General features: G+C 42.6%; 49 protein-coding genes and 4 pseudogenes (2 of these 53 only partly in view). 32 read left to right on the forward strand and 21 right to left on the reverse strand.

The window, feature by feature from the left end; all coding sequences use genetic code 11:
- The 4 genes in view from MHH57_RS11445 to MHH57_RS11460 are tightly spaced (at most 14 nt apart) and all read right to left on the reverse strand, a layout consistent with a single transcriptional unit that may run on beyond the window.
- A protein-coding gene (locus MHH57_RS11445; RefSeq protein ID WP_069011181.1) for an endospore germination permease crosses the window boundary here: on the reverse strand, window positions 1-752 show its 5' portion. It extends 349 nt beyond the left edge of the window; 752 of the gene's 1,101 nt are visible here — the first part of the coding sequence; its start codon is at window positions 750-752; the stop codon falls past the left edge of the window.
- Window positions 753-764: 12 nt separating this feature from the next.
- Window positions 765-992: a hypothetical protein gene (locus MHH57_RS11450; protein ID WP_069011180.1), complete on the reverse strand. Its 228-nt coding sequence runs from the start codon at window positions 990-992 to the stop codon at window positions 765-767.
- Window positions 993-998: 6 nt separating this feature from the next.
- Window positions 999-2,207 (reverse strand): Ger(x)C family spore germination protein, encoded by a 1,209-nt coding sequence (locus tag MHH57_RS11455; RefSeq protein ID WP_069011179.1) that lies wholly within the window; start codon window positions 2,205-2,207, stop codon window positions 999-1,001.
- 14 nt (window positions 2,208-2,221) lie between these two features.
- Complete coding sequence (locus tag MHH57_RS11460; RefSeq protein WP_029515074.1) at window positions 2,222-3,649, reverse strand: spore germination protein; 1,428 nt, start codon at window positions 3,647-3,649, stop codon at window positions 2,222-2,224.
- A 270-nt stretch (window positions 3,650-3,919) separates the two neighbouring features.
- On the opposite strand from MHH57_RS11460, the pseudogene MHH57_RS11465 reads away from it, so the two are divergent.
- The 3 genes and pseudogenes from MHH57_RS11465 to MHH57_RS11475 form a co-directional block, all read left to right on the forward strand.
- Window positions 3,920-4,045, forward strand: a pseudogene (locus MHH57_RS11465) (LysE family translocator); the annotation flags it as partial.
- A 166-nt stretch (window positions 4,046-4,211) separates the two neighbouring features.
- On the forward strand, window positions 4,212-4,580 hold the full coding sequence (locus tag MHH57_RS11470) for a hypothetical protein (protein ID WP_029515073.1): 369 nt from the start codon (window positions 4,212-4,214) through the stop codon (window positions 4,578-4,580).
- 125 nt (window positions 4,581-4,705) lie between these two features.
- Window positions 4,706-5,548 carry an alpha/beta hydrolase gene (locus MHH57_RS11475; protein WP_342435100.1) on the forward strand — a complete coding sequence of 281 codons (843 nt, stop codon included), beginning with the start codon at window positions 4,706-4,708 and terminating at the stop codon, window positions 5,546-5,548.
- Window positions 5,549-5,694: 146 nt separating this feature from the next.
- Here the strand turns inward: MHH57_RS11475 and MHH57_RS11480 are convergent, their stop codons facing one another.
- Complete coding sequence (locus MHH57_RS11480; protein WP_341040466.1) at window positions 5,695-6,297, reverse strand: TetR/AcrR family transcriptional regulator; 603 nt, start codon at window positions 6,295-6,297, stop codon at window positions 5,695-5,697.
- Between the two features lie 188 nt (window positions 6,298-6,485).
- Here MHH57_RS11480 and MHH57_RS11485 point away from each other — a divergent pair, with 188 nt between their 5' ends.
- Entirely contained in the window at window positions 6,486-7,691 is a 1,206-nt protein-coding gene (locus tag MHH57_RS11485; RefSeq protein ID WP_342435101.1) for an MFS transporter, read from the forward strand.
- Between the two features lie 52 nt (window positions 7,692-7,743).
- Here the strand turns inward: MHH57_RS11485 and MHH57_RS11490 are convergent, their stop codons facing one another.
- The gene (locus MHH57_RS11490) at window positions 7,744-7,911 is read right to left on the reverse strand and encodes a hypothetical protein (protein WP_203055978.1); all 168 of its coding nucleotides are present in this window, start codon (window positions 7,909-7,911) and stop codon (window positions 7,744-7,746) included.
- A 259-nt stretch (window positions 7,912-8,170) separates the two neighbouring features.
- On the reverse strand, window positions 8,171-8,392 hold the full coding sequence (locus MHH57_RS11495) for a helix-turn-helix transcriptional regulator (protein ID WP_305954128.1): 222 nt from the start codon (window positions 8,390-8,392) through the stop codon (window positions 8,171-8,173).
- A gap of 111 nt (window positions 8,393-8,503) precedes the next feature.
- Between MHH57_RS11495 and MHH57_RS11500 the strand changes: the two genes are divergently transcribed.
- Window positions 8,504-8,686 (forward strand): DUF6809 family protein, encoded by a 183-nt coding sequence (locus MHH57_RS11500; protein ID WP_312887715.1) that lies wholly within the window; start codon window positions 8,504-8,506, stop codon window positions 8,684-8,686.
- 184 nt (window positions 8,687-8,870) lie between these two features.
- Here the strand turns inward: MHH57_RS11500 and MHH57_RS11505 are convergent, their stop codons facing one another.
- Window positions 8,871-9,089, reverse strand: a complete 219-nt coding sequence (locus tag MHH57_RS11505; protein WP_029515066.1) for a helix-turn-helix transcriptional regulator — start codon at window positions 9,087-9,089, stop codon at window positions 8,871-8,873.
- Between the two features lie 598 nt (window positions 9,090-9,687).
- Between MHH57_RS11505 and MHH57_RS11510 the strand changes: the two genes are divergently transcribed.
- The 3 genes from MHH57_RS11510 (at window position 9,688) to MHH57_RS11520 (ending at window position 12,533) form a co-directional block, all read left to right on the forward strand.
- The gene (locus tag MHH57_RS11510; protein WP_155271725.1) at window positions 9,688-10,128 is read left to right on the forward strand and encodes a hypothetical protein; all 441 of its coding nucleotides are present in this window, start codon (window positions 9,688-9,690) and stop codon (window positions 10,126-10,128) included.
- Window positions 10,129-10,643: 515 nt separating this feature from the next.
- Window positions 10,644-11,204: a MarR family transcriptional regulator gene (locus tag MHH57_RS11515; protein WP_029515063.1), complete on the forward strand. Its 561-nt coding sequence runs from the start codon at window positions 10,644-10,646 to the stop codon at window positions 11,202-11,204.
- A 54-nt stretch (window positions 11,205-11,258) separates the two neighbouring features.
- Entirely contained in the window at window positions 11,259-12,533 is a 1,275-nt protein-coding gene (locus MHH57_RS11520; RefSeq protein ID WP_342435102.1) for an acyl-CoA thioesterase/bile acid-CoA:amino acid N-acyltransferase family protein, read from the forward strand.
- Window positions 12,534-12,807: 274 nt separating this feature from the next.
- Here the strand turns inward: MHH57_RS11520 and MHH57_RS11525 are convergent, their stop codons facing one another.
- Window positions 12,808-13,557, reverse strand: a complete 750-nt coding sequence (locus MHH57_RS11525) for a class I SAM-dependent methyltransferase (RefSeq protein ID WP_245231688.1) — start codon at window positions 13,555-13,557, stop codon at window positions 12,808-12,810.
- A 379-nt stretch (window positions 13,558-13,936) separates the two neighbouring features.
- Here MHH57_RS11525 and MHH57_RS11530 point away from each other — a divergent pair, with 379 nt between their 5' ends.
- Window positions 13,937-14,257, forward strand: coding sequence for a hypothetical protein (locus MHH57_RS11530; protein WP_245231689.1), 321 nt, complete (start codon window positions 13,937-13,939; stop codon window positions 14,255-14,257).
- 83 nt (window positions 14,258-14,340) lie between these two features.
- On the forward strand, window positions 14,341-14,616 hold the full coding sequence (locus MHH57_RS11535; RefSeq protein ID WP_069011171.1) for a hypothetical protein: 276 nt from the start codon (window positions 14,341-14,343) through the stop codon (window positions 14,614-14,616).
- 578 nt (window positions 14,617-15,194) lie between these two features.
- On the opposite strand, the gene MHH57_RS11540 is transcribed toward MHH57_RS11535, so the two are convergent.
- Window positions 15,195-15,428, reverse strand: coding sequence for a hypothetical protein (locus MHH57_RS11540; protein WP_069011169.1), 234 nt, complete (start codon window positions 15,426-15,428; stop codon window positions 15,195-15,197).
- Between the two features lie 590 nt (window positions 15,429-16,018).
- On the opposite strand from MHH57_RS11540, the gene MHH57_RS11545 reads away from it, so the two are divergent.
- Window positions 16,019-17,914, forward strand: a complete 1,896-nt coding sequence (locus tag MHH57_RS11545; protein WP_069011167.1) for a carbohydrate-binding protein — start codon at window positions 16,019-16,021, stop codon at window positions 17,912-17,914.
- A gap of 67 nt (window positions 17,915-17,981) precedes the next feature.
- Window positions 17,982-20,009, forward strand: a complete 2,028-nt coding sequence (locus MHH57_RS11550) for a family 43 glycosylhydrolase (protein WP_340885303.1) — start codon at window positions 17,982-17,984, stop codon at window positions 20,007-20,009.
- Window positions 20,010-20,345: 336 nt separating this feature from the next.
- Here the strand turns inward: MHH57_RS11550 and MHH57_RS11555 are convergent, their stop codons facing one another.
- Entirely contained in the window at window positions 20,346-21,458 is a 1,113-nt protein-coding gene (locus MHH57_RS11555) for an alpha/beta hydrolase (RefSeq protein ID WP_069011161.1), read from the reverse strand.
- 146 nt (window positions 21,459-21,604) lie between these two features.
- Here MHH57_RS11555 and MHH57_RS11560 point away from each other — a divergent pair, with 146 nt between their 5' ends.
- Window positions 21,605-22,180: a TetR/AcrR family transcriptional regulator gene (locus tag MHH57_RS11560; protein WP_069011159.1), complete on the forward strand. Its 576-nt coding sequence runs from the start codon at window positions 21,605-21,607 to the stop codon at window positions 22,178-22,180.
- A gap of 169 nt (window positions 22,181-22,349) precedes the next feature.
- On the opposite strand, the pseudogene MHH57_RS11565 reads toward MHH57_RS11560, so the two are convergent.
- Window positions 22,350-22,750: pseudogene (locus tag MHH57_RS11565) on the reverse strand (MBL fold metallo-hydrolase); the annotation flags it as partial.
- A 428-nt stretch (window positions 22,751-23,178) separates the two neighbouring features.
- Here MHH57_RS11565 and MHH57_RS11570 point away from each other — a divergent pair.
- The 3 genes and pseudogenes from MHH57_RS11570 to MHH57_RS11580 form a co-directional block, all read left to right on the forward strand.
- The gene (locus MHH57_RS11570) at window positions 23,179-24,681 is read left to right on the forward strand and encodes a dienelactone hydrolase (RefSeq protein ID WP_069011157.1); all 1,503 of its coding nucleotides are present in this window, start codon (window positions 23,179-23,181) and stop codon (window positions 24,679-24,681) included.
- An 88-nt stretch (window positions 24,682-24,769) separates the two neighbouring features.
- Window positions 24,770-24,910, forward strand: coding sequence for a hypothetical protein (locus MHH57_RS11575; RefSeq protein ID WP_013371081.1), 141 nt, complete (start codon window positions 24,770-24,772; stop codon window positions 24,908-24,910).
- Window positions 24,911-25,338: 428 nt separating this feature from the next.
- Window positions 25,339-26,118: pseudogene (locus MHH57_RS11580) on the forward strand (glycoside hydrolase family 16 protein); the annotation flags it as partial.
- A gap of 53 nt (window positions 26,119-26,171) precedes the next feature.
- On the opposite strand, the gene MHH57_RS11585 reads toward MHH57_RS11580, so the two are convergent.
- From MHH57_RS11585 to clpP, 3 genes are all read right to left on the reverse strand, one after another.
- Complete coding sequence (locus tag MHH57_RS11585) at window positions 26,172-26,711, reverse strand: MBL fold metallo-hydrolase (RefSeq protein ID WP_069011154.1); 540 nt, start codon at window positions 26,709-26,711, stop codon at window positions 26,172-26,174.
- A gap of 88 nt (window positions 26,712-26,799) precedes the next feature.
- Window positions 26,800-27,006: a hypothetical protein gene (locus tag MHH57_RS11590; RefSeq protein ID WP_039275041.1), complete on the reverse strand. Its 207-nt coding sequence runs from the start codon at window positions 27,004-27,006 to the stop codon at window positions 26,800-26,802.
- Window positions 27,007-27,063: 57 nt separating this feature from the next.
- Window positions 27,064-27,648, reverse strand: coding sequence for an ATP-dependent Clp endopeptidase proteolytic subunit ClpP (gene clpP / locus MHH57_RS11595; protein WP_069011152.1), 585 nt, complete (start codon window positions 27,646-27,648; stop codon window positions 27,064-27,066).
- Between the two features lie 200 nt (window positions 27,649-27,848).
- Between clpP and MHH57_RS11600 the strand changes: the two genes are divergently transcribed.
- A complete protein-coding gene (locus MHH57_RS11600) occupies window positions 27,849-28,574 on the forward strand; it encodes an RNA polymerase sigma factor (RefSeq protein WP_069011151.1) in 726 nt (241 codons plus the stop codon).
- Between the two features lie 153 nt (window positions 28,575-28,727).
- Window positions 28,728-29,003 (forward strand): hypothetical protein, encoded by a 276-nt coding sequence (locus MHH57_RS11605; RefSeq protein ID WP_039275043.1) that lies wholly within the window; start codon window positions 28,728-28,730, stop codon window positions 29,001-29,003.
- 196 nt (window positions 29,004-29,199) lie between these two features.
- Here the strand turns inward: MHH57_RS11605 and MHH57_RS11610 are convergent, their stop codons facing one another.
- Window positions 29,200-29,718 carry a DUF4303 domain-containing protein gene (locus MHH57_RS11610; protein ID WP_342435103.1) on the reverse strand — a complete coding sequence of 173 codons (519 nt, stop codon included), beginning with the start codon at window positions 29,716-29,718 and terminating at the stop codon, window positions 29,200-29,202.
- 699 nt (window positions 29,719-30,417) lie between these two features.
- On the opposite strand from MHH57_RS11610, the gene MHH57_RS11615 reads away from it, so the two are divergent.
- The 5 genes and pseudogenes from MHH57_RS11615 to MHH57_RS11635 all read left to right on the forward strand — a co-directional run bounded on the left by MHH57_RS11615 (window position 30,418) and on the right by MHH57_RS11635 (window position 39,259).
- Complete coding sequence (locus MHH57_RS11615; protein WP_039275052.1) at window positions 30,418-30,687, forward strand: CD3324 family protein; 270 nt, start codon at window positions 30,418-30,420, stop codon at window positions 30,685-30,687.
- A 303-nt stretch (window positions 30,688-30,990) separates the two neighbouring features.
- Window positions 30,991-31,988: pseudogene (locus tag MHH57_RS11620) on the forward strand (alpha/beta hydrolase).
- A 97-nt stretch (window positions 31,989-32,085) separates the two neighbouring features.
- The gene (locus tag MHH57_RS11625; RefSeq protein WP_318628365.1) at window positions 32,086-34,152 is read left to right on the forward strand and encodes a thioredoxin domain-containing protein; all 2,067 of its coding nucleotides are present in this window, start codon (window positions 32,086-32,088) and stop codon (window positions 34,150-34,152) included.
- A gap of 401 nt (window positions 34,153-34,553) precedes the next feature.
- Window positions 34,554-36,554, forward strand: a complete 2,001-nt coding sequence (locus MHH57_RS11630) for a methyl-accepting chemotaxis protein (RefSeq protein WP_029515044.1) — start codon at window positions 34,554-34,556, stop codon at window positions 36,552-36,554.
- Between the two features lie 143 nt (window positions 36,555-36,697).
- The gene (locus MHH57_RS11635) at window positions 36,698-39,259 is read left to right on the forward strand and encodes a response regulator (RefSeq protein ID WP_342435104.1); all 2,562 of its coding nucleotides are present in this window, start codon (window positions 36,698-36,700) and stop codon (window positions 39,257-39,259) included.
- Window positions 39,260-39,264: 5 nt separating this feature from the next.
- Here the strand turns inward: MHH57_RS11635 and MHH57_RS11640 are convergent, their stop codons facing one another.
- Window positions 39,265-39,951, reverse strand: coding sequence for a response regulator transcription factor (locus tag MHH57_RS11640; RefSeq protein ID WP_029515042.1), 687 nt, complete (start codon window positions 39,949-39,951; stop codon window positions 39,265-39,267).
- Window positions 39,952-40,542: 591 nt separating this feature from the next.
- Between MHH57_RS11640 and ectB the strand changes: the two genes are divergently transcribed.
- Window positions 40,543-41,805 (forward strand): diaminobutyrate--2-oxoglutarate transaminase, encoded by a 1,263-nt coding sequence (gene ectB, locus MHH57_RS11645; RefSeq protein WP_029515041.1) that lies wholly within the window; start codon window positions 40,543-40,545, stop codon window positions 41,803-41,805.
- An 87-nt stretch (window positions 41,806-41,892) separates the two neighbouring features.
- Here the strand turns inward: ectB and MHH57_RS11650 are convergent, their stop codons facing one another.
- The 3 genes from MHH57_RS11650 to MHH57_RS11660 form a co-directional block, all read right to left on the reverse strand.
- Window positions 41,893-42,411 (reverse strand): NAD(P)H-dependent oxidoreductase, encoded by a 519-nt coding sequence (locus MHH57_RS11650; RefSeq protein WP_029515040.1) that lies wholly within the window; start codon window positions 42,409-42,411, stop codon window positions 41,893-41,895.
- A gap of 163 nt (window positions 42,412-42,574) precedes the next feature.
- Window positions 42,575-43,699: a GGDEF domain-containing protein gene (locus MHH57_RS11655; protein WP_029515039.1), complete on the reverse strand. Its 1,125-nt coding sequence runs from the start codon at window positions 43,697-43,699 to the stop codon at window positions 42,575-42,577.
- A gap of 95 nt (window positions 43,700-43,794) precedes the next feature.
- The gene (locus tag MHH57_RS11660; RefSeq protein WP_069011143.1) at window positions 43,795-46,230 is read right to left on the reverse strand and encodes a glycosyl transferase; all 2,436 of its coding nucleotides are present in this window, start codon (window positions 46,228-46,230) and stop codon (window positions 43,795-43,797) included.
- A 224-nt stretch (window positions 46,231-46,454) separates the two neighbouring features.
- Here MHH57_RS11660 and MHH57_RS11665 point away from each other — a divergent pair, with 224 nt between their 5' ends.
- Together MHH57_RS11665 and MHH57_RS11670 are read left to right on the forward strand one after the other, a co-directional pair.
- On the forward strand, window positions 46,455-47,189 hold the full coding sequence (locus MHH57_RS11665) for an alpha/beta fold hydrolase (protein WP_029515036.1): 735 nt from the start codon (window positions 46,455-46,457) through the stop codon (window positions 47,187-47,189).
- Between the two features lie 19 nt (window positions 47,190-47,208).
- Window positions 47,209-48,063, forward strand: a complete 855-nt coding sequence (locus tag MHH57_RS11670) for a sugar phosphate isomerase/epimerase (RefSeq protein ID WP_029515034.1) — start codon at window positions 47,209-47,211, stop codon at window positions 48,061-48,063.
- A gap of 93 nt (window positions 48,064-48,156) precedes the next feature.
- Here MHH57_RS11670 and MHH57_RS11675 read toward each other — a convergent pair whose 3' ends face one another.
- Window positions 48,157-48,525 carry a DUF423 domain-containing protein gene (locus MHH57_RS11675; protein ID WP_029515033.1) on the reverse strand — a complete coding sequence of 123 codons (369 nt, stop codon included), beginning with the start codon at window positions 48,523-48,525 and terminating at the stop codon, window positions 48,157-48,159.
- A gap of 315 nt (window positions 48,526-48,840) precedes the next feature.
- Here MHH57_RS11675 and MHH57_RS11680 point away from each other — a divergent pair, with 315 nt between their 5' ends.
- The 6 genes from MHH57_RS11680 to MHH57_RS11705 all read left to right on the forward strand — a co-directional run.
- The gene (locus MHH57_RS11680) at window positions 48,841-51,789 is read left to right on the forward strand and encodes a glycoside hydrolase family 48 protein (RefSeq protein WP_342435172.1); all 2,949 of its coding nucleotides are present in this window, start codon (window positions 48,841-48,843) and stop codon (window positions 51,787-51,789) included.
- Between the two features lie 139 nt (window positions 51,790-51,928).
- Entirely contained in the window at window positions 51,929-52,432 is a 504-nt protein-coding gene (locus MHH57_RS11685; protein ID WP_039275069.1) for a ferritin, read from the forward strand.
- A 290-nt stretch (window positions 52,433-52,722) separates the two neighbouring features.
- Window positions 52,723-53,271 (forward strand): GNAT family N-acetyltransferase, encoded by a 549-nt coding sequence (locus MHH57_RS11690; RefSeq protein ID WP_029515029.1) that lies wholly within the window; start codon window positions 52,723-52,725, stop codon window positions 53,269-53,271.
- Window positions 53,272-53,561: 290 nt separating this feature from the next.
- Window positions 53,562-55,589, forward strand: coding sequence for a S9 family peptidase (locus MHH57_RS11695; RefSeq protein ID WP_342435105.1), 2,028 nt, complete (start codon window positions 53,562-53,564; stop codon window positions 55,587-55,589).
- Window positions 55,590-55,702: 113 nt separating this feature from the next.
- Entirely contained in the window at window positions 55,703-56,806 is a 1,104-nt protein-coding gene (locus tag MHH57_RS11700) for a DNA alkylation repair protein (protein ID WP_342435106.1), read from the forward strand.
- A 178-nt stretch (window positions 56,807-56,984) separates the two neighbouring features.
- Window positions 56,985-57,671, forward strand: partial view of an acyl--CoA ligase gene (locus MHH57_RS11705; protein ID WP_342435107.1) — the 5' portion only. Its footprint extends 903 nt past the window's final position; 687 of the gene's 1,590 nt are visible here — the first part of the coding sequence; its start codon is at window positions 56,985-56,987; its stop codon lies off the right edge, out of view.

Here is a 57,671-nt window from a genome sequence, read left to right on the forward strand (position 1 = left end):
AAAGTAGGAAATGTCAAATTAGATACAACACCTTCACTCATCACGGCAATTATTTGTAAAACCATGAAAAAATACATGCCGCCGCTAATCAAAGCACAAGTTATCACTGTCTTTCTCCACTTTTTTGGATCGGGGATGTACTGTGCAAAAAAAAGATACAGAATTGCCTCAAGGTAGGGAAAGGCAAACAAATTGAACGATGCGAGAACGATAGGGTTCAAACCATACTCAAAAATAGGGAGCACATTATCTATGGTGGTATCAGAAAGAAGGGTAATCCTGACCAACAGATACAGAACCAGAAGGAAAAAAAATAGGATTTCCGCACAACGGCCAATTACAGCAGGGCCAGATCGAACGGCAAAATAAATGACTATAAGCATAATGAAATATATCGAGTCGGAGGGAGTTTCCGGCATAATAGCTGTCGTGATAAAGTCGCCCAGATTTCGAAGTGTCATAATGAACACAAGAAAGGGAAACAAAAAAATGAAAACGATGCTAATCGTCCCGCCCAAGGGACCGAAGAGGCAACGGAGATGCTCTACAAAAGATTTCCCCTGCATTTGCCTAGCGATGGAGGCATATAAAGGTATCAATAACAGATGGAAACCTAAGGAGACTGGGATGGAGAGCCAGGCATCTTGTTTAGCGACAGCGGTAATTACCGCTGGGAGCACCAGATATGCGCTTCCTATTTGATACAATGCAAACCACAAAATAGCTTGTCGAACTGTCAAATTGGAATTCATCCCCATGCCTCCTTAAGATAATATTTCAGTAAGTAACCGGCTTATCGGTTGAAATAGGATTTGGATGCCCGCCAGTGGAGTCGGCAGTTTAATGTTGGCGATCCGTAGGATAATCAATATAACGCCTATAATCAACAATATCGAGCTGAATACAATTTCACGCACATATTGTTTCGCCTTAAATTTTTTAAACTCATACAACGATGTTAAAATGGAAGTTACGAGAATCACATAAAGCATATGCATTCACTCCTGATTGTGTATTCCCATATCAATTGGACTGGTAATGTCTCCGAACCGGACTAAACGATAGTTGAGCTGAATATCCACTTTAAGCGTTTGAAATTTTTGTGGCCAATCCTCTTTCCATCTATGCCATTCACGTGGGAACTTGCGGTGAAAAGCTTCTCCAAACCCGAATATATCGGAACCGATTTGTTGTGCGTGCGAAATGCCTTTCTTCAAAGACTGTTGCAGATGCTCTTTAGCTGATTCTTGAAGATCTCTAAATGTCTCTTCATTCTTAGGGTTGGCATTGCACGAGATCGTTCCGATATTGGATTCTGTATCCACAATAAGAGAAATGTGCGGCTCATGGTCTATTATTTCTGGACGCATCTTTACTTTGGAACGGATTACTTCAACAACAAATTTCCCTTTGGAATTCGGACAATCGATGGAAGCTACGGTGCTGGAAACACGGTTGGATATATAGGTAAAGGCTTTACTTTGTGAATCATCCATCCAATCGATAAGTCGGTCGCCCTTGAAAACACCAATTCCAGTGAAAAAATATTTAACATGTTGGGGCGACTTTGTCACATTATCAATAGTTAGACCTTTTTCTACGTTTGTCAGTCGAATACCGGTGAGAACCGGTTCAATGCCATCCTCTGTAAATTTCTCTAAAATATCTTTCACATTGACCGCGGAAGTTGGAGCCCATGCTTTTTCAGAAAGCCTTAATGCCTTATACATATCCATTGCAGGCAAGATCTCGGTTGGAGCTACAAAAGTAACGGCCTCCTTTGCCGAGTTTCCTCTGACAACGGCCAAATAGAAATCAGGCCGAACTTCATGATCACGGAACAGAAAGTCCAGCGGCTCCTTGATTCCTTTTTTTGCCGTTTTCTCATCAAAAATGACAAACTTTAAGTGAGACATATACATTTTTCGGGACGATTCCGTTGTTAATTTTCGAATAGCTTCAAATATGGTATCGGCGCGCTTGGAAAAAACGATCGTTGGCGTCCGTTCCATGGGGGAATTCTGCGACATTTTCGATGGGTCAACCACTTGTAAACTGACTTCATATTGGTCATCAACGGCATCAATGCCCAGAGCCATCACGACGGAAATTGCACTCAATTCCTTACTGTTCCAGCAACCCGTAAGAAACACCATTAGCCAGATGCACATAAACAGTAATAAAATGGTGGATCGATACGAGTTCATGATGGTTTACTCCTTTAGTTTTTACGATGTTTTTTAGTTCTATATGGAAAACGCAATATGGCGTCCCTCTGCTCCGACGATTTGTAATTGGCAAAGGGGCTCAAATACGGTACACCGAATGAATGAAGCCCATTCAGATGTACAAAGAGCATGAGAATACCAACAGTCAATCCGTACACACCAAACATAGCGGCTATGCCTATGAAAGCGAAACGTAATATCCGGATTGGAATAGCAAAAGTGTACGAGGGAATGACAAAGCTCGAAATGGCAGTTATTGCAACAACAATGACCATAACAGCCGAAACGATGTTTGCTTCTACAGCTGCTTGGCCGATCACTATTGACCCGACAATAGAAACGGCTTGACCGACCGTCCGTGGCATACGAAGACCTGCCTCCCTCAGAATTTCAAAAACCACTTCCATGATCATCGCCTCAATAAATGCTGGAAACGGTACTCCTTCACGTTGCGCGGATAAGCTTAATAACAAAACGGTTGGAATCATATCCTGATGGAATGTCGTTAATGCGACATAAATGGCCGGAGCCAACATACAGATTGCCAGGCAAATGTACCTTAATATTCGAATGATACTACTGTAAACAAAGGATTGATAATAGTCTTCTGCGGATTGAAGGAAATCTGCAAACACCGCAGGTGCAAGGATGGCGAAGGGAGATCCATCCACAAATATCGCTATTTTCCCCTCCATAATTCCTGCTGCAATAGAGTCTGGGCGATCAGAATTATAAAAGAGCGGAAATATCGTGAATTGTTTATCTTCATGGAGACATTCTTCCAAATATTCGCTTTCAAGCACGCCTTCCACATGCATGTTCTTTAACTTGGATATCATGTCCTGCACCTTTTTTGGGTCAGCGATCCCATGTAAATACATGACCGATATATCGGTCTTAGTTTTTTTGCCAACTTTTAGGGTAGTTAGACGTACTCTTGTATCCTTCACCCTTCGACGAACCATAGTCGTATTCGTACGTAAAGTTTCTGTAAACGCTTCTTGCGGACCTCTGACCACTGGCTGTGTCTTCGAGTCCGAAATGCTGCGTTCTTCCCATCCAGGCAAAGAAATGACCAATCCTTCATCCATATCGTTCAGGAGTAGGAGAAGACCACCGGAGAGGATCTGTTCCAAGGCATCTTCAAAGTTTTGAGTAAAGTTTGCTTCACCAATGTCCAAAATTGCGTTTTTCAATAACGGTAAAGTGATCTCGTCAGAGGAGACACGATCATGCAACGGACGGATCACGTTATCCTGTACCTTTTGCATGTCAGTCATGCCGTCCAAATAAAAAAGAGCAGCGTGTTTATGGCCAGTCGTGATCTCACGAACAACAAAATCCGAACTGTTTCCCATGAAGTCACAAATGAGATCAATATTCTGGCATAATTGTCTTGAAAATTTGGTATGTAACTTCATTTTCACCCTCCTCAGATACGTAGTATTAACAATAATCCAAAATAATACCACAATAATCCATAATTGCGTTGTTGTCGGTAAGGTCAATGACATCTTCAACGGTGGAGGATAAAGGCTATTCTCTTTCTTTGAAGGCTTGGTATGATGAGGAAAAGCAAAAATGATGGGAGAACGTGACTACGAAGGATACAATACCTGCAATAACATACTATATGCTATTTATCTTAAGATGTAATATTTCATGAGAATACGCTAAAAGGAGTTTTCCTTATGAATATTACATCAGTTTTAATTTATTGTTTTATTGCTACCTTCACACCAGGCCCTACCAATATCGTCATATTATCCACAGTGCATCATTTTGGAGCAAAAAAGGCAATGAAATATACGTTTGGAGCATTTGAGTATATGTCACATCTAAAGTGAGGAGGAGGGAGTATGTTTAAATAGGCTACAGATGACTATCCTTTTTTGGAATAGTTTACTTGTGTAGTATAATACTTTTGAAGGATATTCTTTTCTATCAATTCATTTAAACATCCAAATAGAGAGGTATTTGATCATGCTATTTATTACAAAAAAAACGATCAATAAGCTAGCAGAACCTTATAGAGAATCTGACATGCTTGTCTGCTATTCAACTCCACAGAGCTTTTCGGCTTATACAAGTCGAGCCATATTACTCTTAAATAATGATAGGATTATTATCCTTTTCCTCAATCTATTTTCCACAAAAGTAGTACAAAAAGTTGAATATGAAGTTGCTGATTTACAAGAACAAAAATATCATTCTGGACACCTGTCTTCTGCAATATGGTCATTTAAAATCAAAGGCCAGCATTGTAGGTTTAGGATAATCAAAAAAATTCTTACTCTTGGCTCTATGCAAAGAGATTTTCTGAATTTCTTGCAACAAAATAATTTAAACTAGCGACCGAGTAGATCGGTAATTTCTGTCTGCCTAAGGCGGGGCACCGTAAGTACTTTATGGGGATAAGTGATGAAGGTAATATTCGGTGTTTTTTTGTTATATATCATTGAGGGGAGGAATTCTACATGAACGAACAACTCATAAAAAGCGATGGAATAGAAATCTGTAGTGAGAGTTTCGGCGAGCAAGTTAACCCGGCAATATTACTGATTATGGGGGCTCAATCCTCATTGGTCTGGTGGGAGCAAGAATTTTGTCAGCGTTTAGCTGAGACAGGTCGCTTTGTCATTCGCTATGATAACCGAGATGTTGGACGTTCTACAACCTATGAACCTGGTCAACCGGACTATACCTTCGAAGACATGGCAGATGATGCGATTCGAGTATTAGATGCTTATAAGATTGAGCAAGCGCATATCGTAGGGATGTCTATGGGCGGTATGCTGACTCAGATGATAGCTCTACGACATCCAGACAGAGTATTAACCGTGACTCTTTTAGCAACGTCAAATTTTGCTTCCGATCTTCCACCGATGGAGAAAAAGGTTATGGACTATTTCTCGAATATGGGAGCAATAGATTGGTCGAACGAACAATCGGTGGTCGATTTTGTGGTGGGTAGATCAAGAATTTTAGTCGGTTCAAAGCATCCTTTCAATGAGAAAAAGGTTTATCAATTAGCAAAAGAAGAATGGAAAAGAAGCAACAATATGGCCAGTATGAATAATCACGCTATGCTGTCAGGCGGAGAATCCTATTTGGCTAGAACAGGGGAAATAAACGTTCCTACACTGGTTATACACGGTACTGAAGATTCGATTATCCCTTATGAACACGGAATAAATCTTGCTAACGCAATTCCGCGTGCGGTTTTACTGACATTGGAAGGTTCCGGGCATGAGCTTCACTATGACGACTGGGATTTAATAATCGATTCTATCTCAAAACACACTTCGATACTCAATTAGGTCAGCTGATGTGTAGGATAGCTGAATAAAGCCGTTTACGAGAGAAGCAATCTTCCTGAATAAAAAGGCAATCTCCTTTTTTAAGGGGATTGCCTTTTGCTATTTGTATGCCCTTATTTTCATGAAGACTGGGCAAGTCTCAAGTCTCAGGCACAAGTATCCCAAAGCTCCATCAATTTAGTAATGGCTGCATCAATGTTGTCTAGGGACACACCATCTCTGGCTTCCGTAGATATACCTTCCAGAAAGGTAACGAATAGTGTGGTTAAGATGCTAACATTTGTGGATTCTTGAAGTTCTCCATTCTTGGTAGCTCGCTCAATACGAGCATAGAACTTGTTCCTAGTCACTGCTCTTTGCCTGATCAATAGTTCTCGAATATGAGTGTTTTCTGGGGAACATGTATTTGCAGAGAATATGACTAAACAACCCAAGGGATGGGTCTGCTCAGTCTGCATGATTGCTGAACTTCTTAAGGCTAATTCAATAGCTGTGCGCGATGAAAGTGAATAGTTTGTAAGGCTTGTCGATACTTGTCCGTATGTAGCCAAATACCGGTCCAGCGCTTCTTTGAATAATGCGTCTTTTGATTCAAAAGCTGCATAAAAGCTGGCTGAGGAGATGCCGCCCATCGCCTTTTTGAGTTGAGCCAAAGAGGTTGATTCAAATCCATGCTCCCAAAACAACATCATAGCTTGGGAGATCGCTTCGTCGCGACAGAATTTACGTGGTCTTCCGGTTCTAACCATGGAGTCGCCTCCTTATATCTTGTACTTATATACTAATCGATCCAAAAGTAATTGACAAGACAGAGAGGTATCTTTAAAATGTGGATTGATCGATCCATAAGTAAAATAAAAGGAGAGCAAATCTTTGGCATATATGCTTGATTTTTCGCTTGAACTTGTTTTGAAATCGATTTTAAGGAGCTGCGCTAATGTCCAGCAATAACTCTTCTACTACTGTAAAGATTGCTTCTTCCGCCTCCTCTGAGCGCTTTCCCTGGCTTGGTCTGCTTGCTTTGGCTATGACAGGATTCATCTGTATTATGACGGAAACGATTCCGGCTGGTTTGCTTCCGCAAATAAGCAAGGGACTTTATATTTCAGAGGCAATGGCGGGTCAACTGGTCACTGTCTATGCCATCGGTTCCCTAGTGGCTGCCATCCCTGTAGCTATAGTTACCCGCCAATGGCGGAGGCGTCCGCTGTTACTTCTGGCTATTTGCGGGTTCCTGGTTTTTAACAGTGTCACCGCGATTTCTTCCAGCTACATACTGACGCTGGCTGCCCGTCTACTGGCAGGAGTTTCGGCTGGAGTTCTATGGGGGATGATCGGCGGTTACGCTCTCCGCATGGTATCTGCTACATTGAAGGGGAGGGGGATGGCCGTTGCCATGGTTGGAATGCCGATCGCCTTGGCTATTGGTGTCCCAGCGGGGACGTTTCTGGGGAACCTTATGGGTTGGCGTTCTGTTTTTGGAATTATGTCACTACTGACAGTTATACTGATCGCGTGGGTGCTTTGGAAGGTGCCGGACTATCCGGGACAGTCCTCCGATAAGCAAGCTTCGATCTATGCAGTCTTCCTTACACCGGGGATTCGGCCCATACTATTGGTTGTACTGACCTGGATGACAGCCCATAATATTCTCTATACTTATATTGCTCCATTTCTTGCGGCCAATGGGATGGGTGAGAGAGTGGGTCTGGCTCTGTCTTTCTTTGGCATTGCTGCTCTCGTAGGTATATGGATAACTGGCGTATTCATCGACCGTTGGCTGCGTAAGCTTGTCTTGATTAGTCTTATTTCCTTCGTCTTAATTTCTATTGCCATGAGCTTTAGCAACTCCAATGCCCTTATGATCTATATCATTGTTACGGTATGGGGGTTAACTTTCGGCGGTGCAGCAACGCTGTTGCAAACGGCGCTTGCTCAGGCTGCAGGGGAGAGCAAAGTGGATATGGTTATGCCGATTAACACGACCGTATGGAATCTGGCTATCGCCGGCGGCGGGATGGCTGGGGGTATTTTACTCGAAACTTTTGGTGCGGGATCATTTTCATGGGCATTATTCATACTCTTATTCCTTGCGCTTCTCGTGGCTTGGGGTGGCAAAAAGTATTCGTTCCCTCCACACTAACCTAGTAATTAGTGAAGGTTTTTTAAAAATTTTCTTGTTATGACTTCTAACTTTAATGCACAGAAGATGCTGTCCCAAGGGCAGTTGCTATAAAATAAAGCGCATTGTCCAAGCCGATGTTGTCGACAGGGCAATGCTCCTTGTGTTTGCATTCGAACATACGATAAAAATGAAGTGCATTCCGCACCAGACTGGTAGCCTGTAAGTTCGACTTCACCATCCTTCAGAACTAGGAGCAAATGATGCTCTGTGTCTGCGAACGGCTTGTCGCCTAAGGAAAGTTGGGTAGGTACATAGATATATTATGATGGTCCCTCCGCGCTCCTTCGTAAAGCCAATAAAATGACCCATACTCTTGGTGTAAAACTGATTACGGTGGATGGGAAATCTACAATAAAAGAGAATTTTACGTTGGTTGAAAAACATTTATTGAAATAATGCACAATTAGATTAAGACTAATATTTATTTCTTAGAAATGTTATCCCGCCGGGTAGGGCTTTATTTGGTTTGTTCTATTTAGTAAATAGTCTGTGCTTGTATGGTGGAAATTAGCTAGTCTAATTAAAATCTCCGTTGGAATGTCTATTTCCCCACGTTCATAATTGCTGTATATCCGCTGGCTACAATTCAGATAATCGGCCATTTGAGTTTGAGTCAAATCCTTATCTTCACGTAAATCTCGAATCCGTTGATACATCATATTCACCTCGAACTAAGAATATCTTAGCGAAATAATCGCTATTGATTTTTAGCGAATAATTCGCTAAAATTAGTCAGAGGGTTAATAATACATATCATGAAGGAGTAGAACATGAGTATCTTGGAGAACTTTTATTACGGAAAATGTAACCCAAGTGAACGAATCAAATCGAAAGACACTGAGTTTGAACTGGTCTCTCAGAGAATAGCCGATGCTGAGGAAGCCCTCAAAACAAAATTGCCAGAACAAGATTACAAATTAATTGAAGACTTTCGGATTTACAAGATGTTTTAATTTCCTTATTGTCCGCTTCGGCTTATATTGAGGGTTATAAAATGGGGGCACTAATAATGATTGAAGTATTTGACGGGAAAGAAGAGTTGAAATAGGTAGTTCAGAAGATTGTAGGGGGCGATTATAAAAAAATAAAAAAGGTAGCTCCTTTATGAGGAGTTACCTTTTTTATTTCTAAAAGTAGCTAGCCTGCGGGATAAGGTTTTTTTTGTTTCGTTCTGTTTAACAAGTAGTCTGTGCTTGTGTTATGGAAATCAGCTAGTTTGATTAGAATCCTTGTAGGAATATCAACATCGCCGCGTTCGTAATTGCTATAAATTCGTTGACTGCAATTCAAATATTCAGCCATTTGGGATTGAGTCAAATCTCTATCTTCACGCAAATCTCGGATCCTTTGGTACATCTTCTCACCTCCAAACCTAGAATATCCCAGCGAAATAATCGCTATTTATTTTTAGCGAATATTTCGCTATTTAGTCAGAGGATTTCATTTAGGTTTAGAGCATGAAGGGAACAAACGTATGTGCATCCATTTATTGTTTGAAGTATATGATTTTGAGACTCAATATTTTTACCAAATATGCGCACCCACCGTTTCTTACTGCGCTTGCTTCTGTAGACATGATTTATGTTCCCTAATTTGGTTTGTTGAAAAATCAAAAGGCCGGCACATTGGCCGACCTGGTTCACCGAGGCTCGAAAGCGGCGGGGTGTTCCTTATTTAATTTTCCATGATATAAATATATCATGCTAAAAGTCTAACGAACGGCCATCATTCGGTCAAAAGTTATTTAATAAACAGTCTCTTTTCACAGGTTATAATAACCATTTATTGTCCAAATACTATGAATAGATATTATTACAGGAAAAATCATCTACTATATTCCTCTATTTTACAAATATATATAATTCATGTTAGTATATTGAAGAAAAATACCAAATATATGAAGAGAGTTGCCAACACCGTAGAATCTTCTATAACTTCAGAGACTAAGATAGACTTGGAAAATGGAATTGTTGATGAAAGAGTAGAGCAAGAATTAAGACAAGTTGATTATGATGACCTTTTCAAAACTGTAGGCACTAATCTTGGAATGGTCGATACTCAACGTCCATCTGGGGAAGTAAGTACACAAGGCTGGAGATCAAAGTTCGCAAAGGAAGTAGCGTTAGAATTAATTTCTAAACTGAAAAATATTGGATCACGTGCTTGGAATGAACAGATAAAAATTTATGTAGATAAGATACCACTTTTGACCGACGGTGCAAAAGAAACTTTGAAATATTATCTTGGTTATCAAGTAATAATGCAAGCTTTGGATATCATGGTAGATTTCACAGGCACAGCAGAGGACGGTCTTGCTTACGCCTTAAAATATGTTGGGTTGCCTGCGTGGTTGGCCGAACCCGCATCCAGAGCTATTGTCTTCTTCTTGCTGTAAAATCGGAAAAAAGGGGGACTAAACGTGTACATACTCGCATTGATTATACTTATTACTACAGGTTTGGTATCCATAGCTGATATTTTGTTTGATATAAAAGATTCCGGTGAAGGAATCAGGTTGATGGTTAAAACTTCACAGGCTCTATTCTTTTTATCATTGTTGTTTTTTACAGTAAAAAGCGGTACCAAGAAAAGAGACTGAACTCGTCACACACAGAAAAAGGGTGGAGTTGATAAACTATATCAACTCCACCCTTTTTAGTTATTCGTCGTACGTGTTGATATAATCGCTCCTTCTCCTGGCTTAGCAAACAACTTCACTTCCGCAAGGCAAAAGACGTGACCGGGCTGATCATTCATAACGACTAGGAATTCCAGATACACAATAACAATTATTTATTTAATGTATGCAATTTACAAATGGTATTATTGTCACCATGTTGACGATAACACAAAATGCTGTTATTGTAATTATAGTCAGTATGGTGACAATAAAAAGAAAAGGATATATTTATGGAATATTCTAAAGCGCTTAGAGAGTTATATATAATGCAACAAACTTACGCTACTTTTTTTTCCGTTACTAATAAGTTGCAAATACAAGGCGACAACTATTTTGAGAAATTAACATCACGACAGTACATGATCATGCTGGCAATAGCTCATTTGCCAGAGGATGAAACAACACTTGTTAATATTGCAAGAAAGTTAGAAACAAGCAAACAAAGCGCACAAAAGCTTATAGTCAATTTAGAGAATAAAGGATACCTAATTACGACGCCAAGCAAACGGGACAAACGTGCAATTAACGTGGAAATCACGGAATTAGGGAAAAGAGTCATGCTGGAATGTGGTGAGAAAGCAATATGCCTAATGGCAGATATTTTTAATGGATTCACAACTGAAGAATTAGAAGTGTTATGGAGTTTATTGAAAAGAATATATGGTGCTCACAACGAAGAGTACGTTGGTTTTGAGGAAGATGTAAATTATAAATTTGAAGACTTGGAAGGGTTTCAAGAAGCACAAATTCGAGCTTTAGATAGCTTTATTTTACGGAGAAAGCATTTTTAAATAATGGGAAACATTTTTCCATCAAAATTCATTGCTACTTTTGGAGGTCGCGAGATGAAATTACAAGTACAACCGAGAATTGCAATAATTGATGAAAAAATCGATTTTTGTGTCACCGGGTTACCACCAGAGGACAAAATAAAAATAACTGCATCCATGCATTTTCCTTGGGCAGTTAGTGAAAAGTATCAATCATTTGCTTGGTTTACTGCGGATTCAAACGGTAGTGTTGATTTATCGAAACAGAAACCTGATTCTGGAACTTATGATTATATAGATAGTATGGGCCTTATTGCTTCTTTACAGAAGATTAATAGTGAGGGAGGAAATATCGCTCATAATATTTCAATAGATGGTAGTCTATTTATTGACATAGTATGTGAAAATGGACAAGATCGGGAATGCATAAGTCTAGAGCGTATGTTTAAGTTACCGGAAGTGAAAAGACATCAGATTACTGATGCATTCGTGGGAGAGTTGTTTTACACTGAAAACTCAAATTATAAAACGATTGTAATATTGGGTGGGTCTGATGGTGAACTAAGTGGTCTTTCGATTTTGTCAGGACCATTGGCATCTAGAGGTTTTAATGTTTTAACCGTTGGATATTTCAATGAAAAGGGATTGCCTAAAAAGCTTGAGGAAATTCCCCTTGAATATTTTGAAAAAGTGTTCTCTTGGCTTAAAAAGAATTCATTAACACGTACTAATGAAATATATGTACATGGTACATCTAAAGGTGGAGAATTGGCGTTACTTTTGGCGTCACGATATAAATTCATTTCTAAAGTTGTGGCTTCTGCACCTCATGCATATTGTTTTCAAGCGTTGGATGGTTTGATGAGTGGTAAAAATGTTTCATCATGGTCGTATGAAGGGAGATCATTACCATTTATACCAATTGATAATGAAATTTTTTACGACCATCAGCGTCATTGCTTAGAAAAAAATATACCTTTTGGTTTTACTACTACATATAAAAAAAGTGTGGAAAGGGCAAGAAATAAAGAGGAGGCTCGAATAAAAATAGAGAATGCAAATGCGAATTTATTGCTAATTGCAGGTCATCAAGATAATATTTGGAATACTCACGAGGGATGTGTAGAAATAATGAGTATTTTGAAAAAAAACAATTATAAATACAAATACAATCTTTTAGACTATAAGGATTTAGGTCACTCATTACCAATACCATTTATTATACCTTTAAGCGAAACATTGAACTTAAAAATGGGTGGAGGCGTTTTTACTTGTGGTGGTACTTTAAAAGGAAATTCTTTTGGTCAATCAGATTCTTGGCAGAAAACAATAGAATTTTTTATGAATTAGGGCGTGTCTTCAAACTCAGGCAAGCCAAACAATAATGGTTGCCAAGGCAAAAAAAGACTTGAATGTACACGCCATTTTACATAGTGAGTCGCCAGACGACGATAAATTCTTTACTTTATTAAAGAGCATTCCACCAAATAACGTTTTTTTGTAAACGATCTTATCATATTTTAGGATGACTCGGCGATTTTTTTCGGGAATCACTGGAATAGCCTGTTGTTCCTTCAAAAACATGCGAATGGCATGGATATCTTACGCGCGGTCGTCAATCGTATTAGGCTCCATGTTTTTTTCGACAAACACTAATGATGGAAGGAGATAAAGGAGTGAAAGGTGTTTTATCCCAGTCCGAATATTGATTTTCGAAAAAAAAGCCGCGGCTCGTTAATAAACGCTGAAGCGTGTCATTATCAGTAAAGCGACATGCAATTCGAGAAGTTGTTTTCTCCGATCCCCAATCACGGAACGTGACCCAGTGCATGATCTGGCTACTTGAATCATACGACTGTGTCCCAGATACCTTGACTTTAATTCCATCCTTATCGATAAATTTTCCCCAGATGCTTTCCTCTTGGTTGGATAAATCGGTTCCAAAGGGGTTTCGTGTTTCAAAAACAAACACCCCATTTGGCTCTAGGTGCTTGTAGACAGTTTCGAGTAAGGCTCGTTGATCCTCGTCGCTCAAAAATGCCTGGAATGCATTTCCTGTCAGATAAATCATGGAAAAACGCTTTTCGGATTCGAATGTACGAGCATCAGCTTCAATAAAATCCACAGGCAAACCTTGAGCTTTAACTCGCGCATATTCAAGCATCGATGAAGAAATATCAACACCTGTTATATGTATCCCCGATTTTGATAAATGAATGGTTGTCAATCCTGTACCACATGCAAGTTCCAAAACTTCGCCTGGGTTCAATCTAGCAATATCAAGATAGAAATTATATTTATTAATCTCGTCGCCAAATTCAAGATCATAATTAATCGGGTCTCGATACTCTTCAAGATTATCGTGATCTATCAATATAAATCATCCCTTCACTACAATACGATTTCTTTAAATCGTCCTTCATCATACCATACATTTCTGGGTATTGATATAAATGGAAACCGTGTTGAAGTTTTATGAAAACGGACTGACGCACCAGCACTTTTAAAATAAAAAAGCCGCTAATTTAGCGGATCGGATGAGACAATCGTTTCGTCTTTTCATTTGAAAATAAATTTTACCATCACCTTGACTGAAATCATAGTTTTATAGTTTGAAGACATACTCTAGTATAAGAGCCGCAAGGTTCGATACCGATTTAACATCAATAGAAAGGATGACCTACTGAGGGATGCCATAACCTAATTAAAAAGCGCTGATTTGCGTATACGTGATGTTAAGGGAGAACTTTATATTGAAGAACGATAAAGGGGCAGCGTTTAAAATGGAAAAAATAATGGATGTTAGTATAACTTTTGAGTCAAAAGATGAAGGTACAATTTTAGTAGGAACAAACAAAGGATTAGACCATTTAACCTACCCAGAAATAAAAAAAATCATAGGTGATAAAATTCTTATTAAAAATGCAGATCAAATTGAGACGGTATTAAGCGTTAGCTCTGTTCAAATTTCAACCTCAATGGCTGAAAGGAAAAATATTGGAATATGCATTGGCAAGTTAGCATCTCCTGATCTTGTTCAAGTTGGGGCAAGTATTTACAGTTTGGAACATTAATTAATATCAGTTTAAAGGTGGAATAAAATGAATATATTAAAAAAATTGAAGAAGGAAAATGTTCAATAGATGAGTTAGAAAATTTGCTAGAAGAAAAGAACCCCATAGTTTTATATCATGCAATGACACATATCGGAAAAGAAGGTATTCGTACAGAGGAAATATTTAAAAAATTAAATGGATTATCTTTAAAAAGGGAACATCAAGATAAGCTGATAGGTCATTATAAAGTAGGAGACTTAGCAATAGCTACTATGATAAAACTTGGAGAAAAAGAAGATGAGATGACTGGGTTTAAGATATTAGACGAATTTGAAAAAAAGATGGTTTTCCGTTTATTTGAAGAAATCGAATGGTAATGCCTCCTGTTCGTCTGAATGCACTTAATTCAAAACTTATTTCACCTCGAACCATGAGGAGAAATAAGTTTTTTTCATATCTAATGGAGGTGGACCAAATGAATAGAATACTTATTCAAGCTGTAGAGCGTTTGTATTCAATTCATTTTGAAAGTTTAGGTGTGTTGTTGAGGTCCAGAAGGCAAAAAGCAAACATCGTAGGTTTAGACAGGTAAAGACAATCGTTATCGATGCTAGTGCGCTTGGACTCCGTAACAATCCGTTTAATATTAAACCCAATTTCATTGAACACCTAAATATCCTTGATCTAAAAATGTTAGTGAAAACAGTTTGGCTTGGATCGTTGAATATGGTTACTGTTACGCATATCCGCGACTAAAAGAAAAGGATCGGGCATTAATGAGAGGGGATAAATGTTATTTATAGATTGAAGTTTGAATTGTAAGATAACTCATGATTGATGGCTATTCTGGTTAGAACTAGTCGCATAAAATGGCATGAATATAAGCTTCGCAACAGCCTGGAATTATTAGCATACTCCACAAGTTGCAAAGCTGTCGCCCAATTTGAACGGTCTGTTAAAGGACAGAAGCCGACACTTCTTGTTGTCGATCTTGGCATTTCCCCCCGGCAACGATTAGAATCGCATGCTTTGCTCTCCCCGGAAGGATAAAGCCTTGGCGAACCATGCAGGAATGATGCCCAATAGTATCGACCACTTGTTCCAAAGTGGCGTTTATGGTATTATATTCCTGGATATCGTTTTCCCGACTGTGTAGCCTAAAATTCGCTTCAACGCTTACTAACGACATAATATTCCTTTGTAATTATGTAAAAGCTTTCAAGTTCAACTCTAAAGTTAAAGTTTTCAATCGGTACGTGTAATGAAAAAGAAGGGAGGGGAATTTGGGAATACGATCGGTAGTTCGTTAATATACAGGGTTGCCTATGAACCAGACACTATATTTGAGCACCTTGAACTTTGGGGATTGACATTTGAGCACAAACAGCTCGAAGAGCACCATCTTGCATGAAGACGACTGTTATGGCTTGCCATCGGTGAATTAAGGCGCTGATATCCAAAAGAATGCCTGGAACCCGTGCAACGCAGTTTGCTGTATGTACCGTAACCAAGGTAATTATAAAAAGCTATTAACTGAAATTTATTGGGCGAAAATAAAAATGATGAACTGGCTAATTCGGCTTGATTCGAGTCCCCACTGTAAAAATGAAAGCGGTTACAAATTTAGAGGGGAGGCTATAATATCTGCTGAAAATGTTACAAGTCCAAGTTTCGGAGCACCAACCTTCAAATAGGATACAAAATTACTAATTAAATCTATGCATAGGCAATTTGTAAACTTTTAATAGACATAATATATAAAAATGGAGGAATATGTTTATGATTAAAAAATTTTCGGTGTTTTTATTAGCTTTTACATTATTGCTGAGTTGTTTACCAATGGTACCTGTACATGCTGCTAACAATGCAATTGCAAAGCTTCCAGGGAATTCGAATCCTCTTATGGACCATAAATTGGGCGCTGATCCCTATGCGTTGGTCTATGATGGAAGAGTCTATATCTATATGTCCAGCGATACGTATGTGTATAACAATGACGGCTCGATTAAAGACAATGACTTCAGCGGACTGGATCGCATCCAGGTCATCTCTTCCGCGGACATGGTGAACTGGACGGATCACGGTGCCATTCCGGTTGCCGGTGCGAACAACAAGAACAACGGCAGAGGCATTGCCAAGTGGGCCGGCAACTCCTGGGCTCCGGCCATTGCGCAAAAAAAAATCAATGGCAAAGATAAATTCTTTCTCTATTTTGCCAATGGTGGAGCCGGCATTGGCGTTCTGACCGCAGACACGCCGATCGGCCCTTGGACAGACCCCCTGGGCAGAGCTCTTGTGACACATAATACGCCGGGAATGGCTGGTGTAACCTGGCTTTTTGATCCGGCTGTGCTGGTGGATGATGATGGCACAGGGTACTTGTATAGCGGCGGCGGCATTCCGAACGAATCCGATCCGGCCTCCATTGCGAATCCGAAAACCGCCAGAGTCATCAAATTGGGCGCAGATATGACCAGCGTTATTGGGAGCGCTACCACCATTGATGCCCCGTACCTGTTTGAAGATTCGGGCCTTCATAAGTATAACGGAAAGTACTACTATTCCTACTGTATCAACTTTGCCGGGACACACCCGCCACAGTACCCTGCAGGTGAAATTGGCTACATGGTCAGCGACAGCCCGGTGGGTCCCTTTACTTATAAAGGGCATTTCCTGAAAAATCCGTATACGTTCTTCGGTGTGGGCGGCAACAACCATCACGCTGTATTTAACTTTAAGAATGAATGGTATGTGGTGTACCATGCCCAGACGGTCAGCAAGGCTCAAATTGGAGCTGGGAAAGGCTATCGCTCCCCGCATATTAATAAGCTGACGCATAATGGAGATGGAAGTATCGCTGAAGTGCAGGGGAATATGACAGGAATCGCTCAGTTCTCCAATCTGAATCCGTATACCAGAGTGGAAGCAGAGACCATGGCGTGGCAAGCGGGAGTCACAACCGAGCCTACTCAAGCCAGCGGCGGTCCCATTAGTAATCTGAATGTGACAAACGTACACAATGGAGATTGGATCGCTGTAGGAAATGCCGACTTTGGTAGCGGTGGAGCCAAGACGTTTAAAGCAAACATAGCATCCAATGCAGGCGGTAAAATAGAAATACGTCTGGACAGTGCAACGGGTCCTCTGGTTGGAACTCTTAATGTCAGTTCTACTGGAGGAACACAGACCTGGAAGGAAGTCGAAACCACTGTAAGCAATGCAACAGGAGTCCACAAGGTTTTCTTAGTGTTTACCGGAACAGGGACTGGTAACTTATTTAATATTGATTACTGGCAGTTTACACCCAATACTACTGGAACAAGGGTTGAAGCTGAGGATATGACTCTCGGTGGGACTTACGCTGGGAAGATCAGTTCTCCTTTCAATGGGGTCGCTTTATACGCCAATGATGATTATAGTGCATACACTCAGTATTTTGCCAACTCTACTCATAGTATTTCAGTCAGGGGTGCTTCGAATAACTCCAGTACCGCCAGAGTAGACTTGCAAATAGGAGGAACCACAGTTGGCTCCTTTTATTTTACGGGAACTACGCCGACGGTCCAAACCTTGTCTAATATCACCCATGTAACCGGAAATCAAGAGGTCAGACTGATCGTAACCACCGATAACGGTACTTGGGATGCCTATGTGGATTATTTACAATTTAATTAACTAAAACTAAAAGCTTTTGAACCTATCAAAGATTAGGGGCGATTCTAATATGTATAGGAGGATAAGTGTGCTTTTATTAGTTTTACCATTATTCATGAGTATGATGTCCAATACTTCTGTATTTGCAGCTACTACTTTTACAAACCCGTTTATACATGCTGATTCTCCAGACAACGATGTTATCAGGGTAGGTAATACTTTTTATATGACTAGCACGACCATGCACATGAATCCTGGAGTTCCGATCATGAAATCTTATGATCTCGTCAATTGGGAAATCGTAAATTATGTTTACGATACGTATGCCAACAATGACGCACAAAATCTTAACAACGGGCAGAACGAATATGGAAAAGGCTCGTGGGCAAGCAGCCTTAGATATTATAACGGCATCTACTATGTGTCCTTTGGCTCCAATTCTACCGGCAAAACATACATCTATCAAACCAGCAATATAGAAACTGGTCCATGGACATCATCAGTGCTTGACAACTATTATCATGACGCATCGCTGCTGTTTGATAATGGACGTGTATTCTTGGTTTATGGCAGTGATAATATCAGCATTATTGAGCTTACTGCAGATGCAAAGGCTATCAAGCCAGGGGGACTTAATCAGGTGATTATTTCCGCTGCCAGTAATATTGCCGGTTCCAGCTTCATAGTCAAGGCTGAAGGCGCGCACATACAAAAGATCAAGGGAATGTACTATATATTTCTTATATGCTGGCCATCGGGAGGCAACCGCACACAATTAACCTATCGTGCAAGTAGCTTGACAGGACCCTATACAGGTCAGGTGTCATTGAATGATTCAGGTATTGCACAGGGGGGAATTGTTGATACTCCTTCTGGCTCCTGGTATGCTATGCTGTTTAAAGACAGCGGAGCAATTGGACGTATGCCGTATCTTGTTCCGGTTACATGGTTAAATAATTGGCCGGTATTCGGTGTTAACGGTAAGGTTCCTCTTACGATGGATGTTCCTGTTGAAGGTTATCCCGAAAAGAAGGTCTATGCGTCTGATGAGTTTTCATCTTCTCAAGCCTCCAGTCAGCTTATTGCAAACGGTGGATTTGAAAATGCCACCATAAGCCCGTGGACGAATAATAACACTGCATTTGTTGCAGCAACCACTACAGACTATTACATCGGCTCAAAAAGCTTGTTTGTCAGCGGTAGACAACAAACAGCTGCTGGTCCAAGACAAGTAATTACCGGAAAAGTAACAGCCGGCGGAATGTATAATTTTTCTGCAAAGGTTAAATACACTGAAGGTCCTGCCACTAAGCAATTTAATTTTGGTATTCAGAATGGTCCAAGTTACACAGGTATATCGATTCTTGGGTCCACCACGCTAACCAAGGGCCAATGGGGCACAATTCAAGGAACATATACACTTCCGGCAGATGCCGACCTCTCACAAACGTTTATTTTCATTGAGACACCCTACAGTTCAACCCCAGACCCAACAAGTGATTTGATGAATTTCTATGTGGACGATGTTTCGTTTACAGGAACCTCGTCTTCTGAAGCGACTCTTAAAAAGGAGTGGCAATGGAACCACAATCCTGACAATACTCATTGGTCCCTTACACAGCGTCCTGGATTTATGAGAATGACTACAGGGAAAGTGAGTAAAAGTATTCTGGATGCCAGAAATACGCTTACCCAAAGGACATTTGGACCGAAAAGTACAGGAATCATTGCAATGGAAACAAGCGGGATGAAGGACGGAGACTATTCCGGTCTTGCAGCTTTTCAGGCTAATTATGGATTTGTAGGCATAAAGATGAACGGGACCTCCAAATCCATTGTTATGGTGAATGCCAGCTCTGGAGCAATGACTGAAGTGGCAAGTGTCCCTTTCACCCAGAACAGAGTATATCTTAAGCTTATATGTGATTTTACAAATCAGATGGATAAAGCATATTTCTACTACAGTCTTAACGGCACAAATTGGACGGCTATAGGCAACACACTTCCGATGTCATATACAATCCCTCACTTTATGGGATACCGTTTTGCTTTGTTCAATTATGCTACTAAATCAACGGGTGGTTTTGTTGATTTTGATTATTTAAACTTGCAGTGACAAACAAGAGGGTTTGAAGCTGTGGACTTAACTCCCTGGATTTATTAGATGTTAAATAATGGAAATTAAGGGCCGATAGACATCTAAGTTCGTTTCTTGCGCTCCTTCAAGGTTCTTCGGTTCGAAAATCTAACCATGCTAGGCCGCATGAATTGAAAAGCTCAGAGGAAATTACGGACTTCTCCATTGAGATAACAGGGGGAAATGAATGGACTAAACCGACTCCATAATTGGAGTCGGTTTTTACTTGCCAATGGGATAACAACGATTGAAGCTATGGAACTACGATTTTTTGATGGGCATGTTGCGTATAAAAAAAATATATATTTACAGTTGTTATAGGAACTTCTTCATTTCATTAAATGCTAACTCCCTGTGACCTGCTTGGCAGTGTTGCTCGCCACCTGTTTCTTTAGTAAATACTTTGGTTGTAATGGACGCAGCATTGATTAATTCTTGTTGGATTTGTGCGAGTCGGCTAATAGGTACGTATTGATCATCTTCTCCAGCTAGTAAAAGAACATCTTGATTAATGAATGCCCCAATGCCGTGCATCGTGTGCTTTTCGAAATTTTTAATGAGATCAAAAGGCGTTGCTTCACCGGTGTTTTCCATCCCTTTGGTAATCTTCCAATGCAAATCAATATTGTGAGTCATCATCTGTTCGAATAATGAATTCACTTGATCTACTTCATTACGTTCGACTAGCTGCACTATGCTTTGGTAAGTTTCTTCTGGCATTCCCATTTTTAAGGCATCTAAACCACAATAGAAAATGTTAAAAGCAACTACTTTATCGATTCTCTTTTCGAAGGCTGCCGCACGCATAGCTAAATATCCTCCCCAAGAAGCACCTACGAGACTTGCACGATCTAGTTTGAAATAATCAATCACCGTTGATATGGGCTTTTCCCAGTTGTGAATGAATTTTAGGCCGTTTTTTAATGCAGTTCCTTGGCCTGGACCATCAAATACAATAATATTGTAATTAATTCCCTTCATGAATTTCATCATTTTAAGCATCTCTTCCATGTAAGAATCATACCCACCAAAGACAAGTAATGTTTTCGTAGCTCCAGGCGTCAACAATTTTACAGCAGGAAGATAGGAATCTTCATATGGAATTTGGTAGGATTCATAATCAAAATCATGAAAGCCTTTATAGAAGGTATCTCTATATTTTCGATACATTTTTTCTTTATTGGGGTCTGTGGTTGCAAGATAAAATTCTGCAGCTTGATAGTAGACTGAGGCTAAGTCATAGTCCTTGCTGTCTTCGCGTTCCCTTGCAAAATTGAGCCAAGCTTCATACCAGCTATGGGTGTCTTTTAATTTCGGAATCATTTTTTCTAAGTCAGCTTGTGCTCGATCATCTTCTTGATAATAATCATTGATAAAACGATTAATTTGAAGATTGAACTGTTCGTTATGGACATAGGATTTAAACATATATTGTCCTCCTTCAATTTGGGTATGTGCTTACTATAGAGTATAGTTACTACATAAAAAATAATTAGTATCGCATAATCTGTAAGATATCTTACACGGTATATATGAAGTGTTCGAAAACTTACACATAAGGAGCAAGTGGTTAAATGAATGAAGATATCAGAATTTATAAAACAAAAATAGCTATTGAGCGAGCTTTCATTGAATTACTCCAACAACATGATTTTAAAGATATTACGATCAAAAAAATTTGTGATCAATCCCTTATCGGACGTTCTACGTTTTATAGTCATTATTTGGATAAGTACGACTTGCTAGAAAAGATAGTTAAACAGTATGCTTCTGATTTTAAAGTTGAAATTGAGCAGCGTTTTGATTCCATGGAAGATGGCAAGGTGGCAAACGCCATAGAACTTGTAACCGATCAAATGATTAAAAATAAGATGGAAATTTCAACATTGTTAACCGTTCATGAAATATCCGCCGATTTACGTAAAGAATTTGAACAAATTTTGTTTCGGACTTGTTTAGATTATTTAAAGCAACAGAATTCTTCAACTTCGATCGCATTGGAGTATTTAGCTGAACTATATGCTGCTAACTCAATGACGTCTATTCAGTGGGTTTTGAAAAATGGCAAAGATACTAACATCATTCTTCTTTTAGATCAAATGCAAGAATACATTTTTAATCAGTTAAAGTCTGATCTATATACAAGTTAGCACGCGTGGAGTGATGTTTTTATGACTGATAAATCATCAATGGGTTGCAGAAATAAACTTTAAAGAAGGGGTTGAAGGGAGGAAACAGTAGGAGAATTGAAGCACTGGTTCAATTCTTCTACGCTAACAACATCGTTTCACGAAAAGGTAGCTTGCTGGAACTTTAACTTTATAATCCTTGGGTAAGTCCTAATATCTGATCATTCACATGTACATTACTTAATCCCCCGTGATAACAAGCTACGGATGTAATGTCGAGATCTAAATACTTTTTCAATGAGAGACGAGCTGCACCCACATCCGGTGTGGTCGGGACATGAATCCCCCCCCAGAATCCCGTTTACACTGTACATCGAATCCCCGGCAATAAGAGTCTTACTTTGCCTTTCGAGGGATCTCAAGGTGACTATCTTTTAAAAGGGGGATCTCCCCTTGAATATACGGCTTATCCAGTTCGTGTGCATAGACTTTGATATGATTGCCACACTCCTGCAAAATCTCAGGAAGACAACCTATATGATCGACATCCTGATGCGTCAAAATCACAGCTTTTAGTTGGCCGAACGACACGTCTTAGCTGAAGCATTTTCTACTCCCTGTGAAATTTCCATAATATCGGACTTCACGAACACGAATTTTTGTCACATTGCCGTGAACTGCATCACGTACATATTCCGTATATTGTGTTTGAGTCACAGAAATTGGTTTCGAGACACCAACAAGTAAATGCAACGTTGCATCATAGGTGTACGTTGTTGGTACACCCAACACGTCAACAGCGCTTGTGATACTACCATAGTCGTTATAAGTCTGTGATGTATTAACCACATACTTATTGGTATTTCCTGATTCATCCTTGGTTTTACGAGTCTTCCAATACCGCAAGATCGAATTACAAAATTGTTAGGTTGATGTAAGGCAAATCGATAGCTTAGGCCAGCCTGGCAGGATAAGATTAGAACAAACGAAAATAGAAATTTTTTGAAAGGAGAATCGAGATGAGGCTGTTTGAACTGTTGCTTTTATTGTCAAACATCGGCTTATTTGCATTAACCGTACTATTAAAAAAAGGACGGCGTAGAATTCCAGTATTCGTTGCAAGCGGGATTGCCACACTTTTACTGGTCATTCATTGGACGGTGGAAGGATACAGAGTTCAGCTATTTTTCCCATATTGCATAACGATCATTTTTTTAGCCATTTCAGGTTATAGCTCTTTTAAAAAAACCGGCCCCAAAAAAATCCCACGATTCATGTTGGGTTCAGCTTATACCGCTATAGCAATAATGCTGGTCGCAACAGCGGGTCTCATGTATGCTTTTCCTGTATTTAAACTACCTGAACCGACAGGCGAATTTAAGGTAGGAACGCAAACTTTTCATTTCGTGGATACAAATAGGAAAGAGATTTTCGACGAAGCCAGAGAGGGTAAGAGAGAATTGATGGTTCAGGTCTGGTATCCGGCTCAAGCTAGCACCGGCAAGTACGCTCCCTTTATTCCCGATACCCAGATTTTACGTTATATGGCCGCGAACTATGGCCTTCCCGAGTTTACGTTTCAACACCTGAAGTACGTATCCAGTCATGCTTATTCGGGGGCCGAAGTCTCTTCGGCACAGACTTCGTACCCGCTGATCCTTGCGAATCCCGGCAACGGCTCTTCCAGGTTTCTTCACACGTCGCAAGCCGAAAATCTCGCGAGTCATGGATATATCGTGGCAGTGATCGACCATACCTACAATACATTTGCAACCGAGTTTCCGGACGGGCGAATCACGACCAGCACAACCAACGACTTATTCTCGCCCGACCATGATTACCAGACGAGTAGAGGAAATCGCGACAAGTTGGGAAAAGTTTTAACCGGCGATGTGGCGTTTGCGTTGGACCAATTCGAGCTCATCCAATCGGGGTTGATCCCAAGTCATCTAAAAGGGAGGATTGATCTCGGTCATGTCGGGACGTTCGGTCATTCCATCGGCGGAGCGACGGCCTATGACGCTTCTTATGATCCGCGAATCACGGCTGGAATAGACCTTGATGGAGGGCTTTATCGACTGCGTGACAGAGAGGGTCTACGAAAGCCGTTTTTGTTCATCAACTCGGAAAGCTATTTCGAAAAATTGAAAATGGTGATGGATAACCGGGTCTACACGGATGCAGAGCTTAACCGTATGGGATCAACAAGAGAGTGGGAGGATCAAGTAACGGAAGATAAAAAGTTGGAGCTTGAACGGATGCGCGAAACGGTCGACGAAGGAGGACAAGTCCTCTATATCGAAAATACGGAGCATTTGAATTTTACCGACGTACAGTTCATTTCTCCGATTTTCAAAATGCTGGGCATTACAGGAAAGATTGCGCCCGAAAGAGCGAACTCCGTTATCAATGCCTATATGCTGGATTTCTTCGATAGGTATCTGAAAAATCAAGGCGGAATCTTAATGAAAGGACCGGATAACCGCTTTCCGGAGGTGAAGTTCGTAACCTCGCTATTATAAATTACGGAACAGAGTACCGATTTTGATATGCTCCCCTTCAAGTAGACAGGTTTAATAAATAAACCGCTACTTCAAGGGGAGTTTTCCTTTGTCTAAGAAGAACGAATACAATGCGATTGAGAAACTAGCCATCATACAGGAGTTAAAAGCAGGGCAGAGCAGCCGTGTGGGAGTAGCAAAAAACATAACACAGCGTTACCACCTTAGTGAAGTGGCGACATCGCTATGAGTTGTACGGAATTGAGGGCTAAGGTTTCCTCCGGATAAGAAGATTTGTGGATGCTCACCACCACGTGTCTTCTGGTAATCGTAGATGACCGACGGGGCTACACCGCGTCCGGTGCGATACGTGCTACTACGTTTGTTTTAATGGCAGTTAAATTTCTTATTGATTTATAAAGACCGGCTTTATCTATATGAGAAAGTTATTTTTAAGAAAAAACCTTAAATATAGGTTGAATATGTATTTTGTTTCCATTATACTCCTGCTTGAGCGGTATACCTTTTCAATCGTCTATCTACGATTCTAATTTATGAGCTGTCCAAGAAGAAAAATATAAAGAGAGGTGATTCCCGTTTCAATCGTCAATACCGCTTGAAGGCTTATTTTCCTGAAGTGTCTAAGAACTTGGATTATTATTATTGAGGAGGGAACTAATGCTAAGAAAAGGATTATGTGCGGTTGCGCTGCTCAGTCTCCTAACCGTTCTGCTTCCAGCAATGCATACAAGCGCAGCACCGAACTCGAATCTTGTGTGGAGCGACGAATTTAATGGAACTTCGTTAAACCGGTCCAATTGGACCCCTGAAATCGGTACCGGAAGCGGCGGATGGGGAAACAATGAACTGCAGTACTATACCAACCGTACGCAGAATTTGCAGGTTACCGGAGGCAATCTGGTGATTACGGCACAAAAAGAAGCTTACGGCGGAATGAATTACACCTCTGCCCGGATCAAAACTCAAGACTTGAAAAAATTTACTTATGGGAAAGTAGAAGCGCGCATCAAGTTACCGTCCGGTCAAGGGATATGGCCAGCTTTCTGGATGTTAGGCAGCAACATCAGCTCGGTAGGTTGGCCGAAATGCGGAGAAATCGACATTATGGAACGTGTAAACAACAATCCTTCTGTGAACGGTACTGTGCATTGGGATGCGGGAGGCCACGCTGACTTTGGGCGGGTATCGGGCAATCTGGATTTTTCCCAATACCATGTGTATAGCATCGAGTGGGACTCCAAGTATATCCGCTGGTTTGTCGACGGACAGCAGTTCAATGAATTTTATATAGAGAACGGAACCGGGAACACCGAAGAATTTCAGCAGCCGTTCTTTATTCTCCTGAACCTAGCGGTCGGCGGAAACTGGCCTGGTGCTCCCAATAACTCGACGCAGTTCCCGTCCCAAATGCTAGTCGATTACGTGCGTGTCTATCAATAAAGTGTGGGCATTAGATACAATTCATATGAACATTATAAAAGCAACCCCGGTCATTTACGGGGTTGCTTCAATTCGCTATAAATTAACTCGCCACTAAGTCCTAATATCTGATCATTCACATGTACATTACTTAATCCCCCGTGATAACAAACTACGGATGCAATATCGAGATCTAAATACTTTTTCAATGAAAGACGAGCTGCATCCATATCCGGTGTGGTCGGGACATGAATTCCCCCGAGAATCCCATTTACACTGTACATCGAATCCCCGGCAATAAGAGTCTTACTTTGCCTTAAATAAAGACTGATATGACCAGGAGTATGCCCAGGCGTATGGATGACGCGAATCCTGCCGCAAAACGGCAGCTCCTGACCATCTATTAAGGTATCGTCCACTTTGCCCTTCGGGCGATGCACAAGGTGACTATCTTTTAAAAGTGGGATCTCCCCTTGAATATACGGCTTATCCAGTTCGTGTGCATAGACTTTAATATGATCGCCACACTCCTGCAAAATCTCAGGAAGACAACCTATATGATCGACATCATGATGCGTCAAAATCACAGCTTTTAGTTTGTCGAACGACACGTCTTAGCTGAATCATTTCTACTCCCTGTAAAATTTACATAATATAGGGCCTCCGTACAATGTAATTGACACCCATACTAAAATAGGTTCAAGGGGCGAATCCAACTCTATGGCGTTGCCGTTCCTTAATGTCAATGGATACGGTGCGAATAGATGTGATAGGAATAACAAGCGTTTGATATTGCGTAAGATATTTAACGAACTTGTCGTCAATCTGATCCAATATCCCGTCGCATACATTTGCCCCATCTATAAAATGAATAGTTACTTCCTTACCTTGTAAACTTGCTAACATGATATCACCTCATATTTTCTTAAAGTTTCTTGCGGATCATTAGGGTTTGAGCATACTCTATAAAGAAGTGATCACCTGATCAATAACACCATATTCCAGTGCCTCCTGAGCGGACATGTAAAAATCCCGGTCCATATCTTTTTCGACTTTTTCAAAAGATTGTCCGGTCCGTTCAGCTGTGATACGGGTTGCCTTTTCACGAGTCCATAAAATTCGTTTTGCGCTGATCGCAATATCGCTGGCCTGACCTTGTGCGCCGCCGTGCGGCTGATGGATCATGATTTCACTGTTCGGCAACGCCGAACGTTTCCCTTTGGCGCCCGCTAGCAACAGGATCGCGCCAAACGAAGCAGCGAATCCCGTACATATCGTGTGTACATTGGGTTTGATGTACTGCATCGTATCATAAATGGCAAATCCTGCGGAAGTAGAGCCACCCGGGCTGTTGATATACATGTAAATTTCTTTTTCCGGATCTTCTGCCGCCAGAAACAATAATTGAGCAATAATACTGTTAGCCAAATGATCATCGATGGCTGCCCCGACAAACACAATACGATCCTTTAATAGTCTGGAATAGATATCGTACGATCTTTCACCTTGAGCAGTTTGCTCAACAACATAAGGAACATAAACACTCATTTGTGATACCCCCAATTTCCTGTTTTCAGTTGATTTCTCCTTGTAAACGAACCGAGGCCGTAAAAAGATACGGAGGTTTCGATGGGAAAACGATTTGCGTAAATGGTGTAACTTTTACAACCACTTATTCGTTTACATTGGAGGTAACAAAAGGCTTTGCTCTAGGAAAGGGCAGAATAAGACCGTGGAGGAGAGGACCTATGCGCATAGATGATTCTATACAAATGACAGATAATACAATAAACATCGAGAACTTGGAGGAATTACAGGCAGTCCTGAAGCGTTACTGTCTGTCGCTTACCAAATCAAATTGGGATGCGGAAGAATTGGCTCAGGATACTTGGGTAAAAGCATTAGGAAAGTTAAACAATTTCGAACATACAAACCCCAAAGCGCTTTTGCTGCGGATTGCGAAGAACACCTGGATTGACGAGATACGGAGAAAAGCAGTCTACAGTCGGGTATTGAATAGAGAACAAGCGAAAGTAACTGTGCCGGATCATGGAACTTTTGAAATTGAGATAGCGTTGCAGTCCTTAATGAATCATCTATCACCGCTTCAGAGAACTGTCTTTTTGCTGCGAGATGTGTTCGCATTTTCGATTAGTGAAACATCCGACATGCTCAAAACAACGGAGGGAGCGGTAAAAGTTGCACTCCACCGGGCACGAAAATCGCTTGAAGCAGTCAAGGAGGATCTCCTCAAAGGAGAGTTATCCTTACCGGAAAGTGAAAACTCGAAAACTTTTCTGAGAGCGTTGACAGCGGCATATCATAGGGGGGATATTGCAACATTGGTTATGCTCTCCCATCAGGATGTAATGGAGCCGGACGTGGTAATCGGAATCGTTAATCATAAGCTGCACCGGAGTCTCGCTTCAGTAAAACAAACGGATTCCCATACCATGAGTATGATAGCGGCGTAGTTTGCGAAGAGAAATGTGGAACTCATCATAGTGGTTATTTCTGATAAAACATGTTCCCGGTCATTCCAATTTATAGCTCTTAGCTGGGATTAAAATGAAGTATATTAAAGAAGATAGCGGAAGGGGAAGGTTCAAATAGGTGAATTAGAAAATTTGTTAGAAGATAATAACCCCATAGTCTTATATCATGCAATGACACAGATAGGAAAAGAAGGCTTCCGTACAGAGAAAATGATAAAAAAATTAAGTGAATTATCATTAAAAAGGGAACCCCAAGATAAACTATTAGGTTATTATAAGGTGGGAGACCTAGCAATAGCGACTTTGATAAAACTTGGAGAAAAGAAAGAAGAAATATCTGGATTTAGAACTTTAGATGAATTTGAAAAAAAGATGGTTTTCCGATTATTTGAAGAAGTTGAATGGTAAGAATTCCTGTTCATCTGGATGAAAGCTTTAAATAAACTTATTTCAACTCGAACCATGAGGAGAAATAGGTTTATTCGTATCTAATGGAGATAAACCAAATGAAAAGGATACGTAATCAATAGATGCATGGGACAAGCAAATTGCGAATTAAAGCAACTACCTGAACGAAATGAGTGTAATATTTCAAACTGTATTTCTATTGATAACGATGCAAGAAGCCATTAACTAGTTTGGCGTTTGTCATCTGAATTACAGACCGATCTTCGAGTTCCTCGGCCATATCATCATCCGTCATGGACACGAAAAAAATAATATCTTCTTTGGCTTGACCAAATTGATTGAAAAGCACGTCGTCTGTTTCCTTAACTACCTTGGCCATAATTTTTATCATTTCATCTTTATAATCAAACACATTTTCGGTTGCATATAGAAATTTGCTCATATGATTCAAGTGTGTTGCATCGCCAAATTGATATTCGCAAAATCCCCATCTATAATAATTTTCATCTTCCTTGCTGTCGCACAGGCCTTCGGCTTTCATGTTTGTGATATGTCTAACAAGGGATTCTTCTGTATTAACAGCTAGAAACAAGGTGACAAAATCGCTGTCTGTGCCAAAAGCACAGGCGTAAACCTTCTCATTCTTCACTTCTTTCAGTGTGCTTTTAAGATCATCCAAAAATCCTGCCCTAAATCTTTCCTCAAATTCATTCAAAAAATTGTTCATCTGGTTCATATGCTCCTTTATGAGTCTTATGCTTGATTATACATTATCATTATTGGCACGACTCGTGTAGCCTACCATGCTCAGCCAATAGCAAGATTTGCAATGAAAAAAATAAACGCAAGACAGGCTAGCCAAGCAGAAAGTGTAAATCCGTAACATCTAGAAGCCGCTCTTAGGATAACGGGGACTCCTGTTCAGCTGGATAAATGCACTTAATTTCAAATTTTTATTCGGAAGCTAAGTTAGAAAGTGTGTCTCACACTCTGGAAAAAGTATTGGGGAGTCGGTTATGGATGGTAAAAAATTTGTTCTTATGCTTTTACTTTTCTGCTTGTTGGGCATTGTAGGGCTAGTGGCATTAATCTACAGATTTATGTGGTTCGTATTCATGGTTAGTATTTAAAATCAGCTATCTAACGGCTCAATTTTTAATCGCTTGCTTTTTGCTGATATCATTTAGCTGGTCCCAGGTGAGCAGAAGTTATGCTATACTTGCGAGGTAAAAGGGGGTGCCTACTGATGGAGAATCTGTTAGGATTGTCTGTGACTTCTTACACTCATGCAAAGCCAATTATTAAGAAAGCGTTACTTTGTATGGGGCGAAACAATTTTTAACGCTGAATAAGCTTTTTAATATTTTTGGCTTTGCACCTTATTTTAAAAAATCAAAATAAGGGGCGAGTAAAATTGAGATATACGAATGCTTCCAAAGTTTTACCTCAAGAATTAATTATAGAAATCCAAAAATATGTTCAAGGAGAGACTCTGTATATTCCTAAGCCAAAAACGGAATATATGGATTGGGGAAGCTTGAGTGGCGGGAGATGGTTGCTAGAACAGCGAAATGCCGCAATCAGAAATGCTTTTCAAAATAGAAGCAGTATCGAGCAATTAGCTAATGAGTTTTTCCTCTCTACCGAAACCATTAAGAAAATTGTTTATTCACATAAAAAGTAGATGGACATAACGTGATAAGCTTAAGACGCGACCGGATAATCGCTATGAACGACCAATCCGGTCGCGTCTTTTTGTTTGGTAAAAGGTTTGATGTGCCTTCGCATTCCCACAGCCAGATTCCGAAATACTTTTTTGGCATTCCATTTTTTTATAATTTTTATGTCAAGAATGATTCTAACTCGTTGTTTTCATTTATAAAGCTGATTTTAAACTTAAAATATAAATATAAACGACAACAACAATTGAAGGGAAATATGTATTAATTCATTGTCTTTAAAACAAGAAAGTGAGGAAAAGATTACTATGAGGGAGCAAAAAAGTAGAAGTAGACATCTGATTGATCCAGAAATTATCAGTGCAGTTGATTTAATACCAACAACCGATCTTACCGAATCTACACTAAGGGAAGCACGTAAAAATCAATCTCAAATGATGCAACAAATAGATGTAACGCAGATGTTCCCTATTACATTAGAAAAAAAGGCTGTGCCAAGTTATTTTAGTGGTCCAGATATTCAAATCGAAATCATTAAGCCCAAACAATCAAAGCATCATAAGATGCCTCTATATTATTCGATACACGGAGGCGGGATGGTCTTAGGAAGTCAGTCGTGGATCGTCCTGCTAATGCATCTCTTGCGGCACAACATGGTTTCTGTTGCGTATCCGTGTACTATCGCCTAGCACCAGAGCATGTACAGCCAAGTCAGTTACAGGATTGTTATTCGGGCCTAAAATGGTGCATTGAACATGCGGAAGAGTTAGGGATAGATACTCAGAAAGTTGCCGTAGGGGGCAGCAGCGCTGGCGGCGGTTTGGCGGCTGGCCTAGCCTTGTACATTCGTGATCAGAAGGAATTCGAAATCCATCATCTAAGATTAATGAGGCCAATGCTAGATGATCGCACAAGTACCGCACCAGAGCACCCATACGCAGGAGAGTTTATTTGGACAAAACAAAGTAATTATTTTGGCTGGAAATCTGTATTGGGGGATGAACCGGGTCAGGAGAAGGTATGTGAGTATTATGTGCCGGCTCGTGCTAAGTCATTGGCCGGATTACCACCGACTTATATAAATATAGGTACCATTGATTTATTCATTGATGAATCCTTGTTTTTTGCAAAACAATTGGCCTTTGATGGAGTCTTAGTCGAATTACATGTCTATCCCGGGTACCATCATATGTCGCCCGCGTTTCCGGATGCACATTTTTCCAAAGAAGGGGCCAGAACAAGTGAATACGCCTTACTGAAAGCTCTCGAGATCTTTGATATAAATTCTAATGAGTATAATGCTTGAGAGTCATTATCTTTTTTCATCTCTTCCGACTTTTACCACCCATTTAGGGTAAAATAGTACCAAGTATAAAATTCAACTACGGAAGTGGTGATGTCCCATGACAACGAGCAGCAAACCGAATAGACTATCCAAGGAAAAATCACCGTATTTGCTACAGCATGCTCACAATCCGGTAAATTGGTTCCCTTGGTCAGATGAGGCTTTTGAAATGGCTAAACGTGATAACAAGCCTATTTTCCTATCTGTTGGCTATTCCACTTGCCATTGGTGCCATGTAATGGGGAGAGAATCTTTCGAGGATGAAGAAGTGGCTGAGGTATTAAACCGGGATTATGTATCCATTAAGGTGGATCGTGAAGAACGTCCAGATGTGGATCATATCTATATGTCCATCTGCCAGACGATGACGGGGCATGGAGGCTGGCCACTGACGATATTGATGACACCGGATCAGAAACCTTTTTTTGCAGGGACGTATTTGCCCAAGGAGCAGAAGTTTGGCCGTGTCGGACTGTTGGAGCTGCTTGGCAAGGTGGGTACCCGGTGGAAAGAACAGCCGGAAGAGCTGGTGGAGTTGAGTGAGCAGGTACTGATCGAGCATGAGCGGCAGGACTTGCTTGCGGGTTATCGGGGTGAACTGGATGAACAGAGCTTGACTAAAGCTTTCCATGAATACAGCCACACCTTCGATAAGGAATATGGCGGCTTCGGGGAAGCACCCAAGTTTCCTTCTCCGCATAACCTGTCTTTTTTGCTGCGATATGCACAGCATACGGGGAATCAACAGGCACTGGAAATGGCAGAGAAGACGCTGGATGCGATGTCCCGGGGCGGAATCTACGACCATATAGGCATGGGGTTCTCACGATACTCCGTGGATGAGAAGTGGTTGGTGCCGCATTTTGAAAAAATGCTATATGACAATGCTCTGTTGGCCATCGCGTATACAGAGGCTTGGCAGGTGACAGGCAAGGAACTGTACCGACGGATTACAGAACAAATCTTTACATATATCGCAAGGGACATGACGGATGCAGGTGGTGCCTTTTATTCGGCGGAGGATGCGGATTCCGAAGGAGAAGAGGGGAGATTCTATGTCTGGGACGACTCTGAGGTAAAGGCTGTACTAGGCGATAAGGATGCCGCCTTTTTCAACGATTTGTATGGGATTACACCTTACGGCAATTTTGAAGGTCACAACATTCCAAACCTGATTGATATCAATCTGGAAGCCTATAGGATCAAGCATGAATTGACTGAGCAGGAACTGGAGCAGCGGGTTAGTGAGCTACGGGCCAAGCTGTTTGCTGCCAGAGAACAACGGGTTCATCCTCACAAAGATGACAAGATTTTGACCTCGTGGAACGGATTGATGATTGCTGCACTGGCGAAGGCAGGACAAGCTTTTGGAGACACGAGATATACAGAGCAAGCTCAGAAAGCGGAGACGTTTTTGTGGAACCATTTGAGACAGGAGGACGGACGGCTGTTGGCGCGTTATCGGGACGGCGAGGCAGCTTATCCCGGTTATGTGGATGATTATGCTTTTTATGTGTGGGGCTTGATCGAGCTATATCAGGCGACCTTCGATGTACAATATCTGCAACGGGCATTGACGCTCAATCAAAATATGATCGATTTGTTCTGGGATGAGGAACGGGACGGATTATTCTTTTATGGGTCAGATAGTGAGCAGCTCATTGCCAAGCCTAAAGAAATTGATGACGGAGCCATTCCGTCAGGTAACAGCATTGCGGCCTATAATTTTGTGCGGCTTGCGCGGCTAACGGGTGAATCTGGATTGGAGAACTATGCAGCCAAGCAGTTTAAGGCTTTTGGCGGTATGGTTGCTCATTACCCGTCAGGCCACTCCGCGTTGCTCAGCGCGTTGTTGTATGCGACGGGAACGACGAAGGAGATTGTGATTGTGGGTCACAGGGATGATCCGCAGACCGTACAGTTCATTCAGGCGGTTCGAGCTGGGTTCAGGCCGAATACGGTCGTTATTTTGAAGGATGAAGGACAGTCGGAGATTGCAGAGACGGCTCCTTATATCCGTGATTATGATCTTGTGGAAGGCAAATCAGCCGTATATGTGTGTGAGCATTTTACCTGTCAGGCACCTGTTACCAGGCTCGAAGATCTGAAGGTGTTGTTGGATTAGAACTGAATAAAGCGATCGAACCTAATCCCCTTGGGAGTAGAAAATATATGGCGATTTTCAAAAATGACCCTATGTTTGCTACCTTCAGGGGGATTATTTTCATGTTAAGTGGTAGGTATAGTGAGATGAAACTAACACTTTCTTAACATCTATACTGCATTTTTTTTAATATTTTTTAGGTATATTATATCAAAGAACCGGTTCCGACCAGCCTTGCTGTTTTCGAAAATAAGTACATATACCTATTTAACTAGCGTGTTTATATCTTTTATGTCCAAGCGTTTTAGCAGCAGATGTGAAAAATGTGAAAGAGAGTCTGTCGGGTGATTGTCGTCATCGGCAAGACGAAGAGGTTCGCTATAGGTTGGGAAATACAGGTAATGAAATGGAGATGTTTATTAATGAAGAAGTTATCGGGGAAAAAGTGGCTAGTCGCAAGGAAGCTCAGCAAAAATTTTAAAACGAAGCTAATGGTCGCCTTTATTGCATTTTTGATTTTACCGTCCATGATCGTGGGGGCTTTGTCGTTTATAAGCGCGAGTCAGCAGATTCGAAACCAGATTGAAGAAAGTGCCGAGCAGGCTATTGTCCGCACTAATTTTATTATTGATAGTACTATTGAACCCAAGGTACATGACGCAGACTATTTTGCAGAAAGACTAAAAGGCAATCGGGTAGAGACGGAGGAACAAGCGGCGAATTTGGAAGAATTCTTTAAGCAATATATTGCACTCCATCCTGAAACAGAATCCATTTATTATGGTACGAAGGACGGCAAATTTACAACCTACCCACAGAAGCAATTACCAGATAATTATGATCCACGAGTCAGACCTTGGTACGATAAAGCGATAAAGGAACAAGCGAAGGCAGCAATTAGTTCTCCTTATCTTTCGGCAAGCTCGAAGCAAATGACGGTTACTGTGTCCAAGGCAACGTCAGATGGATCGGGTGTTATTGGCATTGACCTGAAAATGAGTGGTATTAAAGAGACGTTGAACAATATTAAAGTAGGTCATGAGGGTTATGCCATATTGCTGGACAACAACCATACTTACATTGTTCATCCGACGAAGGAACCAGGTACCAAAATTACAGATATTGAATCACGCATGTTTCAGAGTGATACTGGTGAATACGAGTATGAGTATGAGGGCCAGCTCAAATATATGAACTATGCGACTAACAAGCTGACTGGCTGGAAGATAGGCGGAACGCTGTATTTGTCTGAAGTCGATGATGCAGCAGGACCGATTTTGATCAGCACTTTACTAACCATTGTCGGTTGTCTTGTGATTGGTATTATCATTGTTTATTTCCTGATCCGTTCCATCATCAAACCGATTTTAAAGTTAAAAGAACAAGCGGTAAATGTGAGCGCCGGAGATCTCACACAGGACATTCAAGTAAAGAGCGAGGACGAGATCGGAGAATTAGGAGTGGCTTTTCAAAATATGCAGAATAACTTGCGATCTGTCATTCAGAACGTAGGGAACAGTGCAGATCATGTCACAATTTCTTCCAATGAACTGACAATAAGCGCGGAACAAACCAGTGCTGCAAGTGAGCAGGTGTCCCAGGCTGTACAAGAAATTGCCAGTGGTGCAGAGAAGCAGACTACAGGGCTGGAAAATAATTCGGTGGCCCTGGATGAAATTGCACAAGGGATCACCCAAATTGCTGAACGATCGATTTCGGTAGCTGATTTGGCCAAACGATCTGCCTTGCAAGCCGAGGAAGGACGAAAGTCTGTTGAGCAGACAGGCGAGCAAATGAATTCCATTCATCAATCAGTAGAGCGTTCCAACCAGATGATTCAAACCTTGCAAGCCCGCTCTCATGAAATCGGTGAAATTACGAAGGTTATCGGCGATATCTCCAATCAGACAAACCTGCTGGCATTGAATGCAGCTATTGAGGCAGCCAGAGCGGGCGATCATGGAAAAGGCTTTGCCGTCGTTGCTGATGAGGTGCGTAAGCTGGCAGAGCAGTCTCAGACATCCGCCACACAGATTGCCACCTTGATTGCCGAAATTCAGCATGAAACCGAAACAACAGTGAAGACGATGGACAGGGTCACGACTGAGGTGCAGGATGGACTACAGATTTCCAAAGCAACCATTGTCAAGCTGGGTTATGCGATGGAAGGCATTCGAGAGACAACACCTCAGGTAGAGGAGGTCGCTGCGATTGCAGAGCAAATATCAGCCAGTGTACAAGAAATCGCAGCGACAGCCAACGAGCTGGCGACGATTGCAACCGGTAATGCCGCCACATCTGAGGAAGTTGCTGCCTCCTCACAAGAGCAACTGGCTTCCATGGAGGAAATATCAGCTTCAGCACAGTTGCTTTCGACGATGGCTGCTGATTTGAAGATGATGATCAGTCGTTTCAAATATTAAAACGAGCTTGAACCTTATGGAATCTATAGTACAATGAATGCTCGGGACAGTTCTTTAAGCCTTATGGCATAAGGAATCTGTCCTGAGTTTTTTTGTATTTTTGATATATTCTAAAAATGGAAGATTATAGGAGTGGTGAACACTTGGTTCGAGATTTAGTGCTATGTGCTATCGTGATTTTATTGTTAGTTTTGGTTTTTCAGCGTCAACTTGTTCGTCAGGCGATCACAGGTGTATTTTATGGAGGAGCGGGAATTTTGTTCTTATGTTTTGGCATAAGCGATAAAACACCGTTGACCTGCGTGCTAGAGTTAGGGATGGGTCTAATGTTCATGACTCTGTTTGTGCACACTTTAACCACCGCTAAGTATACATATGGACAACGTTTGTTAAACAAAGACCGTGATCTGCTGAATTTACTAGGTGTTCAACCTGGCTTTACCTTCAAGCTGGAGAAAAGCGGTAATGAATTTTATTATAGGCTGCTTGAAGGTGAATTGCTGGAGCGCGTGGGTCTGAATATGCAAGTCAACTACAATAAAAGGGAGCATGTGAAGCGTCTTGGGGACATTTTGGAGCTTTCCTCTGAAACGATGGAGCAGCTTTGCCAATACTACAAACAGGCCTGGTTCGGTGATCGGACCGTATTTGAATTGGAGTTTTGGGAATATTCGGCTCTCATTACCTTACATCCGGTTATGGAGGACGGGGTTACTAGCTCTGTTATCGGTCACGCATTGGATATTACGGAGTGTAAAGCCTCAGAGCAGAAGAGAAAGGAAGTGGACGAGGCTAACCGTGCGAAAAGCATTTTTTTGGCTCATATGAGTCACGAAATCCGCACCCCGCTGAATGGAATCATCGGTCTGTCAAAGCTGTTAAATAAGACTGAACTGACTGCCGTTCAAAGAGATTACCTCCACAAGCTTCTCGCTTCCTCTCGTACCCTTTCATCCATGCTCAGTAACGTATTGGACTTTTCCAAAATGGAAGCCGGCAGTCTGGAACTGGAAAAGGTAGAATTCGAGCCGGAAAAAATGCTTCGGCATCTCGCAGATACCGTTGGAACTTTACTTGAAGATAAGGAAATAGAGGTTCTATTTATAATGGACCCGGCGTTACCGAAAAGCTTTAAGGGAGACCCGCTTCGAATCGAGCAGGTGCTTTCAAATCTTCTGACCAACGCCATCAAGTTTACGGATCAGGGACATGTATTGTTACAGGTAAAAATGCTAAGTCAGCAGGAAGGGCGATTAGGCGTTTCTTTTATGGTAGAAGATACGGGCATAGGAATTTCCGAGACGTGTATGGACAAGCTATTCGTCCCTTTTATCCAGGCGAGTACAGCAACCAGCCGCAGATATGGGGGCTCTGGGCTGGGTTTGGCCATTAGCAAGCATTTGGCTGAAGCTATGGGGGGGAAAGTAGAGGTGAAAAGCCGATTAGGAGAGTACAGTCAATTTCACTTTAATGTCGAGCTGGAAACTGGGGAATTGAATGCAGGAAGCACACGAATAGAAAAACAAATCAAAGGCAAAGCCCTAATTGTTGCGCAGCATGAACTGGTGAGATACAGCTTGAACGAACTACTGCAAGACTTGGGATTAAAAACATTCACTATTTCATCCTTCCAAGAAAGTGTGGATGCTTTTCAAAAGGGTGAGCATTTTGATTATGTTATCATTGATATGGGGATGGAAGGTTTGAGAGAACTGGACTCCCGGAGGCAATGGCTTCAAATGCTGGATAAGCAGATAACTCAGATCATTGGACTTACAACCGTGTTTCAGATGGAAAAAATAGCTGCAGGGGACATGGATTATAGTGTGGATGCCTTTTTGTCCAAGCCCGTTACCCGGAACGCTCTGCTGGAGGTTCTCTGCTGGAAGAAGGAACATTCAGTGCCTGCAGATGGTAATACTCTGGAGACTCATGCGACGATGAGTTCCCGCAATGAGATAGGGGATACAACACAAAAGTATCAAATTCTCATAGCAGAGGATAACGAAATTAACCAGGTGGTGATTACCGAGTTTTTAGCAGAGCGTAACTTTGAGGTAACGATGGTCACGAACGGAAGGGAACTAATAGCGTTACTTGAACTGCGTTACTGGGATATGGTGCTGCTTGATTTGCATATGCCAGAGATGGATGGTTTTGAGACGGCGAGACATATTCGGAGAAACAAAGCTTTTAACAGGCTTCCCATTATCGCTTTTACCGCTGATGCTGTGCAGCATGAACAGGAAGTTTGTCTTCGTGCCGGTATTAATGCCGTGTTGCTCAAGCCTGTCCATGAACTGACCGCTGCTAGAGTGTTAACTAGCTGGATTAATTTAGCGTGGCTGCAAGATTTACATGGTATTCACGCTGAGCAGTCGATAGCAGGTATGGATGGCAAGGTGTATATTTTTCAATTTGCCCTTTACAAATGGATACAGGAATACCAGTATCTCGATAAAAGAGTTGTGAGAAAAATGGACAATGGACAGTTATCTTCTGCTCTTCGATTAATCCACTCGCTTAAGGGAGGAACGGGGAACCTGTGCGCGCCTGAGTTGCTGGCAAAGGTTATAGAGCTGGAAAAGGCATTGAAGCGCAGCAATGAAACCTCAACAGGAGAACTGTATCCAGACTGGAAAGAGCATCTGAGCGCGGTTCAGAAGGATATTAACCAAATCAAGTCATCACTTCCTTGGAGCTGACCGTGTTATTGCATAAATTTGTAGCCGATTCCCCAGATGGTCTTAATCAATTGCGGTTTCTTAGGGTCTTTTTCGATTTTTCTGCGTAAATGGTTAATATGTACGTCCACGGCCCTCTCGTTAATAAAGGAGTCTGTGCCACGGAGAGCCTGAATTAAAGCATACCTGCTGAATACAATTCCTCGGTTCAAATAAAAAAGCTTCATAAGCTCAAATTCTGAATATGTTGTCTCCACATTTTGTCCGTTAACGGTAATCATTCTTCTCGCTAGATCCAAAGTAATGCCCGTTTCAGGTTCAGGTGCTCTGCCACTTCCTTGTAAGCGCGTGATTTCAATACGACGAAAAAGAGCCTCCATCCGTGCTTTTAGCTCTTGCATACTAAAAGGCTTGCAAATATAATCATCTGCTCCCAACGTAAGTGTACGAATGCGCTCTGATATGTTGTTTTCTGTAGAAATCACGATGATGGGGACGTCCGTATGCTTGCGTATCAGTGGGCAGGGATTCACGCCATCCAAATCTGGAAGCAGCAGATCCAGCAAAATAATATCGGGCTGTACGACCTTAAGCCTTGCAATACCCTCAGACGCTTGTTCCACTCGAGTAACGTTGTAGTCTTCTCCTGTTAAATACAAGGAAAGGGTATCTCCCAGCATATTGTCATCTTCAATAATCAAAACATTAGACATGATCATATTTCCTTATCTTTCTATCAAATTCGAGCCAAATAGTTAGGATAACTGCAATGTTTACAACAAGTTTTGACAGGTTCTGTTGATAGAGTAAACTCCTTTGGACAGTCTGTCAAAAGATCAGGTTTGTTGTGACAATCCTGTGGACAATTAGTCCAGATGTATATCTATTTGATATGGAAATGTACTATTTTTGAGATTTATCACTATAATACGACATTTTTCGTTTTATTTTAACAATATACTACAAGCCGCTGATGATAAATTACAAAAATTTAACAAAACACCTCAGAAACATGCATTGACTTAAATGAAAATTATGGTATTTTATTACATAGGAGTTGACATCCTCTGATAGGCCTCTTAGAAAAACCCACTATTTAATCTTCTACTAATCTACTCTCATGTGCTATCTCTGTATTTAATTTTAGTACTTTAATTGTTCTTGTAATCGTACTCATGATTCTTTGGTGTGGATATCCCATTGTGAATTCAGACTGTCTTCTCATTTAGATTACATATTTACACTTTTTTTGCTTTCCATGCTTGTATGTTTTTAAAATCAGGTCAGCGGGAGGACGAGAGATCATGAACACATTCGAAGCGCTGGAGTCCAATGTAAGATCCTATTGCAGAAGTTTTCCAGTTGTATTCAACAAAGCTAAAAACGATGTACTGTACACGGAGACAGGCAAGGGTTACATTGACTTTTTTGCCGGGGCAGGGGCTTTGAACTATGGGCATAATAATGATTTTATGAAAAACCGGTTATTGGATTATTTGACATCCGATCGGATTATGCATGGTCTGGATATGTACACGACGGCCAAGCAAGAGTTTATGGAGTCTTTTTCAGAGCGTATTCTCCAGCCCAAGGGCTTGAATTATAAGCTGCAATTTTGCGGACCGACCGGAACCAATGCGGTGGAAGCAGCACTGAAACTTGCACGCAAGGTGAAAAACAGAAATGGTATTTTTGCCTTTATGGGTGCGTTCCACGGAATGTCGCTGGGTAGTTTATCGATTACCAGCAACACCTCCATGCGAGAGAGCGCAGGGGTTCCCCTGAACAATGTTACCTTTATACCTTATAACAGCACATTTAACGGAATGGATACCATTTTGTATATGGAGCAGCTTTTAACAGACACCCATTCAGGTGTGGAAAAGCCTGCCGCGATCATTTTGGAAACGGTACAGGCTGAAGGCGGCATTCATATTGCAGATACCGAATGGCTGCGTGATTTGCGACAGTTGTGCGATGATCATGATATTTTGCTTATTGTGGACGATATTCAAGTCGGTTGCGGTCGAGTTGGTTCGTTCTTCTCATTCGAGCGGGCGGGAATCGTTCCTGATATGGTTGTTTTGTCCAAGTCGATCAGTGGATACGGTTTGCCCATGTCTCTATTGCTGCTCAAGCCAGAATTGGATATATGGAGTCCAGGTGAGCATAACGGCACCTTCCGTGGAAATCAGCTTGCTTTCGTCGGGGCAAAGGCGGCGCTTGAGTTCAGAGATACGGTAGGGCTGGAAGCACAAGTGAAGGAAAAAGAGGCTTTTGTTCAGCAGTTCTTGCGTGAACAAATCCAATCCATAGATCCTCTTATTGAAATTCGCGGCATGGGATTGATCTGGGGGATTGATGTATCTCATCTGGGAGAAGCGTTCGCCAAGGAGGTAACGACTCTCTGCTTTAGTAGGGGACTCATTGTTGAGCGTGCTGGGCGTAACGATACAGTAATTAAAATTATGCCAGCGTTAACGATAAGCTTGGAAAACTTGCGTAAGGGCTGCGACATTATTAAAGAAAGCATGGCACAGGTAACCAGTACCTTGGTTACGATGTAATCAATCAGTAAAGCCCCTTGGTTGGAGCTGCCGTCTGCTGTAAAGCAGGTATGACAGGCGCCGTCCAAGGGGCTTTCTAGTAAAAAATTAAGAAATAACTGTTTGCGCGTATTTTTGTGCGGATTGGTCTAGTTGCTCATCGGTCAGTACTGCAGCACCATATTGTACGAAATAAGGGAGCAATTTGACACCAATCATATGGCCTGTAGCTTCCAGAGGTCTCAGTAGCTCTTCGATCGTATACCTATTCCGTCCGTCATGTTGATAGTTTTCCTCAACACTGGCAGCAGACAAGGCAATCAACAACTCTTTGCCCTGTAGCTTGCCACCTTCGCTCCCATAAGCCCAGCCGTAGGTTAGAACCTTATCCAGCCATTTTTTCAGTAGGGAAGGAGTGCTGTACCAGTAAAAAGGAAATTGCAGAACGATACGGTCATGCTGCTCTAGCAGTTCCTGCTCCTGGGCGACATTGATTTGCTCATCCGGATATACTTCATACAGGTTGTGAACGGTCACGCCGGATTGTTTCTTGAGTTCTTGCACCCATCTTTTGTTAATTCGAGATTCCGCAAGATCAGGGTGAACGACAATAACGAGGGTTGGCATACAAAAATCATCTCCTTAGACTTATTTTTAGTAAGTAAATAACCAATACATATGTAACTATTTTAGTTTCAACTTATGGAGTTGTCAACTCTATTAAATTTTGAGCTCTATATACAAGAAAACTCCGGCAAGCCGGAGTCTCATCAAATGAAGCGTTTTTACATTAAGCGGTATGATTAAGAGCAACAATTTTGTTTTTCCCGGAGCGCTTGGCTTGATACAAATAGTTGTCTGTCTCCTGGAAAAATACATCTTTGTCTTTGTTCATATCCTCGGTATAGCCTTTTAATCCAATGCTAACGGTTACGGAAACGATTTGCATTTTCTCCTGAAAGGTCATATTCTCTACTTCACGCCGGATATTCTCAACGATCTGATAGGCTTCCTCAGAAGTATGCTCAAACATCAAAATAGCAAATTCTTCACCGCCATAGCGGGCCGGAATGTCATTCGCTGTAATTTGCTCTGTAATGATTTGAGAGATGCCTTCCAAAATTTTATCACCGAACTGATGTCCGTAATTGTCATTGATTTTCTTGAAATTATCAATATCCACTAACGCCAGATGGATGATCGCTCCTTGTTCAGCATATTCGAGTGCTTTTTCATAAAAGTTTTGAAAGGACAAATGATTGTACAGCTTTGTCAAACCATCAGTCATTGACATTTTGCTGATAATCGCATTACTGATCATTAATTCCTGTTGGGCACGCTTTGTTTTATACAAATCCACTAACAAATCGCGGCCGCTGGCCTGAATAATGAGAGCAAGAAAGGTGGACATAATCAAAAAGGTTGGAATCGCCACAATATCAAAGTCTGACAAATAGCTGCGGAATGATCCATCTGCTGCCAGCAACAGAAAAAAGACGACCACTTGCAATACAAAGGAAAGCCATATTAAGCGACGATTGAAGAACAGAATAGAAGAGAAAATAGGCAACAAACATAGCGCAGGAATAATCCGGATATCATAATTTAGGCGAATAATCATCCAGCAAATGACGGTGCTTGCCATAAACAGGATCGCAAAAGAATACCTGTTAAATTTAAAATGAGCCAACTCTGCCAGTAAGTTGGAACCACTCATGATTAGCGTAGGAACAATCAGGGTTCCGACGTAAAATTCATAAGGCGAAGCGGCGTAATCAAGAAATAAGTAGCTGCCCAGCTGGACGATAAAATGTACAGCTATAATCATCCAATACAGTAATAACATTTTGCGTACCCAGTGGGCTTGCTTTGTTTTGTAATCCATGGTTTGAGTAAGCCGTTTTGTCTTGTTCATGATGTCACCACACTTAATGTATCTTTAGCCATTCTCGTATTATAAGATACTATGTGATGAAGTTGAAGCTAATTTTTTTGAAGGCCATGAACTTGTTAGCCTAGTAACACTTTTACTTGGTGGATAGCCCCGTCCGCTGCAACCGGCAGAATATTATTCGTAAGGAGGGTACCGTCTACAGTAACCGTAGCTACACCCTTGGAGACATGCTGTGGATTCGTGATATGGATCACGTAGGTATCGCCACGGAAGACGCGGGTGACTATGAATTCGTCCCAGGCTGTAGGAATGCACGGGTCAATACGCAGACCGTCCCATTCCGGCTGGATACCGAGGATGGATTGAGTAATAGCTATAAAGTTCCATGCCGCTGTACCCGTCAGCCAGGAATTTTTGGCTTCGCCTTCACGAACAGCATCCTTGCCCGCAATCATTTGTGCATACACATACGGCTCGGTGCGGTGAATGTCGCTGATGTCCTCCAGATAGGCAGGTGCAATTTTGCTATATAGCTCAAAAGCGCGATCTCCACGTCCTATTACGGCTTCCGCCATCATAATCCACGGGTTATTGTGGCAGAAAATACCGGCATTTTCCTTATACCCGGGAGGGTAAGATGAGATTTCGCCCAGATTGATGTAGTAACGGGAATAAGATGGATGTTGCAGCACGATGCCGTAGGGAGTTTCCAGTCGATCACGTGTAGAATCGAGAGCTTTATGTGCCAAGCCTTCTTCAACACCAATTCCTGCCATGACACAGAAACCTTGAGGTTCAATGAAAATTTGACCTTCCTCACAATCCTTGCTTCCTATTTTGTCTCCATAATGGTCATACGCACGTAAGAACCATTCCCCATCAAAACCATGCTCCAATGTAGCTGCTCGCATACGATCCACATGGGCTTGAGCTGTGGACGCTTCTTCATCCAAACCTCTGCGCTTGCAGAGCTCAATAAAATCCGGTCCCGTATATACGAATAGTCCGGCGATAAACACGGATTCAGCTACTCGGCCCTCCAAATTCTGTGTTGTCTGATAGGACTCATCGGGTGTAGCGGAAAAACAATTGAGATTCAGACAATCGTTCCAGTCAGCTCGGCCAATGAGTGGAAGACCATGCGGACCAAGATTATTTATTACATGGTAAAAAGAACGCTTCAAATGTTCAAACAGCGTAGCCGCACGCTCTACATTTCCGTCAAAGGGCACTTGTTCGTCCAGTATGCCAAAGTCTCCCGTTTCTTTGATATACGCTGCGGTACCGACAATAAGCCATAACGGATCGTCGTTAAAGCCACCGCCAACCTCGTGGTTTCCTTTTTTGGTTAACGGTTGGTACTGATGATAAGCTCCGCCGTTTTCAAATTGAGTAGAGGCAATGTCGATAATCCGTTCCCGTGCCCGCTCCGGTATTTGGTGGACGAAACCGAGCAAATCTTGATTTGAATCCCGGAAGCCCATACCACGTCCGATACCAGATTCAAAATACGAAGCTGAACGTGACATATTGAATGTAACCATGCATTGATACGGGTTCCATATGTTTACCATTCGGTTCAGCTTGTCGTCGTGGCTTTGAAGGGTGTACTTGGACAGCAGATTGTACCAATAGGCTCGGAGTTCACTCAAAGCTTGTTTTACATCGGTTTCATCCGCAAACTGCGCAATCATGGCATGTGCCTGTTTTTTATTAATAACACCGTGGGACTCCCATTTCTCTTCCTCGGGATTTTCCACATAACCGAGTATAAAGTTACAGCTTGTTTCTTTGCCTGGCTCCAGCGTGATCTCAATGCAATGTGATCCGACAGGGGACCATCCGCTGGCAATAGAGTTCGAGGCTTGCCCAGCGGCGACCGTTTGAGGCTGATCTAATCCGTTGTAGAGTCCCAGAAAAGCTTCACGATCTGTATCATAACCCGCTAGCGGACGATTAGCAGAGAAAAAAGCATAGTGATTGCGGCGTTCACGGTATTCCGTTTTGTGATAAATGACAGAGTCCTGTATCTCAACCTCGCCCGTGTTCAAGTTGCGCTGGTAGTTGGTCATATCGTCATAGGCGTTCCACAGACAAAATTCCACGAACGAAAAGAGTTTGATCTTTTTGGTTTGTAACGATGTGTTCTGAAGCTTAACCTGATGGACTTCGCCGTCAAAGGATAGGGGTACAAAAGCCAGCTGCGTGGCTCGAATACCGTTGCGTTCTCCCATAATTGAGGTATAACCAAGTCCATGGCGGCATTCATACTGCTCCAGCTCCCGTTTGACCGGCATCCAGCCTGGAGTCCAATAATCCCCATCATCATAAATATAAAAATAACGACCACCGTTATCGACAGGAATATTATTGTACCGGTAACGTGTTAAGCGACGTAAGCGAGCATCACGGTAAAATGCATAGCCGCCACTTGTATTGGAAATCAGTCCAAAAAATCGTTCATTACCTAAATAATTAATCCAAGGATAAGGGGTTTGAGGGGTGTGGATGACATATTCTTGATTGACATCATCGAAGAAACCATACTTCACGGCGCAGAACTCCTCTCGATTTGAAAAAATAAAAGGCCCAATACATGATTATATTCAAACATGAAGCCATTCTTCCTTTAGGAAGACATTTCCCGCTTTATGTAAAATGCGCTTGATTTTCTTAACCTTTCTTCTGGGATTTGCAAAATATTTGAAATGGGTAAATATACCTTTTTATGCTAAAATGAAAAAGTTAGAACTTAGCAAGGCAGGAGGTTGCAAGAATGGCACCTATCACATTATTTTTCATCCCATATGCAGGCGGATCGGCGTCGGTCAGCTTCAAATGGAAAAAGTCGCTACTTCCGCAGATTAAGCTTGTTCCACTGGAATTAGCGGGCAGGGGTATTCGTTCTGGGGAACCGCTAAAGGAAAGCATTGAGGAGATGAGCGAGGATCTGTTGCACAAGATCAGCGAAGAGATAGCCCCCGGCAATCCTTATGCCATATACGGCCACAGTATGGGGACGATGATCTCATTCGAGCTGTACTACAAGCTGGTGGCCGGTGGATATGGCAAGCCTGCTCATCTGTTCGTTTCGGGTGGACGGGCACCGCATGTCCCAAGAAATTCCCCGTGGTTACACGATCTGCCCGCAGATCAGTTCAGGACGCATTTGCAGCGGTACGGTCAGCTTTCGGAAGCGATTTTTGACAATCAGGAATTATACGACTATTTTATGCCCGTGTTAAGAGCGGATTTCAAAGCTGTTGAGTTGTATAAGTACACGGCTAAAGCCGCACTTTTACATTGTCCTATCACCGCTTTGACGGGAATGACCGATAACACGGTGACCTTACAAGATGCGGAGGCATGGGCACAGCATACGGATCAGCAATTTCGTATGTTTACCTTTGAGGGAGGACACTTTTTTATTCATGATGAAGTGGAGCGGATTACGCACATCATCAATGAGACCTTGGAGCAGAGTACGGTAACAAGTAGCATACAAAAATAAAAATAAGAGGTGAATTTTAGTGACAGTAGGTGTATTGGCACATTTGTTTGGCAAGTTGCCTTATCGCGAATTGGCTGCAAAGGTAGGCGCAGCGGGCTTTACTCATGTTCAGCTGGCTCCGTGGAGAGCGATCAGTGATGTGGATTTTAATAAATCGGGTAAGTTCAATCCGGGATTGGCACTGTCTATCGCAGAAGAATTTCGTAAGCATGGTGTTTCCATATCGGTGCTCGGGTGCTATTTGCATTTTTTTGTACAGGATGAGGAATTGCTGCGTGAAAATGTAGAGCGCTTTAAAGAGCTGATCCGATATGCGGGTCTGTTAGGAGCACCCATGGTTGCAGCTGAAGTGGGACGTAATGAGGATGGTACCGCCTATACGGAACGTGACTGGAGAGTTGTAAGGGAAGTAGTGCGTGAATTAGCAGATGAAGCGGAGAAGTGGGGCGTATTCGTAGGATTGGAAGCTGCAAACGATCACTTGGTAGGAACTGCCGTAGAGTTGGCTACCTTTCTGGAGGAAGTGCCCTCTTCACACATCGGTGTTGTGATTGATCCTGGTAATCTGCTGAAAACGGAAAATATGGCGCAGCAGGATGAGATCATTCGGGAAGCTTTCCAACTGCTGGGCCCCCGGATTATCGCTGCGCATGCCAAAGACCGGCGTTTGTCATCGTCGGGTGAAATTGAGACGGTGCCGCCGGGTTTTGGAGACATGAACTATGGCCTCTACATGGAACTGCTGGAGCAGTACAAGCCGGGGGTTCATATTATTATGGAAGCTGCTCAGGAGCATGAGATGGCTGAATCCAGACGTTATATCGAAGGACACCGGATAGCCGCTCAGAAAGCGCAACAAGTGCAGACGAAATAATGTATTCTTTCATAATACTCAGGAATGCTACGTTAATAATTTGAGAGACTTGGAAGCGCCTCCTTTTCCAAGTCTCTGTTTCTTTACCCTTGTTTAACCCTGCACAACCGCCACGATCACAATGACCCAGCTTGCCAAAAAAGCCAACCCGCCAAATGGGGTGATTGCTCCAAGCTTTTTCACACCGGATACACTAAGGGCATACAGACTGCCGGAAAACAGGAGAATACCCACCAGCATAACCCAGCCTGCGGTTACGATGAGAGAAGAATGGACAAGTCTGTCAGCAAGAACTCCAAGCAGCAGCAAACCCAGTCCATGAGCGATTTGATATTGAATTCCTGTCTGGAATATGCTCATCATGTCTGCGGAAAGTCTCTTTTTCAATGCGTGTGCGCCGAACGCTCCAAGCGCTACGGCTAAAAACATCACGATACAACCAAGCAATAGCAAAATTTTCATGTTTTAACGCCTCCCTGTGAAATAGTACCGATTCCAATTGATTTCGTCAATTTTCCTTGTGAAACTCTAAACATATATAATTTTTCGACTCTCATTTGGCGCCTAGTGTGGTATATTTTTTCCAGGGCCAATGCGAAGCATTTGGAGCAATAGACAGCGTGTCCTCCACCTTTTTTATGGGAAAGTGAGGTGATGGTGCTGTCTTTTTGTGCTGTCATTTTTCGGAATAAAATCTTGTGTAAAGTCAAAATTGATAATGGAGAGGATGAATGCAAAGTGATCAGCAGAAAATCCGTGTTCAGGAAATCTGTCTCTATGGTCATGTCAGCTATTTTGGTACTTCCGTTAACCTTGGGCTTATTTCAGGCAGAACCCGACCGTGCATCAGCTACAACACCGGAATCGACACGCTTTCTACAATTGTATAAACAGCTGAAGGATCCGGCTAGCGGATACTTTTCAAAAGAAGGCATACCTTATCATTCCGTTGAAACGCTCATGAGCGAGGCTCCGGATTACGGACACTTAACGACTTCGGAAGCGTACAGCTACTGGATGTGGCTGGAAGTACTGTATGGTCATTATACCGGGGATTGGGGGCATTTGGAATCCGCGTGGGACAACATGGAGAAATATATCATTCCTGTTAATGAAGGCGACGGTAAGGAAGAGCAACCGACAATGAGTAACTATAACCCGAACAGCCCCGCCACTTATGCAGCAGAATATTCGCAGCCGGATCAGTACCCAAGCCGCCTAAGTGGTCAGTATGGTGCTGGCAAGGATCCACTGGACTCTGAGCTGAAGGCAACCTATGGCAACAACCAGACTTATCTGATGCACTGGTTGTTGGACGTGGATAATTGGTACGGTTTCGGAAATCTTCTGAATCCGTCGCATACAGCAGCCTATGTAAACACCTTCCAGCGCGGGGAACAGGAATCGGTCTGGGAGGTTGTACCACATCCATCGCAAGACAATCAAAAGTTTGGCAAGCCTAATGAAGGCTTTATGAGCTTGTTCACCAAGGAAAATAATGCCCCGGCTCAGCAATGGCGTTACACAAATGCCACCGATGCAGATGCACGGGCAGTTCAAGCGATGTACTGGGCTAAGGAATTGGGATATGACAACTCCGTATATTTGGATAAAGCCAAAAAGATGGGAGACTTTTTGCGTTACGGCATGTACGATAAATACTTCCAGAAAACCGGAAGCGCTTCCAATGGAAGTCCAATTGCTGGTACGGGCAAGGATGCCAGTCTTTATCTGATGGCATGGTATACATCCTGGGGCGGCGGACTTGGCCAAAGCGGCAACTGGGCTTGGCGTATTGGTGCCAGCCATGCACATCAGGGCTACCAAAATGTCGTCGCAGCATATGCGTTGTCCAACCAAGATGGTGGATTAATACCGAATTCACCAACGGCGGGACAGGATTGGGCGACCTCGCTGAAGCGCCAACTGGAGTTTTATACTTGGCTGCAATCCGATGAGGGGGCCATTGCAGGCGGAGCGACGAATAGCTGGGATGGTGCCTACAAGGCTTATCCATCTGGCACAAGCACCTTTTATGGCATGGCTTATACAGGGGCTCCTGTATATAACGATCCACCGTCGAACAACTGGTTCGGGATGCAGGCTTGGCTTGTCGAGCGAGTTGCCGAGCTGTACTACATTTTAGCCAAGAAAGGGGATACTTCGTCCGAGCAGTTTAAAATGGCTAAACAAGTGACGGAAAACTGGATCGCATGGTCCAAGAACTATGTATTTGCCAACGAACGGCCTGTGACTGACGTGCAGGGATATTATTTGGATGCACAAGGCAAGCGTATTCTGGGTGGCAAAAATCCGAAAGTGGCTACTACAGCAGCTAAAGGCGAATTCTGGCTGCCGAGCAATCTGGAGTGGAGTGGAAAGCCTGAAACCTGGAGCGGATTTGCCAATCATAAAGGGAATACCAATCTCCATGTGGTAACAAAGAATCCGGGGCAGGATGCCGGAGTACTGGGCAGCTATGTTAAAGCACTTACTTTCTTTGCTGCTGGAACGAAAGCTGAAAAAGGAGACTATTCCGAGTTAGGCAAGGAAGCTAAGGATCTGTCTAAAGCTTTGCTTGATGCTGCATGGGGTTATAACGATGGTATAGGTATTACAACGAAGGAAGCTCGCGAGGATTATTATCGTTATTTTACTAAAGAAGTGTATATCCCGAACGGCTGGAGTGGTAAGACTGGACAAGGCAACACGATCCCTGGCACAGACGCTACCGCTTCTGACCCGTCCAAGGGCGGCAATGGTACCTATTCCAGCTATAGCGATATCCGACCTAATATCACTAAAGATCCGCAATGGTCCTATCTTAAAGATAAATACACGACTTCTTGGAACAATCAGACCAAAAAATGGGATAAAGGTGCTCCAGAATTTACGTATCACCGTTTCTGGTCCCAAGTCGATATGGCAACGGCTTATGCTGAGTATGACCGTCTCATTAACGGTAGTGGCCCAACCGAGCCGACAGCTCCCAAAGCTCCGGCAAATGTGAAGGCAAACGCAGGGGATGCTCAGGTTACACTCACTTGGAGCAAAGCGACGGGTGCCGATAGCTATACGGTCAAGCGCTCGACAACCAGTGGTGGTCCTTATACCACAGTAGCAACGGTAACAGACAGCACTTACAAGGATACAGGAGTGCTGAATGAAACCACTTATTATTATGTAGCAAATGCAACAAATTCTTTAGGAACCAGCCCGGATTCTGTCGAGGTCAGTGCTAAGCCTACGGCAGCTCCCATTCCAGCAACGGGAGACGTGATTGCCCAATACCGCGTGGGCGACACTAATCCGGGAGATAACCAGATTCGGCCACTGTTCCGTGTTGTAAACAAGGGTAAAGAGGCTGTCGAACTGAAAAATGTTAAGCTGAGATACTACTATACCGTAGATGGCGACAAGTCACAGGAATTCCATTGTGACTATGCACAGTTGGGTAGTAGTAACGTTCAGGGACGTTTTGTGAAACTGGATAAGGCCGTTACAGGTGCAGATTATTATCTGGAGATCTCCTTTGGAGCTGGTGCGGGAAGTCTGGCAGCAGGGGAAAATACAGGAGATATTCAAATTCGCATGAACAAGACGGACTGGAGCGACTATAACGAAAGTGATGATTTTTCCTATGATTCTACCAAGACCTCTTATACGGATTGGGACAAAGCACCTTTGTATATAAACGACAAACGTGTCTGGGGCCTGGAGCCTTGATTGCGAACTGATTGTGGAAATCGCGGGCGGAATGTGAGAGCACTGAACTGGATTCATTTCCGTCCGTTTTTTTGTGATCGGATTCGTGGTACACTATGATCGTTACATCATTACATACATGACCGAGGTGACCTGAGACATGAATGACAATTTGGCACAGGCTCTGAATGAGCAAATGAACTTTGAATTTTACTCCGCTCACGTATATCTGGCGATGGCTGCTTATTGCTCCAGTGAAAGTCTGGATGGGTTTGCAAACTTCTTCCTAGTACAAGCTGAGGAGGAACGGTTTCATGCCATGAAACTGTATAAATACATTAATGACCGTAGAGGACGTGCTACATTGGCTGCATTACCAGAGCCCAAGAACAGCTACGATTCCATGCTGGACGTATTTGAGCATGGCTACAAGCATGAGCAGCAAAACACGCAAAAATTTTATCATTTGGCTGACTTGGCCCTCGATGCACGTGAGCATGCAACGATCCATTTCTTGAAATGGTTTATTGATGAGCAAGTCGAGGAAGAAGCGCTGTTCGACAGTGTTATCCAGAAGCTTAAACGCATTGAAAGAGACAGCAACGCCTTTTATATGCTGGACAGCGAGTTTGCCAAACGCAGCTTTACTGCCCCTGCGGAGTAACACTGCAAACATGTTGTGTTTGAAAATGCCTGAGGCATGGACAGCATTTTATTCGTCAAGAAAGTAAAGGAGCCCGGCTTTCGGGCTTTTTTGCGTTGACTTTGATTTACCGAATGCCCCTCTTTCGAGGGGATATTGTTATTTTAAATGGAGTTATAGAAAAAATTAATTTGTCGCTGGATGGTGAGCATGCTACAGTTATTTTAACTTTTATATCTGATTAAATAGATAGGAATAATTATATAGTGGTTCACGCGTTTTATAAAAACACTATAAGGAGGCGGGTTAGTATGAGTGAAATCTATCGTCTGGCACTCCAAGAGGACGCAGAAAGATTGCAGTATGTGACGTATGAGGCGTATGAAACAATTCGGCAGTTGGGGCTTCGATGGCCTGCCGCTCAGGCAGACGTTGCTCTCATTCAAGAAAATATTAAAAATAATGATTGCTATGTGCTGGAAGTAGACGGTGTCATTCAGGCTACCGTTAGCCATCTCAAAAATAGAGCCCTTAATTTTATAACCGATCTACCGTTTGTGATGTGGTTTGCTGTAGACCCGGCTACCCAGGGCAAAGGATATGGGAAAAAATTGTTGAATTGGGTAGAGCAAACGATTATACGTGATCAGGTGGGAGCTCCTGCAGTAACACTGGCGACTGCAGAAAAGCATCCCTATTTGCTATCCATGTACGAGCGTTGGGGATATGAACGTATCCATGCTTTTGACCATGGAACAGGGGACGGGACGATGCATTTACTGCGTAAAGTGGTGAATCCTGAATTATTCTCCACTTACATTCGTGAAAAAAATGAAGCCGAGACAGCCAACCAAAATTAGACCCGATCAACCGGAACAGACGAAGCCGATTCGTTCGCTGAAAGGGGCTTGGAGCGAATGAATTTTCAGTTATGATTGATGAATAACGTTACCCTCTCTCATGAAATTAACCGAAATAACGGTATTTTCTGGTCGATAGCGACTGAGAGAGGGGCTTTTTAATTTTGGACAAATTGACAGAAATAAATTAAAAGAGTAACGTAATTGTATAATTATTATAATCACATAAAATTAATCGGATTAATTAAAATTTGAAAATGTGGAATCTGATGATATAAGGAGGGATTTTTTTGGGCGACTCGCAATTTAGCACGACCAAGCGCTGTATAACAGCCGAGGATTTATATCGACTTCACTGGGTTAGCGATCCAGTTATTCATCCTATTAGTGGTGAAATCGCTTACGTAGAACAGTATATTAATAAAGAACGGACAGATTATAACTCAGGAATTTGGCTATTATCGTCCGATGGCGCTAGCGCATTACCCTTTACATACGGACCGAAAGATGAAATGCCTGTCTGGTCACCCGACGGATCACAACTAGCTTTTCTCCGTACAACAGACGGCAAGCGCCAGGTATGGATTATTCCAGAACGCGGGGGAGAGGCACGACAGCTTACATACGTAGAGAACAACGTTCGTTCATTAGCCTGGTCTCCTAATGGGACCTGCATATCGTTTGTAGCTAAAACGGCCGAGAACCCGTCAAGCCCGATATCCGATGAAGGAACTCAGGAGGCGCAACTTAAGGGACGAGTTGTTAATCGAACGAAAGCTAAATCCGACGGCTATGGACTGTGGGATGATACTCGTGATCACTTGTATGTAACGGATGTGACTTCGGGGCACACAGTTCAACTGACTTCCGGCGCTTATGATGTGGCAGAGCCTGTGTGGTCACCGGATGCTCAACGTATTTTATTCGTCGCCAGAATAGCAGAACATTCGAAAGAGGATACGGATTTACGTGAACTAAATGATTTGTTTACGATAACTCCTGCGATTTCAAATGATGATGCCGCAGCACCGCTTAAGCTGACCTATACTGAACTGCACATCGAGAGTGCTGCTTATTCTCCCGACGGTTCAACGATTGCCTTTTACGGCCATGATCGACATGCCAAAGGCGCTACTCAGACCCGACTGTACACGGTTCCTTCCAGTGGGGGGACGGCAGTATGCGTTAGTGAGATGCTTGACGCTCACCTTGGTAATGCGGGTATGAGCGACATGCGTTCACATCTTCATATAGGACCACCACGCTTTAGTGCCGACGGTCAATCCCTGTACACGCTGGTTACACGTGAAGGAAATGTGCACGTATATCAGTTTGCTCTTGATGGAACTTTTAAAATTTTAACGCAAGGAGAACGAGAAATTTACCAATTCGAGCTTACATCGGATGAGCAGCATATCATTGCCGCTTCCACCGATGTAACTTTACCAGGCGATTTGTTCCGGATTGCGATTCATTCAGGAACTGAGGAACGGCTGACACGAGTAAATGATTCTTTGCTTGATGAGATTGAGATTAGTGTGCCTGAGTGCTTTTGGACGGAGGTTGAGGATGGCCGACGGGTGCAGGGATGGGTAATGAAGCCTGCTGGGTTTAAGGAGGGAGTATCCTATCCTGCCATTTTGGAGATACACGGTGGCCCTCATGCCATGTATTCCAATTCTTTTTTTCATGAATTTCAGTTGCTGGCCGCTCAGGGATATACAGTCATCTACACGAATCCCGGAGGAAGCCGAGGGTACGGACAGTCTTTTACCAATGTCGTCCTTAGAGATTACGGCGGACGCGATTACACTGATCTACTGAGCGCAGTGGACGAGGCTATACGCCAGTTCCCATTCATTGATCCGGAAAGGCTGGGTGTAACAGGGGGCAGCTATGGTGGCTTTATGACAAACTGGATTGTTGGCCATACCGATCGTTTCCGCGCAGCTGTAACCCAGCGCTCCATATCTAATTGGCTGTCAATGTATGGAGTGAGCGACATAGGGTACTCGTTTACTGAAGATGAAGTCGGCGGGAATCCGTGGGAGGATTGCGAGCTCTTGTGGAGGCAATCTCCACTGGCTTATGTGCAGCAAATTAACACACCGCTGCTCATATTACATGGGGAGCAGGATCTGCGATGCCCTATAGAGCAGGGAGAACAGCTGTTTACAGCATTGCGTCGCTTGGGGAAACCTACGCAATTTGTCCGTTTTCCAGCTTCAAGTCACGAGCTTTCACGAAAAGGGCACCCGCAGCTTCGCGTGGAACGACTGCAACGCATTACCAATTGGTTTGCCCAACACGAATTATAAGTTAAATCGATTTCTTGTGTTGATGTAAAAATGTCAGGTCCTCATCATAGGACTTGGCATTTTTAGTATGCCTTGCTACAATTCTCTCAACCTCATTCAAAAGGAGATATATAATGGCCGAGCCCTTAAAAAATATGTACACGGAGAATTTTCTTCAACAATTCGGTGAAAAAGTACAGTCTGCATACAGGCCGTTCGATACCATCGGATTTATCCATCAAGTGATGGATGAAAAATGGGATGAGCTGGAGCTGAAAGAACGAATACGGCGTATTTCGTTAACATTAGGGGCATTTTTGCCCAGTAATTATGAAGAAGCTCTGGGTATTCTTTTTACTATAGATGAGCATTGCAGTGGTTTTCCGTACTTGTTTTTCCCCGATTTTGTGGAGGTGTATGGGCAGGGAGAAGGGGATTGGGACCTGTCCATGAAGGCGCTGGAGCGATTCACATCTAGGTCCTCTGCGGAGTTCGCCGTAAGACCCTTCCTCCTGCGTGAACCGGAACGGATGATGCAGCAAATGACGACCTGGGCGGGACATCAAAGTGAGCACGTTCGTCGTCTTGCCAGCGAAGGCTGCCGTCCACGGCTACCCTGGGGACAGGCGTTGCCTGTGTTTAAGCGCGATCCTGCTCCAGTATTGGCTGTATTGGAATTACTGAAAGCCGATCGATCACTATATGTACGTAAAAGTGTAGCCAACAACCTGAACGATATTGCCAAGGATCATCCTGATGTGGTCATTGCTACGGCTCAACGGTGGAAAGGGACACATCCTGACACAGACTGGATTGTGCGTCATGGCTGCCGGACCCTGATTCGCAAATCCATCCCCGAAGTGATGGCAATGTTCGGCTATGCGGATGAAACAGACGGGGCACCGTTGGTCACGGGTGCCTCTTTCACCACAGACCCTACCGTGCTAAAGCTTGGTGATAGCTGTGAGTTGAGCTACGCGCTTCAGCTTCGTGAAGGTGACCCGGTACGAGTCCGCATCGAGTACGGCATTGACTTTGTAAAGGCGAGAGGACAAGTCTCACGTAAACTGTTTTTGCTATCTGACAAAACGGTCTCCGGAGGAACCCATCTTACAGGTACACGGACACACCGTTTTGCAGACCTGACAACTCGTCGCCATTATGCGGGAACGCATCGGATTGCGTTGCTCGTAAATGGTCAGGAAGCGGCTTATACAGTGGTAGAACTCCAGTTGTAGATCAAGATTGCAGTGAAGAGAAAGAGTCTGAAATCAGGCTCTTTCTTTTTGTGGTTGTTTTTACCCAATTCATTTTTTTTCCAAAAAAATGATTCTGGTATTAGAACCTGGTACTAAGACGTGTTATACTACAGTAAGAAAGTGGATCTCATCTTATGTATAAAGGGGAAGGTATAATTTGACAGATCAACAACAATGGCTTGCGCCTGAATCTTACAATATGACTTCGGAAATGGAACACCATGAGGCTGATAAAACAGCACTTAAGTGGCTGAGTGAGACAGGAGAATACGAAGAAATCACCTATGGAGAGCTGTTGAAAAAGGCTAATCGACTGGCTGGAGGACTCGCAAGTCTGGGATTTAACAAAGGTGACAGAGTTCTGGTCGTAGTACCACGGCGTATTATTGCGTATGTAATTTATTTAGCCTGCTTGAAGCTGGGGCTTGCTGTCATTCCATCTTCAGAAATGCTGCGTGCCAAGGATATTGCATATCGTCTTCGCCATTCTGAAGCACGCGCAGTCATTGCCTGGACCGGAGTAACAGGTGAAGTGGACAAAATAAGCGATGATTTGCCTACTCTGGATTATCGTATCGTGGTCTCCGGGGACGACACGCTAGATGTATCTGGCTGGCTCGTGCTGAATGAGCTGATGGATGGACAGGAAGATACTTTTGAAGCTGTGAAGACGCACCGTGACGACATGGCCATTCTGGCCTATACTTCGGGCACCACGGGAAATCCTAAAGGTGTTGTACATAGCCATGGCTGGGGATATGCTCATCTGCGGATAACATCACCATGGTTGGATATTCGAGCTTCAGACGTAGTATGGGCTACAGCTGCACCAGGATGGCAAAAG

The organism is Paenibacillus sp. FSL H7-0442 (genome assembly GCF_038593105.1).
Lineage (GTDB): Bacteria > Bacillota > Bacilli > Paenibacillales > Paenibacillaceae > Paenibacillus > Paenibacillus polymyxa_D.

Coding starts and splice junctions, on each gene's coding strand:
- MHH57_RS11450 (WP_069011180.1), bottom strand. CDS start 992: ATGCTTTATGTGATTCTCGTAACTTCCATTTTAACATCGTTGTATGAG.
- MHH57_RS11455 (WP_069011179.1), bottom strand. CDS start 2,207: ATGAACTCGTATCGATCCACCATTTTATTACTGTTTATGTGCATCTGG.
- MHH57_RS11460 (WP_029515074.1), bottom strand. CDS start 3,649: ATGAAGTTACATACCAAATTTTCAAGACAATTATGCCAGAATATTGAT.
- MHH57_RS11470 (WP_029515073.1), top strand. CDS start 4,212: ATGCTATTTATTACAAAAAAAACGATCAATAAGCTAGCAGAACCTTAT.
- MHH57_RS11475 (WP_342435100.1), top strand. CDS start 4,706: ATGAACGAACAACTCATAAAAAGCGATGGAATAGAAATCTGTAGTGAG.
- MHH57_RS11480 (WP_341040466.1), bottom strand. CDS start 6,297: ATGGTTAGAACCGGAAGACCACGTAAATTCTGTCGCGACGAAGCGATC.
- MHH57_RS11485 (WP_342435101.1), top strand. CDS start 6,486: ATGTCCAGCAATAACTCTTCTACTACTGTAAAGATTGCTTCTTCCGCC.
- MHH57_RS11490 (WP_203055978.1), bottom strand. CDS start 7,911: ATGGTGAAGTCGAACTTACAGGCTACCAGTCTGGTGCGGAATGCACTT.
- MHH57_RS11495 (WP_305954128.1), bottom strand. CDS start 8,392: ATGATGTATCAACGGATTCGAGATTTACGTGAAGATAAGGATTTGACT.
- MHH57_RS11500 (WP_312887715.1), top strand. CDS start 8,504: ATGAGTATCTTGGAGAACTTTTATTACGGAAAATGTAACCCAAGTGAA.
- MHH57_RS11505 (WP_029515066.1), bottom strand. CDS start 9,089: ATGTACCAAAGGATCCGAGATTTGCGTGAAGATAGAGATTTGACTCAA.
- MHH57_RS11515 (WP_029515063.1), top strand. CDS start 10,644: ATGGAATATTCTAAAGCGCTTAGAGAGTTATATATAATGCAACAAACT.
- MHH57_RS11520 (WP_342435102.1), top strand. CDS start 11,259: ATGAAATTACAAGTACAACCGAGAATTGCAATAATTGATGAAAAAATC.
- MHH57_RS11540 (WP_069011169.1), bottom strand. CDS start 15,428: ATGTCGTTAGTAAGCGTTGAAGCGAATTTTAGGCTACACAGTCGGGAA.
- MHH57_RS11545 (WP_069011167.1), top strand. CDS start 16,019: ATGATTAAAAAATTTTCGGTGTTTTTATTAGCTTTTACATTATTGCTG.
- MHH57_RS11555 (WP_069011161.1), bottom strand. CDS start 21,458: ATGTTTAAATCCTATGTCCATAACGAACAGTTCAATCTTCAAATTAAT.
- MHH57_RS11560 (WP_069011159.1), top strand. CDS start 21,605: ATGAATGAAGATATCAGAATTTATAAAACAAAAATAGCTATTGAGCGA.
- MHH57_RS11570 (WP_069011157.1), top strand. CDS start 23,179: ATGAGGCTGTTTGAACTGTTGCTTTTATTGTCAAACATCGGCTTATTT.
- MHH57_RS11590 (WP_039275041.1), bottom strand. CDS start 27,006: ATGTTAGCAAGTTTACAAGGTAAGGAAGTAACTATTCATTTTATAGAT.
- clpP (WP_069011152.1), bottom strand. CDS start 27,648: ATGAGTGTTTATGTTCCTTATGTTGTTGAGCAAACTGCTCAAGGTGAA.
- MHH57_RS11600 (WP_069011151.1), top strand. CDS start 27,849: ATGCGCATAGATGATTCTATACAAATGACAGATAATACAATAAACATC.
- MHH57_RS11625 (WP_318628365.1), top strand. CDS start 32,086: ATGACAACGAGCAGCAAACCGAATAGACTATCCAAGGAAAAATCACCG.
- MHH57_RS11630 (WP_029515044.1), top strand. CDS start 34,554: ATGAAGAAGTTATCGGGGAAAAAGTGGCTAGTCGCAAGGAAGCTCAGC.
- MHH57_RS11640 (WP_029515042.1), bottom strand. CDS start 39,951: ATGTCTAATGTTTTGATTATTGAAGATGACAATATGCTGGGAGATACC.
- ectB (WP_029515041.1), top strand. CDS start 40,543: ATGAACACATTCGAAGCGCTGGAGTCCAATGTAAGATCCTATTGCAGA.
- MHH57_RS11650 (WP_029515040.1), bottom strand. CDS start 42,411: ATGCCAACCCTCGTTATTGTCGTTCACCCTGATCTTGCGGAATCTCGA.
- MHH57_RS11655 (WP_029515039.1), bottom strand. CDS start 43,699: ATGAACAAGACAAAACGGCTTACTCAAACCATGGATTACAAAACAAAG.
- MHH57_RS11665 (WP_029515036.1), top strand. CDS start 46,455: ATGGCACCTATCACATTATTTTTCATCCCATATGCAGGCGGATCGGCG.
- MHH57_RS11675 (WP_029515033.1), bottom strand. CDS start 48,525: ATGAAAATTTTGCTATTGCTTGGTTGTATCGTGATGTTTTTAGCCGTA.
- MHH57_RS11680 (WP_342435172.1), top strand. CDS start 48,841: ATGGTCATGTCAGCTATTTTGGTACTTCCGTTAACCTTGGGCTTATTT.
- MHH57_RS11685 (WP_039275069.1), top strand. CDS start 51,929: ATGAATGACAATTTGGCACAGGCTCTGAATGAGCAAATGAACTTTGAA.
- MHH57_RS11690 (WP_029515029.1), top strand. CDS start 52,723: ATGAGTGAAATCTATCGTCTGGCACTCCAAGAGGACGCAGAAAGATTG.
- MHH57_RS11700 (WP_342435106.1), top strand. CDS start 55,703: ATGGCCGAGCCCTTAAAAAATATGTACACGGAGAATTTTCTTCAACAA.